General features: G+C 51.2%; 57 protein-coding genes and 2 pseudogenes (1 of these 59 running past the window's edge). 31 read left to right on the top strand and 28 right to left on the bottom strand.

Annotation, left to right across the window (positions count from 1 at the left end; translation table 11 throughout):
• Window positions 1–692, top strand: the 3' portion of a protein-coding gene (locus N0B36_RS21320) for a 6-phospho-alpha-glucosidase (RefSeq protein WP_019078008.1). 631 nt of this gene lie to the left of the window's left edge; 692 of the gene's 1323 nt are visible here — the last part of the coding sequence; its start codon lies beyond the left edge, outside the window; the stop codon is at window positions 690–692.
• Here N0B36_RS21320 and N0B36_RS21315 read toward each other — a convergent pair.
• Window positions 689–1582 (bottom strand): AraC family transcriptional regulator, encoded by an 894-nt coding sequence (locus tag N0B36_RS21315; RefSeq protein ID WP_259688943.1) that lies wholly within the window; start codon window positions 1580–1582, stop codon window positions 689–691. The two genes, N0B36_RS21320 and N0B36_RS21315, sit on opposite strands and share 4 nt — an antisense overlap.
• Window positions 1583–1749: 167 nt before the next feature.
• Here N0B36_RS21315 and N0B36_RS21310 point away from each other — a divergent pair, with 167 nt between their 5' ends.
• The 5 genes from N0B36_RS21310 (at window position 1750) to N0B36_RS21290 (ending at window position 6862) form a co-directional block, all read left to right on the top strand.
• Window positions 1750–3465 (top strand): solute:sodium symporter family transporter, encoded by a 1716-nt coding sequence (locus tag N0B36_RS21310; RefSeq protein WP_259688942.1) that lies wholly within the window; start codon window positions 1750–1752, stop codon window positions 3463–3465.
• Window positions 3462–4955: a sulfatase-like hydrolase/transferase gene (locus tag N0B36_RS21305; protein ID WP_141875735.1), complete on the top strand. Its 1494-nt coding sequence runs from the start codon at window positions 3462–3464 to the stop codon at window positions 4953–4955. Before N0B36_RS21310 ends, N0B36_RS21305 begins: the two co-directional genes overlap by 4 nt.
• Before the next feature lie 98 nt (window positions 4956–5053).
• Window positions 5054–5401 carry a YidH family protein gene (locus tag N0B36_RS21300; protein ID WP_016157812.1) on the top strand — a complete coding sequence of 116 codons (348 nt, stop codon included), beginning with the start codon at window positions 5054–5056 and terminating at the stop codon, window positions 5399–5401.
• Window positions 5391–5753 (top strand): DUF202 domain-containing protein, encoded by a 363-nt coding sequence (locus N0B36_RS21295; RefSeq protein ID WP_016155058.1) that lies wholly within the window; start codon window positions 5391–5393, stop codon window positions 5751–5753. The genes N0B36_RS21300 and N0B36_RS21295 overlap by 11 nt, the downstream gene beginning before the upstream one ends.
• On the top strand, window positions 5750–6862 hold the full coding sequence (locus N0B36_RS21290) for an anaerobic sulfatase maturase (RefSeq protein WP_259688941.1): 1113 nt from the start codon (window positions 5750–5752) through the stop codon (window positions 6860–6862). Before N0B36_RS21295 ends, N0B36_RS21290 begins: the two co-directional genes overlap by 4 nt.
• Window positions 6863–6874: 12 nt before the next feature.
• Here the strand turns inward: N0B36_RS21290 and dsdA are convergent, their stop codons facing one another.
• Window positions 6875–8197, bottom strand: a complete 1323-nt coding sequence (gene dsdA / locus N0B36_RS21285; RefSeq protein ID WP_049282843.1) for a D-serine ammonia-lyase — start codon at window positions 8195–8197, stop codon at window positions 6875–6877.
• Between the two features lie 17 nt (window positions 8198–8214).
• Complete coding sequence (gene dsdX, locus N0B36_RS21280; protein WP_016157809.1) at window positions 8215–9552, bottom strand: D-serine transporter DsdX; 1338 nt, start codon at window positions 9550–9552, stop codon at window positions 8215–8217.
• 229 nt (window positions 9553–9781) lie between these two features.
• Here dsdX and dsdC point away from each other — a divergent pair, with 229 nt between their 5' ends.
• Entirely contained in the window at window positions 9782–10708 is a 927-nt protein-coding gene (gene dsdC / locus N0B36_RS21275) for a DNA-binding transcriptional regulator DsdC (RefSeq protein WP_016155054.1), read from the top strand.
• Between the two features lie 78 nt (window positions 10709–10786).
• Window positions 10787–11869 carry a cellulase family glycosylhydrolase gene (locus N0B36_RS21270; RefSeq protein WP_153689875.1) on the top strand — a complete coding sequence of 361 codons (1083 nt, stop codon included), beginning with the start codon at window positions 10787–10789 and terminating at the stop codon, window positions 11867–11869.
• On the opposite strand, the gene emrD is transcribed toward N0B36_RS21270, so the two are convergent.
• The 3 genes from emrD to tisB all read right to left on the bottom strand — a co-directional run bounded on the left by emrD (window position 11796) and on the right by tisB (window position 14220).
• On the bottom strand, window positions 11796–12980 hold the full coding sequence (emrD, locus tag N0B36_RS21265) for a multidrug efflux MFS transporter EmrD (protein WP_047498775.1): 1185 nt from the start codon (window positions 12978–12980) through the stop codon (window positions 11796–11798). The two genes, N0B36_RS21270 and emrD, sit on opposite strands and share 74 nt — an antisense overlap.
• A 193-nt stretch (window positions 12981–13173) precedes the next feature.
• Window positions 13174–14007, bottom strand: coding sequence for a DMT family transporter (locus N0B36_RS21260; RefSeq protein ID WP_016157806.1), 834 nt, complete (start codon window positions 14005–14007; stop codon window positions 13174–13176).
• 123 nt (window positions 14008–14130) lie between these two features.
• Window positions 14131–14220 carry a type I toxin-antitoxin system toxin TisB gene (tisB, locus tag N0B36_RS21255; protein WP_003023909.1) on the bottom strand — a complete coding sequence of 30 codons (90 nt, stop codon included), beginning with the start codon at window positions 14218–14220 and terminating at the stop codon, window positions 14131–14133.
• A 522-nt stretch (window positions 14221–14742) separates the two neighbouring features.
• Here tisB and ivbL point away from each other — a divergent pair.
• From ivbL to ilvN, 3 genes are all read left to right on the top strand, one after another.
• On the top strand, window positions 14743–14841 hold the full coding sequence (gene ivbL / locus N0B36_RS21250) for an ilvB operon leader peptide IvbL (protein WP_003827118.1): 99 nt from the start codon (window positions 14743–14745) through the stop codon (window positions 14839–14841).
• Between the two features lie 107 nt (window positions 14842–14948).
• The gene (gene ilvB, locus N0B36_RS21245) at window positions 14949–16637 is read left to right on the top strand and encodes an acetolactate synthase large subunit (protein ID WP_202194990.1); all 1689 of its coding nucleotides are present in this window, start codon (window positions 14949–14951) and stop codon (window positions 16635–16637) included.
• Window positions 16638–16640: 3 nt separating this feature from the next.
• Entirely contained in the window at window positions 16641–16931 is a 291-nt protein-coding gene (gene ilvN / locus N0B36_RS21240; RefSeq protein ID WP_003023914.1) for an acetolactate synthase small subunit, read from the top strand.
• 1 nt (window position 16932) lies between these two features.
• On the opposite strand, the gene N0B36_RS21235 is transcribed toward ilvN, so the two are convergent.
• Window positions 16933–17718: a DeoR family transcriptional regulator gene (locus tag N0B36_RS21235; protein WP_181221021.1), complete on the bottom strand. Its 786-nt coding sequence runs from the start codon at window positions 17716–17718 to the stop codon at window positions 16933–16935.
• Between the two features lie 325 nt (window positions 17719–18043).
• Here N0B36_RS21235 and rbsK point away from each other — a divergent pair, with 325 nt between their 5' ends.
• The 11 genes from rbsK (at window position 18044) to nepI (ending at window position 29147) form a co-directional block, all read left to right on the top strand.
• Window positions 18044–18964 (top strand): ribokinase, encoded by a 921-nt coding sequence (gene rbsK, locus N0B36_RS21230; protein WP_003827124.1) that lies wholly within the window; start codon window positions 18044–18046, stop codon window positions 18962–18964.
• A gap of 27 nt (window positions 18965–18991) precedes the next feature.
• A complete protein-coding gene (fucP, locus tag N0B36_RS21225) occupies window positions 18992–20308 on the top strand; it encodes an L-fucose:H+ symporter permease (RefSeq protein ID WP_003023919.1) in 1317 nt (438 codons plus the stop codon).
• Between the two features lie 11 nt (window positions 20309–20319).
• On the top strand, window positions 20320–21333 hold the full coding sequence (locus tag N0B36_RS21220) for an aldose 1-epimerase family protein (protein WP_016157804.1): 1014 nt from the start codon (window positions 20320–20322) through the stop codon (window positions 21331–21333).
• Between the two features lie 195 nt (window positions 21334–21528).
• On the top strand, window positions 21529–22122 hold the full coding sequence (gene uhpA / locus N0B36_RS21215; RefSeq protein ID WP_016157803.1) for a transcriptional regulator UhpA: 594 nt from the start codon (window positions 21529–21531) through the stop codon (window positions 22120–22122).
• Window positions 22119–23621, top strand: coding sequence for a signal transduction histidine-protein kinase/phosphatase UhpB (gene uhpB / locus N0B36_RS21210; RefSeq protein ID WP_259688940.1), 1503 nt, complete (start codon window positions 22119–22121; stop codon window positions 23619–23621). The genes uhpA and uhpB overlap by 4 nt, the downstream gene beginning before the upstream one ends.
• Window positions 23622–23630: 9 nt before the next feature.
• On the top strand, window positions 23631–24959 hold the full coding sequence (locus N0B36_RS21205) for an MFS transporter (RefSeq protein ID WP_016155042.1): 1329 nt from the start codon (window positions 23631–23633) through the stop codon (window positions 24957–24959).
• Window positions 24960–25101: 142 nt separating this feature from the next.
• The gene (gene uhpT / locus N0B36_RS21200; RefSeq protein WP_003023929.1) at window positions 25102–26493 is read left to right on the top strand and encodes a hexose-6-phosphate:phosphate antiporter; all 1392 of its coding nucleotides are present in this window, start codon (window positions 25102–25104) and stop codon (window positions 26491–26493) included.
• Between the two features lie 148 nt (window positions 26494–26641).
• The gene (locus N0B36_RS21195) at window positions 26642–27094 is read left to right on the top strand and encodes a DUF1198 family protein (protein WP_016157801.1); all 453 of its coding nucleotides are present in this window, start codon (window positions 26642–26644) and stop codon (window positions 27092–27094) included.
• 100 nt (window positions 27095–27194) lie between these two features.
• Window positions 27195–27536 (top strand): type II toxin-antitoxin system RelE/ParE family toxin, encoded by a 342-nt coding sequence (locus N0B36_RS21190; protein ID WP_016157800.1) that lies wholly within the window; start codon window positions 27195–27197, stop codon window positions 27534–27536.
• Between the two features lie 8 nt (window positions 27537–27544).
• Window positions 27545–27844, top strand: a complete 300-nt coding sequence (locus N0B36_RS21185) for a helix-turn-helix domain-containing protein (RefSeq protein WP_016157799.1) — start codon at window positions 27545–27547, stop codon at window positions 27842–27844.
• Window positions 27845–27962: 118 nt separating this feature from the next.
• On the top strand, window positions 27963–29147 hold the full coding sequence (gene nepI / locus N0B36_RS21180; RefSeq protein WP_016155040.1) for a purine ribonucleoside efflux pump NepI: 1185 nt from the start codon (window positions 27963–27965) through the stop codon (window positions 29145–29147).
• Window positions 29148–29202: 55 nt separating this feature from the next.
• On the opposite strand, the gene N0B36_RS21175 is transcribed toward nepI, so the two are convergent.
• Both N0B36_RS21175 and N0B36_RS21170 read right to left on the bottom strand, forming a co-directional pair.
• On the bottom strand, window positions 29203–30585 hold the full coding sequence (locus N0B36_RS21175) for a glycoside hydrolase family 1 protein (protein WP_047415720.1): 1383 nt from the start codon (window positions 30583–30585) through the stop codon (window positions 29203–29205).
• A gap of 92 nt (window positions 30586–30677) precedes the next feature.
• Window positions 30678–30971 (bottom strand): YicS family protein, encoded by a 294-nt coding sequence (locus N0B36_RS21170; protein WP_019078023.1) that lies wholly within the window; start codon window positions 30969–30971, stop codon window positions 30678–30680.
• A 130-nt stretch (window positions 30972–31101) separates the two neighbouring features.
• Here N0B36_RS21170 and N0B36_RS21165 point away from each other — a divergent pair, with 130 nt between their 5' ends.
• From N0B36_RS21165 to nlpA, 3 genes and pseudogenes are all read left to right on the top strand, one after another.
• A complete protein-coding gene (locus N0B36_RS21165) occupies window positions 31102–31518 on the top strand; it encodes a GNAT family N-acetyltransferase (RefSeq protein ID WP_016155037.1) in 417 nt (138 codons plus the stop codon).
• Between the two features lie 6 nt (window positions 31519–31524).
• A pseudogene (locus N0B36_RS21160) lies at window positions 31525–31671 on the top strand (ISNCY family transposase); the annotation flags it as partial.
• A gap of 122 nt (window positions 31672–31793) precedes the next feature.
• Complete coding sequence (nlpA, locus tag N0B36_RS21155; RefSeq protein WP_016157795.1) at window positions 31794–32612, top strand: lipoprotein NlpA; 819 nt, start codon at window positions 31794–31796, stop codon at window positions 32610–32612.
• A gap of 28 nt (window positions 32613–32640) precedes the next feature.
• Here the strand turns inward: nlpA and N0B36_RS21150 are convergent, their stop codons facing one another.
• The 3 genes from N0B36_RS21150 to N0B36_RS21140 form a co-directional block, all read right to left on the bottom strand.
• On the bottom strand, window positions 32641–33543 hold the full coding sequence (locus N0B36_RS21150) for a carboxylate/amino acid/amine transporter (protein ID WP_049271702.1): 903 nt from the start codon (window positions 33541–33543) through the stop codon (window positions 32641–32643).
• A gap of 118 nt (window positions 33544–33661) precedes the next feature.
• A complete protein-coding gene (locus N0B36_RS21145; protein WP_259688939.1) occupies window positions 33662–33967 on the bottom strand; it encodes a putative quinol monooxygenase in 306 nt (101 codons plus the stop codon).
• Between the two features lies 1 nt (window position 33968).
• A complete protein-coding gene (locus N0B36_RS21140; protein WP_016155033.1) occupies window positions 33969–34976 on the bottom strand; it encodes a zinc-binding alcohol dehydrogenase family protein in 1008 nt (335 codons plus the stop codon).
• A gap of 110 nt (window positions 34977–35086) precedes the next feature.
• On the opposite strand from N0B36_RS21140, the gene N0B36_RS21135 reads away from it, so the two are divergent.
• Both N0B36_RS21135 and N0B36_RS21130 read left to right on the top strand, forming a co-directional pair.
• Window positions 35087–35992, top strand: coding sequence for a LysR family transcriptional regulator (locus tag N0B36_RS21135; protein ID WP_103767041.1), 906 nt, complete (start codon window positions 35087–35089; stop codon window positions 35990–35992).
• 355 nt (window positions 35993–36347) lie between these two features.
• Entirely contained in the window at window positions 36348–37184 is an 837-nt protein-coding gene (locus N0B36_RS21130) for a helix-turn-helix domain-containing protein (protein ID WP_046275320.1), read from the top strand.
• A gap of 60 nt (window positions 37185–37244) precedes the next feature.
• On the opposite strand, the gene N0B36_RS21125 is transcribed toward N0B36_RS21130, so the two are convergent.
• The 4 genes from N0B36_RS21125 to N0B36_RS21110 are packed head-to-tail and all read right to left on the bottom strand — an operon-like array spanning window position 37245 to window position 42011.
• Window positions 37245–38192, bottom strand: a complete 948-nt coding sequence (locus tag N0B36_RS21125) for a fimbrial protein (RefSeq protein WP_103767040.1) — start codon at window positions 38190–38192, stop codon at window positions 37245–37247.
• Window positions 38183–40645, bottom strand: coding sequence for a fimbria/pilus outer membrane usher protein (locus tag N0B36_RS21120; protein WP_259688938.1), 2463 nt, complete (start codon window positions 40643–40645; stop codon window positions 38183–38185). Before N0B36_RS21120 ends, N0B36_RS21125 begins: the two co-directional genes overlap by 10 nt.
• Before the next feature lie 25 nt (window positions 40646–40670).
• The gene (locus tag N0B36_RS21115; RefSeq protein ID WP_141875745.1) at window positions 40671–41375 is read right to left on the bottom strand and encodes a molecular chaperone; all 705 of its coding nucleotides are present in this window, start codon (window positions 41373–41375) and stop codon (window positions 40671–40673) included.
• Between the two features lie 54 nt (window positions 41376–41429).
• Window positions 41430–42011: a fimbrial protein gene (locus tag N0B36_RS21110; protein ID WP_046274747.1), complete on the bottom strand. Its 582-nt coding sequence runs from the start codon at window positions 42009–42011 to the stop codon at window positions 41430–41432.
• Between the two features lie 481 nt (window positions 42012–42492).
• Here N0B36_RS21110 and N0B36_RS21105 point away from each other — a divergent pair, with 481 nt between their 5' ends.
• On the top strand, window positions 42493–43155 hold the full coding sequence (locus N0B36_RS21105; protein ID WP_259688937.1) for a LuxR C-terminal-related transcriptional regulator: 663 nt from the start codon (window positions 42493–42495) through the stop codon (window positions 43153–43155).
• A gap of 62 nt (window positions 43156–43217) precedes the next feature.
• Here N0B36_RS21105 and N0B36_RS21100 read toward each other — a convergent pair whose 3' ends face one another.
• The 3 genes from N0B36_RS21100 to N0B36_RS21090 form a co-directional block, all read right to left on the bottom strand.
• Window positions 43218–44714: a C69 family dipeptidase gene (locus tag N0B36_RS21100; RefSeq protein WP_259688936.1), complete on the bottom strand. Its 1497-nt coding sequence runs from the start codon at window positions 44712–44714 to the stop codon at window positions 43218–43220.
• Window positions 44715–45057: 343 nt separating this feature from the next.
• Window positions 45058–45522 carry a hypothetical protein gene (locus N0B36_RS21095; protein ID WP_016155024.1) on the bottom strand — a complete coding sequence of 155 codons (465 nt, stop codon included), beginning with the start codon at window positions 45520–45522 and terminating at the stop codon, window positions 45058–45060.
• Window positions 45519–46292: a winged helix-turn-helix domain-containing protein gene (locus tag N0B36_RS21090; protein ID WP_049282829.1), complete on the bottom strand. Its 774-nt coding sequence runs from the start codon at window positions 46290–46292 to the stop codon at window positions 45519–45521. Before N0B36_RS21090 ends, N0B36_RS21095 begins: the two co-directional genes overlap by 4 nt.
• A gap of 577 nt (window positions 46293–46869) precedes the next feature.
• Here N0B36_RS21090 and N0B36_RS21085 point away from each other — a divergent pair.
• Window positions 46870–47487, top strand: a complete 618-nt coding sequence (locus tag N0B36_RS21085) for a helix-turn-helix transcriptional regulator (RefSeq protein ID WP_046276006.1) — start codon at window positions 46870–46872, stop codon at window positions 47485–47487.
• 75 nt (window positions 47488–47562) lie between these two features.
• On the top strand, window positions 47563–50403 hold the full coding sequence (misL, locus tag N0B36_RS21080; RefSeq protein WP_259688935.1) for an intestinal colonization autotransporter adhesin MisL: 2841 nt from the start codon (window positions 47563–47565) through the stop codon (window positions 50401–50403).
• Between the two features lie 106 nt (window positions 50404–50509).
• Here the strand turns inward: misL and N0B36_RS21075 are convergent, their stop codons facing one another.
• From N0B36_RS21075 to N0B36_RS21065, 3 genes are all read right to left on the bottom strand, one after another.
• Window positions 50510–50812: a type II toxin-antitoxin system RelE/ParE family toxin gene (locus N0B36_RS21075; RefSeq protein WP_131405442.1), complete on the bottom strand. Its 303-nt coding sequence runs from the start codon at window positions 50810–50812 to the stop codon at window positions 50510–50512.
• Window positions 50813–50815: 3 nt separating this feature from the next.
• The gene (locus N0B36_RS21070; RefSeq protein ID WP_131405441.1) at window positions 50816–51076 is read right to left on the bottom strand and encodes a type II toxin-antitoxin system Phd/YefM family antitoxin; all 261 of its coding nucleotides are present in this window, start codon (window positions 51074–51076) and stop codon (window positions 50816–50818) included.
• 173 nt (window positions 51077–51249) lie between these two features.
• Window positions 51250–51540 (bottom strand): SymE family type I addiction module toxin, encoded by a 291-nt coding sequence (locus N0B36_RS21065; RefSeq protein ID WP_181221036.1) that lies wholly within the window; start codon window positions 51538–51540, stop codon window positions 51250–51252.
• Window positions 51541–51677: 137 nt separating this feature from the next.
• Here N0B36_RS21065 and N0B36_RS21060 point away from each other — a divergent pair, with 137 nt between their 5' ends.
• Window positions 51678–51869: a toxin-antitoxin system HicB family antitoxin gene (locus N0B36_RS21060; RefSeq protein WP_003844491.1), complete on the top strand. Its 192-nt coding sequence runs from the start codon at window positions 51678–51680 to the stop codon at window positions 51867–51869.
• Window position 51870: 1 nt separating this feature from the next.
• On the opposite strand, the pseudogene N0B36_RS21055 reads toward N0B36_RS21060, so the two are convergent.
• From N0B36_RS21055 to N0B36_RS21030, 6 genes and pseudogenes are all read right to left on the bottom strand, one after another.
• Window positions 51871–52350: pseudogene (locus N0B36_RS21055) on the bottom strand (DUF6680 family protein); the annotation flags it as partial.
• A gap of 199 nt (window positions 52351–52549) precedes the next feature.
• Window positions 52550–53248 (bottom strand): hypothetical protein, encoded by a 699-nt coding sequence (locus N0B36_RS21050; RefSeq protein WP_057069023.1) that lies wholly within the window; start codon window positions 53246–53248, stop codon window positions 52550–52552.
• Window positions 53249–53627: 379 nt separating this feature from the next.
• Window positions 53628–55961, bottom strand: coding sequence for a primase-helicase zinc-binding domain-containing protein (locus N0B36_RS21045; protein WP_259688934.1), 2334 nt, complete (start codon window positions 55959–55961; stop codon window positions 53628–53630).
• A 14-nt stretch (window positions 55962–55975) separates the two neighbouring features.
• Window positions 55976–56296 carry a DUF5375 domain-containing protein gene (locus tag N0B36_RS21040; protein ID WP_250011031.1) on the bottom strand — a complete coding sequence of 107 codons (321 nt, stop codon included), beginning with the start codon at window positions 56294–56296 and terminating at the stop codon, window positions 55976–55978.
• Window positions 56293–56520, bottom strand: coding sequence for a hypothetical protein (locus tag N0B36_RS21035; protein ID WP_250011032.1), 228 nt, complete (start codon window positions 56518–56520; stop codon window positions 56293–56295). Before N0B36_RS21035 ends, N0B36_RS21040 begins: the two co-directional genes overlap by 4 nt.
• Window positions 56517–57047 (bottom strand): host cell division inhibitor Icd-like protein (locus tag N0B36_RS21030; protein ID WP_259688933.1); only part of this gene is annotated, 531 nt, incomplete at its 5' end. The genes N0B36_RS21035 and N0B36_RS21030, both read right to left, overlap by 4 nt.

Genomic DNA, 57047 nt, shown 5'->3' with positions numbered 1-57047 from the left:
AGGGTAACGATTTGATGCCGAAGCTGCGTGAATACGTGGCGAAGCATGGTTATGTGCCGCCATCGAACGACCCGCATACGGAGGCGAGCTGGAACGATACCTTCGCTAAGGCGAAGGATGTGCAGGCGCTGGATCCGGACACCATGCCAAATACCTACCTGAAATACTATCTGTTCCCGGATTACGTGGTCCAGCACTCCAATCCGCAGCGTACCCGTGCCAACGAGGTTATGGATCACCGCGAAAAACAGGTGTTCGGTTCCTGCCGGGCCATTATTGAGGCGGGCCATTCTGCGGCCGGTGAACTGGAGATTGACGAACATGCTTCCTACATTGTCGATCTGGCGGCGGCCATCGCCTTTAACACTCAGGAGCGGATGCTGCTGATTGTGCCAAATAATGGTGCGATTCATAACTTTGATGATGAAGCGATGGTCGAGATCCCATGCCTGGTGGGGCATAACGGCCCGGAGCCGCTGACGGTGGGGGATATCCCGCAGTTCCAGAAAGGGTTGATGAGCCAGCAGGTGGCGGTTGAGAAGCTGGTGGTCGATGCCTGGGAACACCGCTCTTACCAGCGTTTGTGGCAGGCTATCACCCTGTCGAAAACCGTGCCGAGTGCGTCTGTAGCTAAAGCGATTCTGGATGATTTGATCGACGCTAACAAAGAGTACTGGCCGGAACTGCGCTAACCCAGTTGACCGGCATCCTCTGGGTGCCGGTCCGCATGTTTCAATACCGCCGACGGCGCATAGCCAAATTTGTGTTTAAACGCCTTGCTGAAATGAAACGAGTCAAAGAAGTTAAGTATATCAGCGACCTGCCCGACCGTATTTCCCTCCTGCTTTAGCAGCGACAGCGCCAGTTCCAGCCGCGCATCCAGATAGTATTCTTTCGGTGTTTTTCCGGTATAGCGTAAAAAAAGACGACGTAGCCAGGCTTCGCTACAGGGGATAGTGGCTGCCATATCCGCCACGCTCCACCGTTTTTGTAGACTGGCATGTAGAGTGGCAATCAGTTTTTCAATCTGTATTCGCTGTGGGTCTTTTTTACCTTCGGCGTAAATAAGACAAATCCATTGATAAATTATTTTTGTGAGAAAGGCGACTGCCAGATTATTTTTTATTGAGTCTGGGGATGTAATTAATCGCGAAACTTCGGTCAGCTCCTGATTATAAATATCACCATTATAAATAATGCTTTGTTGTCGTAGCGGAATATCCATTACGTTGGTTGGTGTGAATTCCATCCAGTATTGTTCCCATACCAATCCTTCACAGTGATAAGACTGTATATCGGTTGGTTTTAAAAAGATTATACAGTTTCCGGTAAGCGTGATTTGTTCACCGCCTTTAAGAAGGATTTTTCCACAGCCCTGGACGGTGTAGACCGCAACCCATGAATTAGCAATCAGCGGTTTTTTCTTATCACGTGGCCAAATAACCCGATAATGTTCGTCGGCATAGGTGTGCCACAGCGAGATCAATGAAATCCCGCTGGAGATCACACTTTCATGAATCAACAGGGGAATATTGTACGTAGTTTCGTTTTTTACATGCGAACTTTGCATCTTTCCATTCATTTTAATTTCCCACCGGAGAATTATGCCCACAACCTGAACTTAACAGAAAAAATCTGTTCAGGGATATGACGTTTTTATTTTAAGAAATCTGACTGCCTGACCCGGCGCACATTACCTTGCATTCCCCCTACAGCTGCCGGGACATAATGAAAAATAAGGGCTATGAGATGAATACGCTACAAATTCTGAGCTTTGTGGGCTTTACGCTGCTGGTGGCGCTAATCACCTGGTGGAAGGTACGTAAAACGGATACCGGATCGCAACAAGGGTATTTTCTTGCCGGGCGTTCATTGAAAGCGCCGGTGATTGCCGCGTCATTGATGTTAACTAATCTTTCAACCGAACAGTTGGTTGGTCTGTCTGGTCAGGCTTACAAAAGCGGAATGTCGGTTATGGGTTGGGAAGTCACCTCTGCGGTGACGCTTATCTTTCTGGCGCTGATTTTTCTACCTCGCTATCTGCAACGTGGTATCGCTACGATCCCAGATTTCCTAGAAGAGCGTTACGATAAAACCACGCGGATCATTATCGACTTTTGCTTTCTTATTGCCACTGGCGTCTGCTTCCTGCCGATTGTGCTTTATTCAGGGGCGCTGGCGCTGAATAGCCTTTTTCACATCGGTGAATCGCTGAATATTTCTCAGGGCGCAGCAATCTGGTTACTGGTTATTTTGCTGGGCCTTGCCGGGATTATTTATGCGGTGATCGGCGGTTTACGTGCGATGGCGGTGGCCGATTCTATCAATGGTATAGGGCTGGTGATTGGTGGATTGATGGTCCCCGTGTTCGGCCTGATTGCGATGGGAAAAGGCAGTTTTTTACAAGGTGTTGAGCAACTGACCACCGTACATGCGGAGAAATTAAACTCAATTGGTGGAGCGAACGATCCGCTGCCGATAGGTGCAGCCTTTACCGGTTTGATTCTGGTGAATACCTTCTACTGGTGTACTAATCAGGGCATCGTACAACGTACGCTGGCTTCCAAAAGCCTCGCCGAGGGGCAGAAAGGAGCATTGCTCACAGCGGTATTGAAAATGCTCGATCCACTGGTGCTGGTATTACCAGGTTTAATTGCTTTTCATCTATACCAGGATCTGCCAAAGGCGGATATGGCATATCCGACACTGGTAAATAACGTGCTGCCTGTCCCTTTGGTGGGGTTTTTCGGTGCCGTTTTATTCGGCGCGGTAATCAGTACATTCAATGGATTTTTAAACAGCGCCAGTACCTTATTTAGCATGGGAATATATCGGCGGATTATTAATCAACACGCCCAACCGGAACAGCTGGTTCGGGTTGGGCGTAAGTTCGGATTCTTTATCGCGGTAATTTCCGTGCTGGTAGCACCGTGGATCGCTAATGCACCGGAAGGACTCTACAGCTGGATGAAACAGCTCAACGGTATTTATAACGTGCCGTTGGTGACCATCATCATCATGGGATTCTTTTTCCCGCGCATTCCTGCGCTGGCAGCGAAAGTCGCTATGGGATTCGGTATCGTCAGCTACATCACCATTAATTATCTGGTGAAGTTCGACTTTCACTTCCTTTACGTACTGGCCTGTACCTTCTGCATCAACGTGGTGGTGATGCTGGTTATCGGCATTATCAAGCCGCGTGCGACGCCGTTTAAATTCCATGATGCTTTTGCGGTAGACATGAAGCCGTGGAAAAACGCCAAACTTGCCTCTGTCGGTATCCTGACCGCGATGCTCGGCGTCTATGCCGGACTGGCGCAGTTTGGAGGGTACAACACCCAATGGCTGACGATTATCTGCTACTCAATTACGGCGGCAGTGATGATGTATTTAATTTATAGCAGCTGGCAGACGCGTCGTTTGGCCACTGCACTTTCTGTCTCTGACGCTAAGGATAAAGCATGACCCGCCCTAATTTTCTGTTCATTATGACTGATACCCAGGCGACCAATATGGTCGGCTGTTATAGTGGTAAGTCTCTGAATACCAATAACATTGATAGCCTGGCGGCGGAAGGTATTCGCTTCAATTCTGCTTATACCTGCTCACCGGTGTGCACCCCGGCCCGCGCTGGGCTGTTTACCGGTATTTATGCCAACCAGTCCGGCCCGTGGACCAATAACGTCGCGCCGGGGAAAAATATCTCCACCATGGGACGCTATTTTAAGGATGCGGGCTATCACACCTGCTACATCGGCAAGTGGCATCTCGACGGGCACGATTACTTTGGTACCGGTGAGTGCCCGCCCGAATGGGATGCTGACTACTGGTATGACGGGGCAAATTACCTCGCGGAACTGACGGACAAAGAGATCGGTTTGTGGCGTAACGGTCTGAACAGCGTGGAGGATTTGCTGGCTAACAATATCAATGAAACCTTTACCTGGGCGCACCGCATTAGTAACCGGGCGGTTGATTTCCTCCGCCACCCTGCACGTGATGAAGAACCCTTCCTGATGGTAGTTTCCTACGACGAGCCGCATCACCCGTTTACCTGTCCCGTGGAGTATCTGCAGAAATATCAGGATTTTTATTATGACCTGGGGATGAAGGCGCACGACTCTTTGAGTAACAAACCTGAACATCATCGTCTTTGGTCTGAAGCGATGCCTTCGCCGGTAGGTGATGATGGGCGCTATCACCATCCGCTCTATTTTGCCTGCAACGACTTTGTCGATGACCAGATTGGCCGGGTTATTAATACCTTAACGCCCATGCAGCGGGACAACACCTGGGTCATTTACACCTCCGATCATGGCGAGATGATGGGGGCGCATAAGCTTATCAGTAAGGGGGCAGCGATGTATGACGACATCACGCGAATTCCGCTGATTATGCGCTCGCCTCAGGGAGAATCAATGCAGGTAGACACGCCGGTCAGCCATATCGATCTGCTGCCGACGATGATGGCGCTGGCGGGTATTGAGAAGCCACAAATCCTGCCGGGTGAAAACATCCTTACCGTTGAAAAACCACGCGGTGTGATGGTGGAGTTCAATCGTTATGAGATTGAACATGACAGTTTTGGCGGATTTATACCGGTACGTTGCTGGGTGACGGATGACTGGAAGCTGGTGCTGAACCTGTTTACCAGTGATGAGCTTTACGACAGACGAAACGATCCCGATGAGCTACACAACCAGATAGATTCGCCGCAATTAGCCGATGTTCGCTGCCAGATGCACGACGCGCTGCTGGACTATATGGATAAAATCCGCGATCCATTCCGCACCTATCAGTGGAGTTTACGTCCCTGGCGTCCTGACGCTGTACCGCGCTGGATGGGCGCTTTTCGCCCGCGCCCGCAAGACGGCTATTCTCCCGTGGTACGCGATTACGACACCGGTTTACCAACCCAGGGCGTAAAAGTGGAGGAGAAAAAGCAGAAGTTCTGACTACAATGCCAATTGGCGCAGATACTCATATTTGCACTTACCTGTCGGCCGGATAAGGCATTAGCCGCCATCCGGCAATGACAGCCAGAGGAGTTTGAATGAAAATTTCCCGCCTTGGAGAAGCCCCGGATTACCGCTTCTCACTGGCAAATGAGCGTACCTTTCTGGCGTGGATCCGTACCGCGCTGGGGTTTCTGGCGGCGGGCGTTGGTCTCGACCAACTGGCTCCGGATTTTGCCACGCCGGTAATTCGTGAGCTTTTAGCGCTGTTGCTATGCCTGTTTGCCGGTGGTCTGGCGATTTATGGCTACCTGCGCTGGCTGCGTAATGAGAGGGCGATGCGCCTGAAAGAGGATTTGCCCTATACCCATAGCCTGTTAATCATCAGTCTGATTTTGTTTATTGTCGCGGTGATTGTCATGGGACTGGTGCTGTATGCCGGATAGCCGTAAGTCGCGACGTATCGCCGATCCGGGGTTACAACCGGAGCGAACATCGCTGGCCTGGTTTCGTACGCTTCTGGGTTATGGCGCGCTAATGGCGTTGGCGCTGAAGCACAACTGGCATCAGGCGGGCTTCCTGTTTTGGGTTTCAATTGTGGTGCTGGCGCTGGTGGCAATCGTTCTGTGGCGCTATACCCGCAGCCGTAATCTGATGGATGTTACGCATAGCGATTTTTCTGAATCTCGCGCGGTGCGTGACAAATTTATGATCTCCCTCGCGGTGTTATCCCTCGCAATACTGTTTGCTGTAACGCATGTCCGCCAACTTATTGCGTTTATCGGGAATTTAGCATGACAGGATGTCAGGTCATGGCCAAACCAGCCAGCTCTCGTTGTAACCTGGATTGTCGTTACTGTTTTTACATCGATAAACCCACTCAACCCGAAATGGATGACGCCACCTTAGAGACGTTTATTCGTCAGCATATCACCGCACAGCCGGGGGCTGACGTGATGTTCGCCTGGCAGGGCGGAGAGCCAACCCTCTGTGGCATCGACTTTTTCCGCCGCGTAGTGACGTTGCAAAAACAGTACGGGGAAGGGAAGAAAATCCATAACGCGTTCCAGACCAACGGGATTTTGCTCAACGACGAATGGTGTCAGTTTTTGCACGATAACGGCTGGCTGGTGGGGATTTCGTTGGATGGCCCCGCCGAGTTGCACGATGCTTATCGTGTTAACCGCAGCGGAAAACCGACTCACCATAAGGTGGTGGACGCCATTGCCAGGCTCCGTAAGCATCAGGTGGAGTTCAATCTGCTGGTAGTGGTTAATTCTCTGAACAGCCAGCGACCAGGACAGATGTATCGCTACCTTCGCCAGCTTGGCACGCCTTTTTTGCAGTTCATTCCGCTGGTTGAATATGATGAAGACGGCGAGCTTACCGCCGAATCCGTCCCGCCTCAGGCGTGGGGAACCTTCCTGAATACCGTCTTTGATATCTGGGTCAGAGAGGATATTGGCCGCGTATTCGTCCAGTTATTTGATTCAACTCTGGGCGTATGGTGCGGACACCCGGCGCAGATGTGTTCGCTAAGCTCCACCTGCGGACATGCTTTTGCTCTGGAAGCGAATGGCGATTTGTATCAGTGCGATCACTATGTCCACCCAGATTTTCGCTTGGGTAATATTCATCGCACGTCGTTGAGTGAGCTCAACGCCAGCCCGTGGGCAGCGGCGTTTGGTCAGTCCAAGAGAACCACGCTGAGCGCGGAATGCCAGGCGTGTTCGCTATTACGCTTTTGCCATGGCGATTGTCCAAAGCATCGCGACAGCAGTGGAAAGAGTGCGATTTGCGGCGGATACAGCGCTTTCTTCAATCATACCGCGCCGCATATGCGCGTGATGCGTGACCTTCTGAAGCAACATCGCTCACCGATGGAACTGATGGCGATGCTGCGTTAAGTTCAGCGGCGTTTAACGTCCTTTGGCCAGATACTGCGCCATTTCGGCTTCCGGCACCATGCCGCCGCCGGTCGCCCACACCAGGTGGGTGGCGTTATTGAGCTGCTCCGCGCTGAAGCCATGCATTTGCTGATAGTCAGCAGAAGCGCAAACGTGCTGCGGACCTGCCATCCCGGCCAGCGCCGATGGCTCAAGGCGAATGCCTTCTTCCTGCGCCAGCCAGCCCAGCATGTCGTACATAGTCTGATCGTCCAGGGTGTACAGACCGTCGAGCAGACGTTCCATTGCCCGGCCAACAAAGCCGGACGCGCGGCCCACCGCCAGCCCATCAGCCGCTGTCAGGTTATCGATACCAATGTCCTGCACAGAAATCGTATCGTGCAGCCCGGTATAAATCCCCAACAGCATGCACGGTGAATGGGTCGGTTCTGCGAAGAAGCAGTGCACGTTATCGCCGAATGCCAGCTTCAGGCCAAACGCCACCCCGCCAGGCCCACCGCCGACGCCGCACGGCAGGTAAACAAACAGCGGATGGTCGGCATCCACCACGCGCCCCTGCTGCGCGAACTGCGCCTTCAGACGCTGGCCGGCGACCGCATAACCTAAAAACAACGTGCGGGAATTTTCATCATCGATAAAGAAACAGTTCGGATCGGACTGTGCCGCCTTACGGCCCTGCTCAACCGCCACGCCATAATCTTCTTCATACTCCACGACCGTCACGCCGTGGCTGCGCAGTTTGGCTTTTTTCCATGCGCGAGCGTCGGCAGACATATGAACCGTCACCTTAAAGCCGATACGGGCGCTCATAATGCCGATCGACATCCCAAGGTTGCCGGTGGAGCCTACGGCGATGCTGTACTGACTGAAGAACTGTTTAAACTCAGGCGAAAGCAGAATGCTGTAATCGTCTTGTGTGGTCAGCAGACCGGCTTCCAGCGCCAGTTTTTCCGCGTGGGTTAGCACTTCATAAATACCGCCACGCGCTTTAATTGAGCCGGAAATCGGTAGATGGCTGTCTTTCTTCAGCAGAATTTCGCCGTTGATGCGCTGCCCATACTCTTTTTCCAGCCGCTTTTGCATCGCCGGGATCGCGGCCAGTTCAGATTCGATAATGCCGCCGGTGGCTGCGGTTTCCGGGAATGCTTGCGCCAGATACGGCGCGAAGCGCGTCAGACGAGCGTGGGCATCCTGAACATCGTGCTCTGTCAGGCCAACATACGGTAAACCTTCCGCAAGAGAGGTAGTGCCAGGGTTAAACCAGGTCGTCTCCTTGAGAGCGACCAGATCTTCCACTAAAGGATGCTGGGCGATAAGTGTTTGAATGTTTTCCATAGTCAGTCTCTTTGCGCTTAGATAATAAAGGAAAGCAGGAATGTGCAAACCAGTGCAATAACGGACGCGATAAATGTCGCGGTCGTATAATATTTGAACGTCTCATTTAGGGTGGCGCCGCAGTACTGCTTCACCAGCCAGAAGAGGGAATCGGTGACGATCGTGCAGCCAATCGCGCCGGAACCGATGGCAATGGCGATGATCTCCGGGCTAACGTTGGGGTAGAGCGGCAGCATCGGGGCCACGATTGCCGTCGCGCCCATCATCGCCACCGTGGCAGAGCCCACCGCAGCATGCAGGATTAACGCCACCAGCCATGCCAGCAGAATCGGGTGCATATGCATGTTCGAGAGGATCAGCGCGAGGGTATCCGCCAGTCCGCTGCTCTTGAGGATAGCGTTGAATGCGCCGCCTGCGCCGATAATCAGCAAAATGTTAGCAATGGAGCCAAAACCGTTTTCGGTGTGGGTCAGCAGCGCACCCATGCCAATGTGCTGACGCAGGCCGAGAATGTAATAGGCCACGAAAACGGCAATAAACATCGCGGTGATCGGGTTACCAATAAACTCCAACAGCGTATAAACCGTGCTGCCTTTCGCCATGTTCAGCTCAGCGACGGTTTTTACCAGCATCAGGCCAATCGGCAGCAGTACGGTAAACAGCGTAGCGCCCAGCGATGGCAGCGTACTTTCGTCGCGCACCTTGAGGTCGGAAAACTCAGCCGGAACCGGTTTAAACGGCAGACGGTTACCGAGGAATTTCAGATACAGCGGACCGCCGATCAGCGAGGCCATTAAGCCCACCAGTAAGCCGTAGACAATCACGGTGCCAATGTCCGCGCCCAGCTTGTTCGCCACGAACAGGGCGGCTGGATGCGGCGGCACGACGCAGTGTACCGCCATCAGCGCTGTACATAACGGAATCGCCAGCTTCAGTAGCGAGGTATTGGTTTTTTTGGCAATTGAAAAGGCCAGAGGAATCAACAGCACTACGCCGACTTCAACAAACAGTGTGATCCCGCAAATCAGCCCGACCAGTACCATAATGACGTCAGCGGAAAGCCAGCGACAGCGCTGTAGCGTCAGGCCGATACGTTCGGCCGCGCCGGACACTTCCATCATTTTGCCAAGAATGGTCCCAAGGCCGATAACCGCGGCGAGGAAGCCCAGCGTACCGCCGATGCCACTCTCAATGGCATTGACCATATCCAGCGGCCCCATACCCATCATCGTACCCACGAAGAAGCTGGCTAACAGCAGCGCCAGAAACGGGTGGAATTTGAACTTCACGATGGTCAAAACGATTAACACGATGCTTATCAGCAGCGTGCTCACAACCCAGATTTGAGAGTGCATAACTCACCTTGCCCTGTGATTAATATAGGGTTATTGGACAAAAATAAGGCATGGTCTGACAAACGATATAAATCCCCTTTCACATGAGCCAGATTGCATCAAGTAGGTGATTTACGTCTAATTACGCTTTGTTTATGCGATATGGTTCACCTTGATTCATCTTTGTGCTGATTTTTGCAGCGAACTTTTTTACACTCCGGCGAATGAATCAGGAGGACAGGAGGTGAACATGGATCCCTTACGCGAGGTCAGAAATCGGCTGCTCAACGGCTGGCAGTTGTCAAAGCTGTATACCTTTGAAGTGGCGGCCCGACATCAGTCGTTTGCGCTGGCGGCAGATGAGCTGTCACTAAGCCCCAGCGCTGTCAGCCATCGCATTAATCAGCTGGAAGATGAGCTGGGTATTCAGCTGTTTGTTCGTTCGCATCGTAAAGTGGAACTCACCCACGAGGGCAAGCGGGTGTTCTGGGCGCTGAAATCATCGCTGGATACGCTGAATCAGGAAATCCTTGATATTAAAAATCAGGAGTTGTCCGGGACCCTCACCGTCTACTCACGGCCTTCTATCGCTCAGTGCTGGCTGGTTCCGGCGCTCGGCGACTTTACCCGTCGCTATCCGTCGATTTCGCTGACCATGCTGACCGGGAACGACAACGTCAATCTGCAGCGTGCCGGGGTCGATCTGGCCATCTATTTTGACGACGCACCCTCCGCGCAGCTCACGCACCACTTCCTGATGGATGAAGAGATCCTGCCGGTATGCAGCCCGGACTACGCTCGCCGCCATGACCTTACCGGTTCGCTGGTGAATTTACCGCACTGTACGTTGCTGCATGACAGACAGGCGTGGAGTAACGACTCCGGGACCGATGAATGGCACAGTTGGGCGCAGCATTTTTCGGTGAATCTGCCGACATCGTCGGGAATTGGTTTCGATCGTTCTGATTTGGCGGTGATTGCGGCGATGAATCATATCGGCGTGGCGATGGGCCGAAAGCGGCTGGTGCAAAAACGCCTCGACAGTGGAGAGCTGGTTGCGCCTTTTGGCGATATGGCGCTGAAATGCCATCAGCACTACTACATCACAACCCTGCCTGGCAGACAGTGGCCGAAAATCGAGGCGTTTATTCGCTGGCTTCAGGAACAGGTTAAATAAGCAGGCCGCGAATATTTTTTACGCTTTCTCGCTACACGCAAAGTGAAAAAGCATGCTAAATACGTGATATCACTCCTGATGATTTGCGTAAGGACGACCGTGTTAAAGCCGATTGTTTCCCTTTTATTGTTAGCCAGCGCCACCGTGTGTGCCGCGCAACCTGTGCTGACTGCGGCGCAGTATGCGCAGCAGCTTGGCGTTGGGATGGACGTAGACTGGGCGCGCACCGATCGGGGTATCCGTGAATTCGATCCGCTGGTGGTGCGGGATTACAAGGCGAAAGGGTTAACCCACGTGCGCATTCGCGTGGCGGGAGAGCCTACGGAGGCGCGGCTTATACATCTGCGCAAGCTGGTGGAAGCCTGCGAGCAGTATGGCGTGATCCCGATAATTGCCTATCAGGCTGACGAATATAAAAAAGATCCCAGTACCGGTAACGAAAAAGAGGTGGTTAACTGGTGGGTGGCGGTGGCGCATTACTTTGGTCAAAGCTCGCCGTTGCTGGGTTTCGACCTGATATACGAACCCTCTGATAAGCTCAACCATAATCAGGTATCGCTCAATCGGGTGTATGACAAAACCATTCGTACTGTCCATGCCATCGACCCGCAGCGGATGATTTTTATCGCGCCGCGACTACGCGCCGCGCCGGAAGATTTGCCTGACCTGAAACTGCCGCCGCAAAGTCAGAATACCGTGCTGGCTCAATGGCATATTTTTCCGTGGGGGCCGCTGAAAAATAATGGTAAATATCCGTGGACCTCAGGCACAGCGGCAGAAAAGGCCGCTATTCGCGCCCGTATCAATACCGCCATTCACTGGCAGCAGAAAACAGGTCATGTCAGTTGGGTGGGAGGCTGGTCGCCAGGAGAAACCATCAGGAACGCGCCTTCTGCCTCGCAAATGGCGTTTGCCCGATTTATGGCGTGCGAACTGAAAAAAGCGAAAATTCCCTATGCTATCAATGCGGATACGCAGTTTTATGATGGCGAGGAAGGCGCCTGGCGTCCGGCGCTGGAGCCGTTACTGACGACGATGATCGTGCCTGAATGCGAAAAGCCCGGCGATAAGCCGGGCCATCATACGCTTAAACCGCCTGCCCCTGATGCGACACGCGTGACGCCAGCGGAAGCCAGCAAACAAAAATCAACAGTCCCATAAGGGTCATCAGCAGGCCCAGACTGGCTTGCCCGGTCTGCGGCAGCATTGCAGAGAACCACGCCAGCACGCCGGAACCAATGTTCTGTAATCCCCCAACCAGCGCACCGGCAGTGCCTGCCAGGAATGGGAAAGGCTCCATTGCGCCACTGGTTGCCAGCGGAAACAGCATCCCGGCACCGAAGAAAAATAGTGCGGCGGGAACCAGCAGCGTCCAGACGTTCATCACGTCAAACAGGCCCGGGATCCACATCATTAAACCGGCTACCAGACAGCAGATAACCGACTGCCACATCAGCGTCGAGAAACGCTTATTCGGGCGACCGGCGAACCAGGCGCCGAAAAATGCCGCCGGGATGGGCAGAATAAACAGGATACTGACCACCATGCTGCTTAAACCGAGCCTTGCGCCCAACAATACCCCGGAGCAGGCCTCGAAGACCGCAACGCCCGCCAGGCCGCCGATCAGCATCAGCACGTAACAGGTGAAAGAACTGTTACCAAACAGCGTTTTATAGCTGGCGATAAGGCGTGGACGCGGTGCGCCCGCAGGACGCGTTTCCGGCATCCAGCGCGCCATGCTAAACGTGACGCCCGCGCACAGAACCAGCAGGAAGATGTAACAGGCGCGCCAGTTCCACAGGGTATCCAGCATGCCGCCAATCAGCGGGGCCAGCAGTGGACTCACCAGAATCCCCATGTTTAACAAACTATTCGCGTGGCGCAGCTGCGTGCCTTCGTACAGATCGCGCGGTAAGGTTCGCGCCATTACACCGCCGACGCCTGTTCCCATGCCCTGGATTGCACTGGCGATAATCAGTACCGTCAGGCTGTGGGTGGTAATCGCGACCAGCGTGGCCAGCATGAAAATAGACATTCCGGTAAGGATCACCGGACGGCGGCCAACGCGATCGGAAAGTGGGCCGTAAAACAGTTGTGACAGGCCGTAGGTCAGCAGGTAGGCGGCCATTACGCTTTGCACCGCTCCTTCGCGAACGTTCAGTTCACGCGCCATATCAGCAATCGCGGGGATATAAATGGTTTGCGCCATCTGACCTACCGCCACCAGTAATACCAACATCAACAACAAATTGACGCTTCTATGCCTTTTCATTTCGCTGATTACTTTTAAAAAAGATAAAAAAGAAGAATAAGGTGCTGTACTTTCCCGTAAATGCGCGTGGAATCTACCACAACAGAAAAAGAAGGCCAGATAGTGGGCTGGAATGTTTACGCGATGAACGGCAGGAAATGTAAACAAAAAGCGGCAACAAATGTTGCCGGATTGAATCGGGGTTACGGCGCGATCATGACAAGCGGAGTAAGACAGCGCCTACGGCAATGCCGGCGGCCGCGACAAGGCGTATTCCGGCAACCTTTTCTTTCAGCAGTAGCCAGGCGAGCAGAGCGCCAAACAGAATGGAGGTTTCACGCAGCGCTGCGACCACCGCCAACGGAGCCTGGGTCATGGCCCACAGCGCCAGACCGTAAGAACCCATCGTGCCAATTCCACCCAGAATACCTTTCTTCCACTGCTGTACCAGATAGCGTGACGCTTCCCGGCGCCGGGCGATCATCGCCCAGCCCAGCAGACAGGAACCGTTCAGAAAGAAGGTCCACAGCGTATAACCGAGCGCGGTTTCTGATAAGCGTACGCCGGTGCCATCAACCAGCGTGTAACCGGCGATAAAGCAGGCGTTAATGAGCGCCAGTACGATCCCGCGTTGTGAGCTGCTGCGTCCGTTAAATGCCATGCCGAGAATGGCCAGACAGATCGTAGCAATCCCCACCCAGGCAAACACAGACAGGCTATCGCCAAGGAACAAGACGCTGATAATCGCAACCAGCAGCGGTGCTGTCCCACGCATCAGAGGATAGGTTTGGCTCATATCCGAAACCTGATAGGTTTTGGCGACCAGGACCGTATACACCACTTGCAACGCGGTTGAGACGGCCAAAAACGGCAGGCTGGCGGCGGAAGGCTGAGGCGCGAAGGGTAAGCAGATCAATGCCATAATCGCCGCGGAGCCGCTGACGCCAATCGCCGAGTACAGTTTATCGTTTCCAGCTTTAACAATGGCATTCCAACTGGCATGCAGCAGCGCGGCAAACAGCAAAATGCAGAAAACAGAAAGCGTCATGGTGGCGTTCTTCCCTGAGAATGTCATAAAAACGTAACATATTGGCGCGAGACAAGCACCAGGGAGAAGGTGAAAGGGGAGCGGAGTGTTACCCGCTCCCCTTAGGTGCGACTTGAATCCGAATTACTTAACGTATTTCAGAACGGCATCAAGTAGTTGCAGTGCTGCAACAATGAGTTTGAGGATAAGAATAGCGATATCCACGAGGCTCATACGCTCTCCTTTTGGTACAAGGAGCACGGTGCTGACGTACCTCGCCGCTGCCTGTTGCCAGCACCTTTGTTGACATAACACAGTGTGCTCACACGGGGGTTAAGGCGCTGACGGCACCACCCGTTTCAGCCAGGACTTTGATGCGCCGGTTTACGATGCGGCCCCCGCATAACACATTGCGTACCGAGACATTATAGATAAGTACTGTATAAATTAACAGTATCTTATGGACATTGTGTCATTCATGTTCCATACTCAAAACCATCAAAATTCGTGCCGAAATTGCGTGTTCTTCGCAGAACGCGTATACTTTTTCCGTTGACATAACACAGTGTGTTCGGCGGCTACCAACCGCACAGCGCTGAAAAAAACCTCGCTCCGGCGGGGTTTTTTGTTTTCCGACTCTGCACAGCGAAATGTGATCGTTGACGCATTTTTATGCAGATGAAAATTTTTCCATTGTCACGCTGAAAAACCTGTGTTTGTATAAATCCAGTTAATCAACAAACAGACAGGTCCCTAATGAACCCTTCCATGCTGACTGCGACCCTACTAAAAACTGCGCCATCTCGCGCAGCGGTCGTCGTGCGTGTGGTGGTGGTCGTCGGCAATGCGCCGTAGGGTCCGGATCAACACACGATTCCAAAACCCCGCCGGCGCAAACCGGGCGGGGTTTTTCGTTTAAGAGACCTGCCCGAAGCAAAGGCCCAGAATAAAAGGACTGGAGCATGGCAAGTTCGGGCATAACATCCAAGCGTACGCGTTTTACGGGCGCAGAATTCATCGTTCATTTCATGGAACGCCAGGGGATTCAGGTGGTCACCGGTATTCCTGGCGGATCGATTCTTCCCGTGTATGACGCCTTGAGCCAAAGCACGCAAATCCGTCATATCCTGGCGCGCCACGAGCAGGGCGCGGGGTTTATCGCGCAGGGGATGGCGAGAACCGATGGTAAACCCGCCGTCTGTATGGCCTGCAGCGGACCGGGCGCGACCAACCTGGTGACCGCCATTGCCGACGCGCGGCTGGATTCCATCCCGCTGGTGTGTATCACCGGGCAGGTTCCGGCCTCAATGATCGGGACCGACGCCTTCCAGGAAGTCGATACCTACGGCATCTCTATCCCCATCACCAAGCACAACTATCTGGTCCGCCATATCAGTGAATTACCGCAGGTCATGAGCGATGCGTTCCGCATTGCGCAGTCCGGCCGTCCGGGCCCGGTGTGGATAGACATTCCTAAGGATATTCAAACCGCCGTTTTTGAAATTGAAGAGATGCCGGAGCCCGCGCAGAAAATGGCGGCACCGGCGTTCAGCCTGGACAGCATTCGCGATGCCGCAGCTATGATTAACGCCGCACAGCGTCCGGTGCTGTATCTCGGCGGCGGCGTGATTAACGCGCCTGAGCGGGTTCGTGAACTGGCAGAAAAAGCCATGCTGCCCACCACCATGACCTTAATGGCGCTCGGTATGTTGCCGAAAGCGCATCCGCTGTCGTTAGGCATGCTGGGTATGCACGGCGCGCGCAGCACTAACTTTATTCTGCAAGAAGCGGACTTATTGATTGTTCTGGGCGCGCGTTTTGATGACCGGGCGATTGGTAAAACCGAGCAGTTCTGTCCGAACGCCAAAATCATCCATGTGGATATCGACCGCGCGGAGCTGGGTAAAATCAAACAGCCGCACGTGGCAATTCAGGCGGATGTCGATGAGGTTCTGGCGCAACTGATCCCATTAATTGACGCGCAGCCGCGAGAGTCGTGGCATCAAATGGTGGCCGATTTACAACGCGAATTCCCCTGCAGCATTCCGCAGGAAAGCGACCCGCTCAGCCACTATGGGCTGATCAACGCCGTAGCGGCCTGCGTGGATGACAATGCCATTATCACCACCGACGTAGGCCAGCATCAGATGTGGGCCGCACAGGCTTACCCGCTGAACCGTCCGCGTCAGTGGCTGACCTCCGGCGGTCTGGGAACCATGGGCTTTGGCCTGCCGGCGGCAATTGGCGCAGCGCTGGTCAACCCGGACAAAAAGGTGCTGTGCTTCTCCGGCGACGGTAGCCTGATGATGAATATTCAGGAAATGGCAACGGCCAGCGAAAATCAGCTGGATATTAAAATCATCCTGATGAATAACGAAGCGTTGGGTCTGGTGTATCAGCAGCAGAGTTTGTTCTATAAGCAGGGCGTTTTTGCGGCGACATATCCGGGGATGATTAACTTTATGCAGATAGCCGCCGGGTTTGGCCTCGAAACCTGCGATTTGAATAACGAAGCGGATCCACAGGCAGCGTTGCAGGAGATTATTAATCGCCCTGGACCTGCGCTGATCCACGTGCGCATCGATGCCGAAGAAAAAGTGTACCCGATGGTGCCGCCGGGTGCGGCAAACACAGAAATGGTGGGGGAATAAGCCATGCAACAGCAGACTCATGACAACGTAATCCTGGAACTCACCGTACGCAACCATCCGGGCGTAATGACCCACGTCTGCGGGCTGTTTGCCCGCCGCGCGTTCAACGTGGAAGGCATTCTCTGTCTACCGATTCAGGACAGCGACAAGAGCCGCATCTGGCTACTGGTCAACGACGATCAGCGTCTTGAGCAGATGATAAGCCAGATCGACAAGCTGGAAGATGTGGTGAAAGTGGCCCGCAACCAGTCCGACCCGTCGATGTTTAACAAAATCACGGTTTTCTTTGAGTGAGTTAGTCGCCGTCTGAATCCGGGGTGATGACTTTGACAGAGCCGTTCCGGCAGTGGGTTGCGTAATCTGCCGGCAACGGGCGATCGCTTATCAGTACGTCAAAAGTGGAAAGCGGGCCAATGCTGGCGGGAGCAACCTCATCAAACAGGGCGTGGCGCGTCAGCAGAATTTTGCGCAATCCGCGTTCCATCGCTTTGCGTTTGGTGGCCAGATCGTCCGGATTGAACCAGCTAACGCCGAAATGCTCATGGACTCCGCTGGCAGAGATAAACACTTTTCGTGGGTTGAGCGCATCCAGCGGAGAGGGATTGTTGGTGTCGTAAAAGGCATCACTTTTCGCCCGATAGGTGCCCCCGCAAAGAATCGCCGTGGCGTTGGGTTTTTCATTTAGCGCCACGAATACCCGGTGTGAGTAGCAAATTCCGGTAAAGGTAATATCGTCCGGGATCATGCTGATGACTAATGGCATTTCGGCACCATTATCAAAAAAGACCAGATCGTTTTCACTGACCAGTCCCGCGGCCAGAATGGCAACCGGTAAATCGTCGCGATGATACTGCTTTTGCACGGGGAGCGGAGCGTTAACGAGGGTGGCGGGCTTGTTCACCATCACGATGTAACCACCGAGTAGCGTAAGCGGCAATGGTTCGTCATCCTGGCTGAGATCCCGACGGATGGTCATCACGGAAACCTCCAGCATGCGCGCCGCCTCTTTCAGATGGATTCTGTCGGTCTTCTTCAACAATTCCATCAGACGTCGAATACGTTCTTTTTGCTTGGTTTCCATGCACACTCTCCACGAATCATGTTTTCATGTTCCTTCAGTAACATTTATGTGTTTCTGGGAACATGATATTGCTGCATTACTATACGTCTGACCATTGGGAAATAAAAGCGTGTTTTTACACGTTTTATTGATTATAAGCAGCGAGTTTTCAGTCGATTGTAAGCAAGTTAATCATTTTGAGTGTGATAGAGACGCAACATTTAGCATAATAAATAAACAATAAAATGATCCTCCAATCGCGATCCTAGTCACAAATGATACGGAAGTAACATGATAATGTTATTTTAATATCATTGTTGTGTGATTGTTTCTGAGAGGTAGTAAAATGGATATCGCGGTTATTGGCTCCAACATGGTGGATCTCATCACCTACATCAACCAGATGCCCAAAGAAGGGGAAACGCTGGAAGCGCCCGCCTTTAAAATTGGTTGTGGCGGTAAAGGGGCAAATCAGGCCGTTGCGGCTGCTAAGCTCAATTCCAAAGTGCTGATGCTGACGAAAGTCGGTGATGATATTTTTGCGGATAACACCATTCGTAATCTCGAATCCTGGGGGATTAATACGACCTATGTCGAAAAGGTACCCTGCACCAGCAGCGGCGTTGCACCGATCTTTGTTAATGCAAACTCCAGCAACAGCATTCTGATTATTAAAGGCGCCAACAAGTTTCTCTCTCCGGAAGATATCGATCGCGCGGCGGAAGATCTGAAAAAGTGTCAACTTATTGTCCTGCAGTTGGAAGTACAGCTGGAAACGGTTTATCACGCGATTGAATTCGGTAAAAAACACGGTATTGAAGTGTTATTAAATCCCGCTCCTGCATTACGGGAATTAGATATGTCTTATGCCTGTAAATGCGATTTCTTCGTGCCAAATGAAACCGAGCTCGAAATATTAACCGGTATGCCGGTGGATACCTATGACCATATTCGCGCCGCGGCACGTTCTTTGGTCGATAAAGGTCTGAACAATATTATCGTCACCATGGGGGAGAAAGGTGCTCTGTGGATGACGCGTGACCAGGAAGTCCATGTCCCGGCGTTTAAAGTGAACGCTGTCGATACCAGTGGCGCAGGTGACGCTTTCATCGGTTGTTTTGCCCACTATTACGTTCAAAGCGGTGATGTCGAAGCCGCCATGAAAAAAGCCGCTCTCTTCGCTGCATTCAGCGTTACCGGGAAAGGCACTCAATCATCTTATCCAAGCATCGAACAATTTAATGAGTTTCTTACCTTAAACGAATAATACTCCTGCATTGTAAAAGGTAGCACTATGAACGATAAAAACATCATTCAGATGCCCGACGGCTATCTGAATAAGACGCCTCTGTTCCAGTTTATTTTGTTATCCTGTTTATTCCCTTTATGGGGATGCGCAGCCGCATTAAATGATATTCTGATTACGCAATTCAAAAGCGTATTTTCACTCAGCAACTTTGCTTCGGCATTAGTTCAGAGTGCCTTTTATGGCGGTTATTTTTTAATTGCGATTCCGGCATCTTTGGTGATTAAAAAGACCAGTTATAAAATCGCCATCTTAATGGGACTGACCCTTTATATTGTTGGCTGTACGCTCTTTTTCCCGGCATCGCACATGGCCACCTACACCATGTTCCTCGCGGCAATTTTTGCGATTGCGATTGGCCTGAGCTTCCTGGAAACCGCAGCCAACACCTACAGCTCCATGATTGGCCCAAAAGCGTATGCCACCCTGCGCCTGAACATTAGCCAGACCTTTTACCCCATTGGTGCAGCCGCTGGTATTCTGCTGGGTAAATATCTGGTCTTCTCTGAAGGCGAGAGTCTGGAAAAACAGATGGCTGGGATGAACGCGGAGCAGATCCACAACTTTAAAGTGTTGATGCTGGAAAATACCCTTGAGCCTTACAAGTACATGATTATGGTGCTGGTTGTGGTGATGGTGTTGTTCCTGCTGACCCGCTTCCCGACCTGTAAAGTCGCGCAAACGGCGAGTCATAAACGTCCGTCAGCGATGGATACGCTGCGTTATCTGGCCAGCAATGCCCGTTTCCGCCGTGGGATTGTGGCGCAGTTCCTGTACGTGGGGATGCAGGTCGCGGTGTGGTCATTTACCATCCGTCTGGCGCTGGAATTGGGCGATATCAACGAGCGCGACGCCTCAACCTTCATGGTCTATAGCTTTGCCTGCTTCTTTATCGGCAAGTTTATCGCCAACATATTGATGACACGCTTCAATCCGGAAAAAGTGCTGATCCTCTACTCCATCATTGGCGCACTGTTTCTGGTCTATGTTGCGCTGGCGCCAAGCTTCAGCGCCGTGTACGTTGCCGTACTGGTGAGCGTCCTGTTTGGACCCTGCTGGGCGACAATCTATGCCGGTACGCTGGATACCGTGGATAACGAACATACTGAAATGGCGGGAGCAGTCATTGTCATGGCGATTGTTGGTGCAGCGGTGGTTCCGGCAATTCAGGGCTATGTGGCCGATATGTTCCACTCGCTACAACTCTCGTTCCTGGTCTCCATGTTGTGCTTCGTGTACGTCGGTATCTACTTCTGGCGTGAAAGCAAAGTGCGCAATAACCTGGCTGAAGCGACTGTTTCCTGAGGAGAGCGATCATGACAACACGTATCACGCTGTGGCGGGAACTCTTTGCAGAGCATCCGCGAATCTTACTGAAGAATAGCGACTTCACGGTTACCGCATTTCGTTACGCCAGCGGTGTGGAAGGGCTGAAGGTAGAAAACAGTCGTGGACATCTGGTTATTCTGCCCTGGATGGGGCAGATGATCTGGGATGCTCAGTTTGACGGGCATGAACTGACCATGCGCAACATGTTTAGTCAGCCGAAACCGGCTGCGGAAGTGGTAGCGACATACGGCTGCTTTGCTTTCCACTCGGGTATATTGGCTAATGGCTGCCCTTCGCCGGAAGATTCTCACCCGTTGCATGGCGAAATGGCCTGTGCCGCGATGGATGAGGCCTGGCTGGAGCTGGAGGGAGAGAATTTGCGCGTGAGTGGACGCTACGAGTATGTGATGGGATTCGGTCATCATTATCAGGCGCATCCTGCGGTGATTATGCGCAAAGCGAGTGCGCTGTTTGATATTCAGATGGCGGTCACCAACCTCGCCTCAGTGGCAATGCCTTTACAGTATATGTGCCATATGAACTATGCCTACGTACCGGAAGCGACCTTCAGCCAGAATATCCCGGATGAAGCCATGAAGCTGCGTGAGTCGGTACCCGCGCATGTTAAACCTACCGAGCAGTGGCTGGCGTTTAATCAGCGGATCATCCAGGGCGAGGCCTCGCTGGGGCGCCTCAACGAGCCCGATTTTTACGATCCGGAAATCGTTTTCTTCGCTGACCAACTGGACCGATACACGGATAAGCCTGAATTTCGCATGATCGCACCTGATGGCACCACGTTCGTGACACGTTTCTCCAGCGCGGAGCTGAATTATGTCACCCGTTGGATCCTCTATAACGGCGATCAGCAGGTGGCAGCCTTCGCCCTACCTGCGACCTGTCGCCCAGAAGGCTTCCTGGCGGCACAGCGAAAAGGCACGTTGATTCAGCTAGAACCGCAGCACACCCGCACATTTACCGTCACAACTGGCATCGCCTGATCGCTCAAGGCTTAAACAGCAGCGCGTCGAAACACAAAATCCTTCAAGCTGCATAAGGCGGCAAGTCTGCTCACCTCAGAAGCTTACTCAAGTCAGTGACTGGGGTGAGCAGACCAAGCCAACGCAGAGGCTGCTTGAAGGATAAAGTGTATATCGTTAAGGTAAGCACGTTTTTTATCCCCCAGGACAGAACCCATGATCACCGTTGCCCTTATCGACGACCACACTATCGTCCGCTCCGGCTTTGCCCAGTTGCTGGGGCTGGAACCTGATTTGCAGGTTGTGGCTGAGTTCGGCTCAGGCAGTGAGGCGCTGGTGGGATTACCGGGACGTGGCGTGCAGGTATGTATCTGTGATATCTCGATGCCTGATATCTCCGGTCTTGAACTGTTAAGCCAGTTGCCAAAAGGGATGGCGATTATCATGCTCTCCGTCCACGACAGCCCCGCGCTGGTGGAGCAGGCGCTCAACGCGGGCGCGCGTGGTTTCCTTTCTAAACGCTGTAGTCCTGATGAGCTGATCGCGGCGGTGCATACCGTGGCGACCGGCGGCTGCTATTTGACGCCGGATATCGCCGTCAAACTGGCGGCTGGTCGTCAGGATCCGCTGACCAAACGCGAACGTCAGGTGGCGGAGAAACTGGCGCAAGGCATGGCGGTAAAAGAGATTGCCGCCGAACTGGGCCTGTCGCCGAAAACGGTGCACGTGCATCGCGCTAACCTGATGGAAAAACTGGGCGTTAGCAACGATGTCGAACTGGCCCGCCGGATGTTTGACGGCTGGCAATGAACACGCTCTGTTCCCGGTTAATCACCGTTGTTGCCTGCTTCTTTATCTTCTCTGCCGCGTGGTTCTGCTTGTGGAGTATCAGCCTGCACCTGGTTGAGCGCCCGGAGCTGGCGGTACTGCTGTTTCCGTTTGGCCTGCGTCTGGGGCTGATGCTGCAATGTCCACGCGGCTACTGGCCGGTGCTGCTGGGTGCGGAATGGCTGCTTCTTTTCTGGCTGGCGCAGGAAGTGGCGCTGGCTCACTTGCCACTTTTGATGATCGGGAGCTTCCTCACGTTACTCCCGGTGATGCTGATTTCGCGATACCGCCATCAGCGTGACTGGCGCACGCTGCTGTTACAGGGCGCGGCGCTGACGGCGGCGGCGTTGCTGCAATCGCTGCCCTGGCTTGGGCAAGGCGAAGAGGCGTGGAATGCCCTACTGCTGACGCTCACTGGTGGATTAACGCTGGCTCCGATCTGTCTGGTTTTCTGGCACTATCTTAGCAGCACCACCTGGTTGCCGCTGGGCCCGGCGGTGGTGTCTCAGCCGGTGAACTGGCGCGGGCGGCATCTGGTCTGGTATCTGCTGCTGTTTAGCGTCAGCCTGTGGTTGCAGCTTGGCCTGCCCGATGAACTGTCACGCTTCACGCCGTTTTGCCTCGCGCTGCCGATCATTGCGCTCGCCTGGCACTACGGCTGGCAGGGGGCGCTGATTGCCACGTTAATGAACGCCATTGCGCTGATTGCCAGCCAGACCTGGCACGATCATCCCGTCGACCTGTTGCTCTCCCTGCTGGTGCAAAGCCTGACCGGGCTGCTGCTCGGCGCGGGGATCCAGCGTCTGCGCGAGCTTAACCAGTCGCTGCAAAACGAATTAGCGCGCAACCACCGTCTGGCGGAACGCCTGCTGGAGACCGAAGAGAGCGTGCGCCGGGATGTGGCGCGCGAGCTGCACGATGATATCGGTCAGACCATCACCGCCATTCGCACCCAGGCGGGCATTGTCCAGCGGCTGGCGCCGGAAAACGCAGGGGTGAAGTGCAGCGGGGCGCATATCGAACAACTTTCTCTTGGCGTATACGATTCTGTGCGTCGTCTGTTGGGTCGTCTGCGTCCGCGCCAGTTGGATGATCTCACGCTGGAACAAGCCATCCGCTCATTGATGCGTGAAATGGAGCTGGAAAGCCGCGGCATCGTCAGCCACCTTGACTGGCGAATTGACGAATCTGCACTCAGCGAAAGTCAGCGGGTGACGCTGTTTCGCGTCTGTCAGGAAGGGCTGAACAACATCGTTAAGCACGCCAACGCCAGCGCGGTGACGCTTCAGGGCTGGCAGCAGGATGAACGGCTGATGCTGGTGATTGAGGACGACGGCAGCGGCCTGCCGCCGGGATCGAATCAGCAGGGATTTGGCCTCACCGGGATGCGTGAACGTATTACCGCCCTCGGGGGATCGCTCTCGATTTCCTGTACGCACGGCACGCGGGTCAGCGTGTCGTTACCCCAGCGTTATGTGTAAGGAGCGGTCATGTTTTCGTTTTTAAAAGCCCCAGTCAGCGCGCCGCTCATCACCGATAAGCGTGAAGTGGATGCCCTCTACCGCTACTGGCGGCGGCATATTCTGACCACTATCTGGCTCGGCTACGCGCTGTTCTATTTCACACGCAAGAGCTTCAACGCCGCCGTACCGGATATCCTCACCAGCGGCGTGCTGACCCGCAGCGACATTGGTCTGCTGGCGACGCTGTTTTACATCACCTACGGCCTGTCGAAGTTTGTTTCCGGTATCGTCAGTGACCGTTCCAACGCCCGTTATTTTATGGGGTTTGGGCTTATCGCCACCGGCGTGGTGAACATTCTGTTTGGCTTCTCCACCTCGCTCTGGGCTTTTGCGGTGCTCTGGGCGCTGAACGCCTTTTTCCAGGGCTGGGGGTCGCCGGTCTGCGCGCGTTTATTGACTGCGTGGTATTCGCGTACCGAACGCGGCGGCTGGTGGGCGCTGTGGAATACTGCGCACAATGTTGGCGGGGCGCTGATCCCTATCGTGATGGCGGCGACGGCGCTGCACTACGGCTGGCGTGCCGGGATGATGATCGCCGGGCTGCTGGCGATTGTAGTGGGGATTTTTCTCTGCTGGCGGCTGCGCGACAGGCCGCAGGCGATTGGTCTGCCGCCGATTGGCGACTGGCGGCATGATGAGCTGGAAATCGCCCAGCAGCAGGAAGGCGCAGGGCTGAGTCGTAAAGAGATTCTCACCCGCTATGTATTGCTGAATCCCTATATCTGGCTGCTGTCGCTGTGTTACGTGCTGGTGTACGTCGTCCGCGCCGCCATCAACGACTGGGGCAATCTGTATATGTCGGAGACGCTCGGCGTGGATCTGGTGACCGCCAATACCGCCGTGACCATGTTCGAATTGGGCGGATTTATCGGCGCGCTGGTCGCAGGCTGGGGCTCGGACAAACTGTTTAACGGCAACCGCGGTCCAATGAACCTGATTTTCGCTGCCGGAATTTTGCTCTCCGTGGGCTCGTTGTGGCTGATGCCGTTCGCCAGTTACGTGATGCAGGCGGCGTGCTTCTTCACCACCGGATTCTTCGTCTTCGGCCCGCAAATGCTGATCGGCATGGCGGCGGCGGAGTGCTCGCACAAAGAGGCAGCGGGCGCGGCAACCGGATTTGTCGGGCTGTTTGCCTATCTTGGGGCATCGCTTTCCGGCTGGCCGCTGGCGAAGGTGATGGAGGTCTGGCACTGGACCGGATTCTTTGTGGTGATCGCCATTGCGGCGGGGATATCCGCGCTGCTGCTGCTGCCGTTTTTGAACGCCCAGGCTCCACGCGAACTCAACGAAGCGTGATGCACCTCACCTTTTTACCCTGAGTAGGGCAAAACTAAGAAATTTTCCCGGTTTCACCTGGACGCTGTCTCAGGCGCGTCCCCCGGCTGATTTTTACAATGCCTGCCATTCGCAGGTATAAAAATTAGCTCGGGAGTGTCAAATGCTGGCCTTTCTAAACCAGGTACGCAAGCCGACCCTGGATCTGCCGCTCGATGTGCGGCGCAAAATGTGGTTCAAACCGTTCATGCAGTCCTATCTGGTAGTCTTTATTGGCTACCTGACCATGTATCTGATCCGCAAAAACTTCAATATCGCGCAGAACGACATGATCTCCACCTACGGGCTGAGTATGACGCAGCTGGGAATGATTGGCCTGGGCTTCTCCATCACCTACGGCGTGGGTAAAACGCTGGTTTCCTACTACGCAGACGGCAAAAATACCAAGCAGTTCCTGCCGTTTATGCTGATCCTCTCCGCCATCTGTATGCTCGGCTTCAGCGCCAGCATGGGGGCGGGTTCAACCAGCCTGTTCCTGATGATCGCCTTCTACGCGCTGAGCGGTTTTTTCCAGAGTACCGGTGGCTCGTGTAGCTATTCCACCATCACCAAATGGACGCCGCGTCGCAAGCGGGGTTCTTACCTCGGTATGTGGAATATCTCCCATAACCTCGGTGGTGCGGGTGCGGCTGGCGTGGCGCTGTTTGGCGCCAACTATCTGTTCGACGGTCACGTCATTGGTATGTTTATCTTCCCGTCGATTATCGCCCTGATTGTCGGCTTTATCGGCCTGCGCTACGGCAGCGACTCCCCGGAGTCTTATGGCCTCGGTAAAGCTGAAGAGCTGTTCGGCGAGGAGATAAGCGAAGAGGACAAAGAGACTGAAGAAAATGAGATGACCAAATGGCAGATCTTTGTTGAGTACGTGCTGAAAAACAAAGTGATCTGGCTGCTGTGCTTCTCCAACATTTTCCTGTACGTGGTGCGCATCGGTATCGACCAGTGGTCCACTGTCTACGCTTTCCAGGAGCTGAAGCTCTCCAAAGAAGTGGCGATTCAGGGTTTTACCCTGTTTGAAGTGGGCGCGTTGGTCGGCACGCTATTGTGGGGTTGGCTCTCTGACCTGGCTAACGGTCGTCGTGCGCTGGTAGCCTGCGTGGCGCTGGCGTTGATTATCGCAACTCTGGGCGTTTATCAGCACGCCAGCAACCAGTATGTCTATCTGGCTTCGCTGTTTGCGCTGGGCTTCCTGGTGTTCGGTCCTCAGCTGTTAATCGGCGTTGCAGCCGTCGGATTCGTACCGAAAAAAGCGATCGGCGCAGCCGATGGGATTAAAGGCACCTTCGCATATCTGATTGGTGACAGCTTCGCCAAGCTGGGTCTGGGGATGATTGCCGACGGCACGCCGATTTTCGGTCTGACCGGCTGGGCGGGCACGTTCGCCGCGCTGGATACCGCCGCCATCGGTTGTATCTGCCTGATGGCCATCGTGGCCGTGTTTGAAGAACGTAAAATTCGCCGCGAGAAAAAAATTCAACAATTGAAAGTCGCTTAAGTTAAGTGTGCATTGGTAACTTTTGCCCGCCTGAATGGCGGGCTTTTTTATGCCGCGGATCCATCCTGAATCGCGTTGATACGTTCAGTCGTCGACAGAGAGGAATTTGCCGTTATGATGGGCATCCTGTCTGGTAATGGATGTGCGCATGATTTGGATAATGCTGGCCACATTGGTCGTTGTTTTTGTAGTGGGTTTTCGGGTGTTGACGTCCGGATCTCGACGGGCAATTCGCCGTCTGAGCGAGCGACTGAATATTGATGTTGTGCCGGTAGAGTCGATGATCGATCAGATGGGAAAAGTACAGGGTGAGGCTTTTTTACAGTACCTCCACCGCCCAGATGAATCGCATCTGCAAAATGCTGCCCAGGTGTTGTTGATCTGGCAAATCGTTATTGTCGACGGCAGTGAGTCGAATCTGCTGCAATGGCACCGTTGGCTGCAAAAAGCCCGATTGGCCACGCCGATTACTGATGCACAGGTGCGTCTGGCGCTCGGTTTTCTGCGCGAAATAGAGCCGGATATGCAGGAGTTTAATGCGTTTCAGATGCGCTATAACGCCTTTTTCCAGCCCGAAGATGGCGTGCACTGGCTACACTGACAGTCATGCCTGTTGGCGAATTAATTGTGCAAATATAAATTGATTTAATAGCTAATGGGCTATAATTTACCTATAGCTTATTAGCTATGAGGGATCGTTGATGTGGGAAGTGGAAACAACGGATGTTTTCGATAAATGGTTTGACGTACAGACCGAGGCGCTCAAGGAAGATATGCTCGCAGCGATGATGATTTTATCCGAGTATGGTCCTCAGTTAGGCAGGCCGTTTGCTGATACGGTAAATGCTTCTGCTTTTTCAAATATGAAAGAGTTGCGAGTGCAGCATCAGGGCAACCCGATTCGGGCGTTCTTCGTGTTTGATCCTTCTCGCCATGGCATCGTGTTATGCGCTGGCGATAAAACAGGGTTAAACGAGAAGAAATTCTATAAAGAGATGATCAGGCTTGCTGACGCTGAGTACCGAAATCACCTTAATAAGTAAGGAAAATTATGGCGACGCTTAAAGAATTGATGGCGAAACAAAGCCCGGAAAGCCAGGAGCGCATTGCTGAAAAAGTAGAAGTGCTACGTCAGGTGATTGCGTTAAATATGTTACGGGAAGAACTGAATCTCTCTCAGGCGGAACTTGCCTCGGCAATGGGCGTTAAGCAGCCAACAATCGCAAAAATGGAACAGGCGGATAACGATCCTCGTCTGTCGACGCTTAAGCGTTATGTCACGGCGTTAGGTGGCGAACTGAGCATTGATGTTAAGTTACCGACAGGTAAAAGAGTCGCGTTTCATCTTTAAAAATCCGTGTGGCCTGGATTTTGTGTTAGATGAAAGTAGTTGCCAAAACGTTAAATGCGTCACAAATTTAGTGTTACACTGCGTAACTTTTCTGCAATAACCCCACGCAGGTAACAAAATGAGTGAAGCTGTTGAACAAAAATCCCGCGCTGAGGCAAATGCCCGACCGAACTGGTCGGCGGTATTCGCTGTGGCGTTCTGCGTTGCCTGCCTGATAACCGTTGAGTTTCTGCCCGTTAGCCTGTTAACGCCGATGGCGCAGGATCTGGGGATTTCTGAAGGGGTTGCCGGACAATCGGTGACTGTGACGGCATTTGTTGCCATGTTCGCCAGCCTGTTTGTGACGCAAATTATCCAGGCGACCGATCGTCGCTACGTGGTGATCGTGTTTTCGGTGCTGCTGACGCTCTCCTGCCTGTTGGTTTCCTTTGCCAACTCTTTTTCACTGCTGCTCATTGGCCGCGCCTGTCTCGGTCTGGCGCTTGGCGGATTCTGGGCGATGTCGGCGTCGCTGACCATGCGTCTGGTTCCCGCCCGTACGGTACCGAAAGCGCTGTCGGTGATTTTTGGCGCGGTCTCTGTCGCGCTGGTGATTGCCGCGCCGCTGGGGAGTTTTTTGGGCGGTATTATCGGCTGGCGCAACGTGTTTAATGCGGCGGCGGTAATGGGCGTGCTGTGCACGATTTGGGTGGTGAGAGCGCTGCCGTCGTTGCCAGGTGAACCTTCGCATCAGAAACAAAATATGTTCAGCCTGCTGCAGCGCCCGGGGGTGATGGCCGGGATGATTGCCATCTTTATGTCTTTTGCCGGACAGTTCGCCTTCTTTACCTATATTCGCCCGATCTATATGAATCTGGCAGGCTTTGAAGTTGATGGCCTGACGTTGGTGCTGCTGAGTTTTGGTATCGCCAGCTTTGTCGGGACGTCGCTCTCCTCGGTAGTTCTGAAGCGCTCGGTCAAACTGGCCTTAGCCGGTGCGCCGCTGGTACTGGCGCTTAGCGCGCTGGTCCTGATCCTGTGGGGTAGCGACAAAGTTGTGGCGGCAGGTATTGCGATTATCTGGGGCCTGGCGTTTGCGTTGGTTCCGGTCGGCTGGTCGACGTGGATCACCCGATCGCTTGCCGATCAGGCAGAAAAAGCCGGATCCGTCCAGGTCGCCGTGATCCAGCTTGCCAATACCTGCGGGGCAGCGGTGGGAGGCTATGCGCTCGATAACCTCGGACTGCTTTCGCCCCTGATGCTTTCCGGCAGCCTGATGCTGCTGACGGCGCTTCTGGTCACGATGAAGGTCAGAATACAGTGAGATTGTTGCCTGATGGCGCGCAGCTTTCAGGCAACACCGCTATCTGACGGCTGAATCAATCAAAACCATTGTTTTCGGCGGTATGGGCAAACCATTCGCCGCTTTTCTTCACCGTACGTTTTTGCGTATCTAAATCTAACTGGACAAAACCGTAGCGGTTTTTATATCCGTTGAGCCAGGACCAGTTATCAATAAAGGTCCACATATGGTAGCCAAGACAATTACACCCTTCGCTAATGCCTTTATGTAGCCATTTAAGATGCGCGGAAACAAATTCAATACGGTAGCTGTCGTTGATTTGGTCCTGCTGAATAAAACGTTGCTCATTTTCGACACCCATGCCGTTTTCAGAAATAAAACAGCGCGGGTTGCCGTAGTTATCACGCAGATTAGTAATAATATCGTAAATACCTGGCTCATAAATTTCCCAGCCACGGTAAGGGTTCATTTTACGCCCCGGCATTTCGTAATAATCAAACAGCCACTCCGGCATAAACGGCGCGTCAGGATTGACGGCAGTATCACGACATTTCACGCGGCGCGGCTGATAATAATTAATACCGAGCAGGTCGATTTTGCCATCGGCGATGAGCTGACTGTCGCCTGGCTGACATGCTGGGAGTTGATCGTACTCTTTTAGCAGCGCTATCAGATCCGCCGGATATTCACCTTTTAGCACCGGGTCAAGGAAGCTGCGGTTAAACAGCAGATCCGCATGGTGCGCAGCTTTTACATCTGCCGGGTGTTGTGAGCGCGGATAAGAGGGCGTTAAATTCAGGATCACACCGATTTCACCGTCATAACTTCCGGCGTGGTACGCGCGCACCGCCGTGGAATGCGCCAGTACGGTGTGATACGCCACGGTGGCCGCGCGTTTGAAATCCACCACATTAGGGTAATGGAAGTCATACAGATAGCCGCCTTCTACCGGGACAATCGGTTCGTTAAAGGTGAACCAGTGCTTCACCCGATTGCCGAACAAGGTAAAACAGGTTTGTGCGTAGCGACCAAACGCCTCAACCACATCACGGTTTTCCCAGCCACCTTTCTCCTGCATCACCATCGGCATATCGAAGTGGAACAGGGTGATAAATGGCGTAATGCCTTGCGCCAGCAGCTCATCGATGACGTTGTTATAGAAATCAACTGCCTGCGGGTTGACGTCGCCAGTACCGTCCGGGATCAGTCGTGACCAACTGATTGAAGTGCGGAAGCTGTTGTGCTTCAGCTGTTTGAGCAGTGCGATGTCCTGTTTCCAGTGCTGATAAAAGGTCGAGGTGTTCGCCGGGCCAACCCCCTGATGGAAACGCCCAGGCTGGCGGTCGAACCACACGTCCCATGTCGTCTGGCTTTTGCCGCCGTTCAGACTATCCCCTTCGGTTTGCAGCGCCGAGCAGGCACTGCCCCACCAAAAGTTTTCGGGAAAACGGTATCGCATTATCTTGCTCCTTGATGTGTTTCATTTCCCTACACAATAGGCGATTTTGCAAAACAGAAACCGGTTACAGCACTCGTTTTTCAATGCGATAGTTACAAATCCGGGCATTCAACTTTGCCCAGCGCTTCCCAGTAGTTGTTCTGATTGTTTCTTTGTATTGCCAGAATGGCTTCGCGGATGTGTTGCTGATTACGCGTATCAGCCATAATCGTTTTTTCCCACACCTCATCCGATGGCGACCCCTGCGGGGTACAAATCTTGCGTAAATCCTTCAATACGGTGTTTTTTTCATGAACGGACTGTAGAGAGCCATAAGCCGAATCGGCCTGCGCCAAACCCGGCAGCATGAAAAGAATGGCAATAAGCGGTAAAACGGCTTGTTTCATGATAATAATCCTTGTTGTCGATGCGCATCATCTCAAGAGTAAGTGTAGACGGCATGCGCCTCACTCATCAGCCTGTGTTAATTTCTAAAAAGAAAATCAGCCAGAAGTTTTAGTTTTTCAGGAGGATAGGATGCAAATACAGATTACAGATACCATTACTGAAGACGATCAAAATGCTCTGCTTGTTGGATTGCGCGCCTACAATCGCCAGTTCCTGAGGACCACCAATTTTGGCGACCTGGCGGTGTACTGGCGCGATGAGCACAATGAAATACTGGGCGGGCTGATCGGTAAAATCAAAGGCGAATGGCTGTGCATTGATTTCCTGTGGATGCATGACTCGCTGCGTAAAGGCGGTTACGGCACAAAGTTGATGCAGGCCGCTGAACAGACGGCGCGTGAGAGAGGATGCCTGCATGCGCTGGTGGACACGATGAGTTTCCAGGCGCTGCCGTTTTATCAGAAAAATGGCTATCAGTTGCAAATGACCCTCGATAACTTTCCAGAAACCGGTTCCGCGCGCCATTATTTGTCGAAAACGTTTTGATGACCGGAAGGACTGCAAAAGGGATTACTTGAAGGCAAACAGGAAGAAGCGTTGCGGATAGCCCAAGCCATGCTTGAAAAGGGGATTGATCGTGAACTGGTGCTAATTATTACTGGGCTTTCCTTTGATGAGCTAACGGCACATTCCGATTAATTTTCCTTTTCGCATTATGCTTTTTTCTTCTTGCTGATGCTTTTTCGTTTTTTAAACCGCAGCGGCCTTCCCGCTATAGTCATTTCATTACTCATCAGGCAGTTATTGCAAAAGGATAAAACGTGAAACTGAAGATACCTTATTTTGGGGCTGGGGCGGCGTTATTACTGGCGGGATTATTGCTGGCAGGATGCGATCAGCAGAACAATGATGCAAAGCATATTAAAGTGGGCGTGATTAACGGCGCAGAGCAGGATGTGGCGGAAGTCGCGAAGAAAGTCGCTAAAGAAAAATATGGCCTGGAGGTGGAGTTGGTGGGGTTTAGCGGTTCTCTGCTGCCCAACGATGCCACTAATCATGGTGAGCTGGATGCCAACGTCTTCCAGCATCGTCCGTTCCTTGAACAAGATAATAAAGCGCACGGCTATAAGCTGGTAGCGGTGGGCAATACCTTTGTGTTCCCGATGGCGGGTTATTCGAAGAAAATCAAAACCGTTGCTGAACTAAAAGACGGTGCGACGATTGCGATACCTAACGATCCAACCAACCTTGGGCGGGCGCTGTTGCTGCTACAAAAAGAGAAGTTAATCACGCTGAAAGCGGATACCGGCCTGCTGCCAACGGCGCTGGATATTACGGATAATCCGCGGCATCTGAAAATTATGGAACTGGAAGGGGCACAGCTACCGCGTGTGCTGGACGATCAAAAAGTGGATGTGGCGATTATCAGTACCACCTACATCCAGCAAACCGGGCTTTCTCCGGTACATGACAGCGTATTTATCGAAGACAAAAATTCACCGTACGTGAACATCCTGGTGGCGCGAGAAGACAATAAAGATGCCGAGAATGTGAAAGAATTCCTGCAATCTTATCAGTCACCGGAAGTGGCGAAGGCGGCAGAAACTATCTTTAACGGCGGCGCAGTTCCGGGCTGGTAATCGTCACCCGTTGCCGCGCCAGTTGGGGTTAAACCGCTCTGGCGCGGCGACGTGAGTCCATTGAGATAAGCACGACCGATGAGAGGATCAAAAGCGTACCCAGCCAGTCTGGCAGGGTAAAGGTGATGCCTAACAGCAGCAGGGACAGCAACGCACTGCTCAACGGTTCCGCGCAGCTTAAAATGCTCGCTTTCGGTCCGCCAATCATCTGCGCGCCTTTCAGGTACAGGCTAAACGTGAGTGACGTGCCGATGACCACCAGATAGAAAAACGCCAGAACCAAACTGCCATTCACCACGAAATGAGTTCCCTGCCCGGCATAGAACGGCAGTAGGATCATTCCACCGATTAACATACTCCAGCCGACGACCGGTAATGTGCCGTAGCGCGCGATGAGCGTTGAGGGGTAGGTGGTATAGAACGCGGCGGCAAACGCCGAGGCTATTCCCCAAAACAGCGCGGCAGCTGAGATAGATAACGACGTCGGATTACCGTGGGTGACCAGTAAGAAGGTACCGATGAGTGAGGTGAAGATCGCCGTCAGCACTAAAACCCCCGGCCGCGCTTTGCGCACCACGGAGAACCACGCCACGATAATGGTCGGTGACAAAAATTGCAGCACCGTCGCGGTGGCGGCGTTGGATTTTTCGATGGTCAGCAGGAAGGTTAGCTGTACGGTGAGTGCCCCGACCACGGAAAAAATCAGCAGGCTGATGGCGTCCTTGCGGTTTTTGATAATGGAGAACACGTTGTCGCCATGAACGAAAGAGAGCATCAGCAGAATGAGCCCCGCGAAAATCAGGCGCGTCATGGTCAGAAACTGCGACGACATCTGGCTTTGTTCCATGATGTACTGCGCGCAAACGCCTGAACTTCCCCATAATACGGCGGCAATCAGGACGTTCATCATCCCTCTTCTGGTGGAACTCATCTTTCCCTCTGCATGTTGTTTTGTTTTATTTGTGTGCAGGCATCATAGCAGAGATAGCGAAGCGAGTGAGACATGACGGGCACAGCCCCCCACACCGCAGGGGGCTTCGGCAGTCATCTTACGGCTCAATCGGCGTCAGATAATCCAGTCGTAGCGGTTCGGCCAGCAGCTCGTTCATTTGCAGAATAAACGTCTGGAAATGGGGCAGGGCGATATGCTCGTCCAGACCGGCCTGACCGCGCCAGGATTCACGAACGTAGAAGACATCCGGTGTGTCGCGCAACTGGAACAGGGCATACTCAATATTGCCCGGCTCCTGGCGCGTGGGCAGCAGCAGAGCCTGCAGCGCCTGTTTCAGTGCGTCGATTTTCCCCGGTCTGGCTTTCAGTACCGCAATAATTGAAATCACCTCTGAATCAGACATGTTAAAACCCCTCCAGCACAATCTTGCCGACTGAACGACCGGTTTCAATTTGCGCGTGCGCTTTTTGCAGATTCGCCGCGTTGATTGCGCCAAAATGCTCGCCCAGCGTGGTGCGAATGGTGTTGTCATCGATCAACTGTGCCACGCGGGTTAATAGCTGATGCTGCGCAATGATGTCGTGGGTGGTAAACATCGAACGGGTAAACATAAATTCCCAGTGCAGCGAAATGCTTTTGGCCTTCAGTGGACGTGCATCGAGGGTTTGCGGATCGTCAATCAGCGCCAGTTTGCCCTGCGGCGCCAGGGCGGCAATAATTTGCGGGTAGTGCTGCTCGGTATTGTTCAGGCTGGCAACGTGCGTCACCTCTTTAATGCCTATCCGAGCCAGCTCTTCCATCAGCGGCTTGCTGTGGTCAATCACATGATGAGCGCCTGCTTCACGTACCCATTTCTGGCTCTGTGGACGAGAAGCGGTACCGATGACAGTCATTTTGGTCAGCTTACTGGCCAGTTGCGTCAGGATAGAACCGACGCCGCCAGCAGCGCCAACAATCAATAACACATCATTTTCATTGCCATTTTCCTCAACGCCCAGACGGTCGAACAGCATTTCCCAGGCGGTGATGGCGGTCAGCGGCAGTGCCGCGGCAGAAGCGTTGTCCAGCGATTGCGGCTTCAGCGCGGTAATACGTTCATCAACCAGCTGAAATTCACTGTTACTGCCAGCACGACCCAGCGCACCGGCATACCAGACTTCATCGCCAGGAGCGAACAGGGTGACTGCTTCACCCACGGACTTCACTACGCCAACGGCGTCCCAACCCAGCACGCGGGGCACATCAGCGTTAAAACCTTCGCGGACCTTGGTATCAACGGGGTTGACGGAAATGGCCTTCACTTCAACCAGCAGATCGTGCCCGGAGGCGACGGGCATGGGCAGGTCAATCTCTTGTAAAAATTCAATGTTACTGCCGTCGGTTGCGGCGCGGGTAATAGCGATGGCTTTCATAATCTCTCCGGTTAATAAACCTTCTATCTGTTGAATAATTCGATGGTAAACCGGTAGCAGAACGGGAAAAATAGCCCTTCGGCGACAGGACTTATACTCGGGGAGTGAAAATGTTCCGGCTTGAAGATCTCACGTTGTTTGTCCGCGCCGCGGCGCTAAATAGTTTTAGCGATGCCGCACGCGAAGTCGGCGTTCAGCCTGCTCAGGTCAGTTCTGCTATTAAGCGCCTGGAATCTACGCTGGCTATCCGCTTGTTCGCCCGCTCCACGCGCAGTCTGCGCCTGACGCCGGAAGGTGAGGTCTGGCTACCCTATGCCCGCCAGATGCTGGACGTGATGCATGCCGGACTGCAAAAAATTCAGACCCCGGAAGATGAAGTTTCAGGCACGCTGCAAATCGCCGTACCTTCCGATCTCGGTCGGAACCTACTGCTGCCGGTCTTTCAGTCGTTTCGACGCCGCTATCCCGCGCTGCGCCTGCGGATTTTTTTCTCCGACCAGGTGACGGATGTCTTTAAAGACCCCGTCGATGTTGCGTTTCGTTATGGCAACACCGAAGACGCATCTTACATTGCGCTGCCTGTCGCACCGGGTAACCGACGCGTGCTGGTGGCATCACCGGAATGGGTTGTGCAAAACGGCGCGCCGCAAACTCCGGATGATTTAACACAGCTCAACGCCATGACCTTCGTCTTACGCGGACGCCTGCACGATCGCTGGACGTTTACGCATAACGGCGAGGTTAGCAGTGTGCAGGTAAACGGCACCATTATGAGCGACGATGCTGAAGTAATCCGACGGCTGGCGATTGCCGGAGAAGGCATCGCGTACAAGTCGTGGCTGGATGTCAGCGAGGATGTGCGTGATGGACGATTGCAGCTACTGATGCCTGATTACCTGGGCGAGAAAGCCCCGCTAAATATGATTTGCCCACATCGTAAGCAGCTTTCAACGGCTGTCCGTCTGCTGCATGACGCCGTGAAGGCGCGGTGTGACACATTGGGCATTTCACCGTGAGGTGTTCAATCGCAGGAATATTATTCGATAGCCATACGCATAAATAATAGCTAATCTCTGTTGCTGGCATTAATCTGATCGGAACGCCGATCAGTTAGTGATAATTGTTTCATTGAGTATAGTTTCTTCGATAAATATTATTTCTTAAATTAATGCAGTGTTTATAATATTTATTTTAAGAATTTTTTGGTCGATGATTTAATGACTTGTATATTTATTAAAAGGTATTTGACGAGATACCTTCCGCTACGATATAAAACATAATAGCCCCGATACATACCTATTTCTTTGCCTGATTGTTAAACGCATTGATGCTTTTTGTTATTACGTTATTTATTGGGGTAGGAGAGGGCCATTGAAGTCAAAGACTATAAATGATGTATTGTATTATATAGAAGATAATTTTGTTTCAGGCATTGGTATTGATGACATTTCACAGTTTTCCGGATACAGTCGCAGACATATACAGAATATTTTAAAGCAGCGAATAAATATGCCTGTGGGGCTTTATATTCGTAGGCGACGGATAACCAAAGCAGCAAGCTTGTTACGCCTTACTCATATGGATATTATCGATATTTCAGTGCGGGTAGGATTCGATTCTCAGCAATCTTTCTGCCGTGAATTTAAAAAACTAACCGGTTATACCCCCACAGAATACCGTAAAAATCCCAGTTGGGATCTTTCGCCGTTAATGTCGTTTGTACTGCGCAGTGATATTGTTGTCGGCGAATTGCAACTACGTACCTTACCTGCTGATACCGTGCATGGATTTCAGTACAATTATGACACACCAATCCCGCCTGCCAGTGACTCACATCTGCATCGATTAAATCTAATATTTGAGCAACTTACCAGTTCAAAACAAAATGTGTGGGCATTAACTGATTTCTCGTCTAATCCAAACTCAATGATGCGGTTGAAAGTTAAAAGCATCATTGGTAATAAAAGTCATCATTCGCCCAATGCCTATAATCGTTATGAGTGTCCTTCGGGAACGTATGCCTGTTTTTCATTCAGATTCAAGAAAGAGGACTATCCACTCTATTCAAGATATATTTATTTTAAGATGTTGCCGGAGAGTAAATTAAAAAGAAAGGCAGGCTATGATATTGAAATATTCCATTATAACCAAGAGGATCTTAAAAATAAAATAATCACCTGTGAACATTACATTCCGATAGATGTGTAATGTAAAAAAGCTCCACTTGCGTGGAGCAAAGACCTCGCAGTACGCCTAAATTAGGATTAATTATTGGTACTCAGCATTGAAATACAAAACTGAACGTACAATGCCGGGACTGACATTGTTAGCTGTTTGATAATACTGAGCATAAAACGGGATGGAATGATTACCTTTATCTTGAGGCGCTAAATTGATATATGAAGGTGTATTGAATTTAACAGGCTGTTGTTGTTGATCTAACACCTGAATGCCGATGCCAGCAGCGCCTTTGGGGTGGATATTCTTTAGTACACCGATAATACTGCGGTGACCATTATCTGTGTCGCTCCAGCTTAGAATAACCCGGGAAGGCGTCGTAAAATCACTTTTACAGAGAAGGTCGATAGTAAATGGTTTTCTTCCCGCAGTGCTTCCATAGCCTCTGAATTGCTCAAGTGCTATATCGGGCAGTTTGACGTTGATCGAGCGGTTACCTTTGATTGCGCATGAACGGTTGAGCATCGTGATATATTTTGCCGGCACAATGATATCCACCACGGGCAACGATTGAGCCTCACTTCTGATTTGCAGGTTGATGGAACCCGCAGCGGCTCCTGCCGCAAGCTGATCATCCAGTTTGATCAGCTCAATCTTTATTTTGCTGTTCCTGAATTCATCTGCCGTCGCTCTGAAAGTTGATGGCCACTGGATCGTTTGTCCGGTTGAGGTTTCCAGGGTGACTTTAATGCCAATCCCACTCACATTGCTGCGTATAATACCGGGTTGTTTCATTGCGGACCGATCGCCAATAATCTGTGCGAAAAAAGGCTGGTTGTTAGTACAGCCTGACGCCTGAATATTCTGTAGCGAAAGCGTGCGCGTCTGAATAACTCCCCCTGACTGGATTGATTGCTTATCGTTAACGATTTCCGGCGACAAAATAAACTTTTGTGTGGTCAGGGTACATGCAGCACTGGCTGTCTGATGAATGCCCAAGGCACAGCCCAGAATTAAAGCGGTACGTATTACCGACATGTGGCCTCCTGGTTTTTTAACACGATCGTGCATTTCCCTGTTTCCAGTGAAACGAACACTTCTGGTGAGGTGGTTTCATCAATATAAAGCGCACCGCCTTGTCCGACGTAGCCGACATGATTATTGGCATTGTCGCGGATGATGGCACCGAATGGCATTCTCTGCTGACCCTGCAGGCGGGGATAAATAATGTTCTGTTTTCTGAGCGTCGTTTCAAAGGTGACTGGAATGACATTACCTTCGTAAGGCGCAATCTTGGCCTGGGTTTTAGTAAAGTTCAGACCTTCAGTTGAACCTTTTGGATCGATAGTAACGTCATTCACGCGCCACGGACGAAGCCAGGGCAGAATGGCGTAGCCATTTTTATCGAAGCGGGTTCCAGGTACGCCTTCAAGATGAGCGCCATGCGCATCAGGCGCATAGACCAGCGCGACGGTATCTGAGCGCTCTGGCGAGAAGGTTATTCCCCCCGCGTGCCCAACCAGCATGCCACTCATTCCACCGCTTACCTGATGCCATGAGTTACTCTGACTCCACGTCCCGTTCAGCGAGGTATAAGGCGTACGCACCATGCCGTTTGCTCCCCATTCCACACTACCGCCGCGGAGATAGCCGGTATTGACCCCCCAAACGATATTGTTTTCCTCATCAGTCGAGGTCGTGAAGCCGAGGCGTGTATTGCTGGCTTTGCCGTTATTGCTGTAGCTATCAGAGGAGATCTGCGTAAAACCGGCGTTATCCCGGGGCAGGAAATAGCTGAATGAGAGCATGATTTGGTCATCTTTGGTGACCGAACCCTGTTGATCCTCATTCCAGAAACGCTGGGCGGATATACTCCAGGTCAGGTTGCCCCAGGCATTGGTGTATCCCACGGCATACTGGCGATAATTATCCTGCTGATCCCAGAACTTCTTAAGAGAGCCGGATAAATAGAATGAGCCCCAGGTATCGGATAACGGCTGATTAATACTGGCGCTAAACGACTGCTTCTCGCGTGACGAGAAATATTGGCTGACGAATGCCTGTGCATCCAGGGCATCCAGCGCATCGCGTTGACCGTAAAAGTGATGTGAACTGTATTTTGCTTCCAGCCAGAGCGCGGTTGCCGACCAGGGTAGGGTGCTATTCCATGTCAGACGATACTGTTGTCCTTGTTGACGATTGTCCTCAAGCTTCAGGCGCGATTGGGTGATATCAAGGGCGAATGCGCCGAGTTGGGTGTTCAGACCGCTACCGATGAGGGCTGACTGATAGCGCTCGAATCCAGAGGCGCCGGTATACAACGTTAAATAGTTGTTCAGGCCATACTGCCAGTAGGCCTGGGCTAAAAACGGATCTTCATCATAATTATCTTCATCGACGGTGCCGAGAGTGATGCCATAGCGCGAAATGCCGGGTTTTAGTAGCTGTGGTACCGAAGAGTATGGAACGGTAAAGCGGCGGATACGCCCGTCTGATTCCTGAATCGTGACCAGCAACTCGCCGCCAGTATTCGCGGGCAACACGGAATCAATCGAGAATGGCCCAGCCGGAACCGAGGACTGATGAATGGTTTGACCATCCTGGGTGACGGTAATACGGGCGTTGGTCTCAGCTACGCCGCGAATAATCGGCGCCCAGTTCAGCGTGCTATCCGGGCGCATTAAATCCTCAGAAGCCAATCCCACTCCGAGAATAGCCATACTGTCGAACATCTGGCTGTCAGTATAGAACTTGCCAGCGCTTAACATGGATTTCCAACGAGTGATGGGCCGTTTTAGCGTCGTGCGATTATTGGCGTAATGGCTACCTATTTTGCTGTCCCAATTTTGGCTACCAAAATGTTCAATTAGCCACCCTCCAGCAGAGCTTCGGATATCCATTCCCACCCAGGCGCTGTCCGTACTTGAACGATCGTTACCACGTTGCTGGGTGCTGTAATAATCGGCGTTATAGCTGAAATTAATCGCCGGCGCCCCTGGTTGCCAGAGTTCAGGTTGGACATAATTGTTTTCGATATTATCAACATAAGCCTGCGGGATGGTGATGCGCAGCTCAAGCTGGCTGGTGTTGAGTCTCTCCGTTGCTTTCCCGCTGGTGTCCCAATCGGCAATGCTGCCGCAGCGTGAAGGGTGAGCGGCCAACGTTTGATTCATTTTTTCTGGGTTAATGCCCACGCCTTTGAGAAATGCTTCTGAATAACAGCTAACTAAATCGCCGTGATTATCTTTTTTGAATAAGAGTTCACGACGTCCACGCCAGTTATCATTAATATAAATATCTACGATATATGTCCCAGGCAATAAGCCTGCGGCATTAAAGGACTGCAAATCGTTAAGTGAAGCATTGCCCATTAAGATGGCGTTATCGAACTCGTAGCGAGTGCTGTCTTCTGCGTGAGCTCCAACGGAAAATAATGAACCATGAAAAAAAATGAAACAGGGTATGGTGAGGATCCTTTTACATAAACCCATTACTAATTCCTTTTATCCCTTTTTATTAATTAATGGTTGTTTTGTGTTCCACAATTCCGCCGTAATCGCTGATTGCTTGTAAAACAACCGATTCACCCTGGCTGACTTGTTGTTTTGCATTGATAGTCGTTCTGCTTTTCGGGGCGACCATGACCCCTTCGTTTATGAGTCCATGGCCTGATGACGTCACAATATCCGCAACCGTGATGAAGAAGGGGGTGGGGTTTACCAGCGTTATGTCACGTTGGTTAGCAATAATTTTTATCTTATTTTCCGCGTTTTGACGGTCACCTAACCCACTGGGTCGCCAGAAAAACTTAAAGCGTGAGCGAATGGCTAAATTGAGCACAGCTGAATTGTTCGTGACGCTATTCTTATCCACGGAAGGAATATCCAGTATGTTAAGCCACCACATAGACTCACGGTCGGTGGCGACAATATTTTTATCAACGGCTTTTTTTATTCTGAGTGATTGCCCATTGCCTGCGTCAACGCGGGCAATGGGTGGAGAAATAATAAATGGAGTGGAAATTTCTTCCGGTAACTTTTCTGGATTTCCCTCATCCAACCATACCTGGGCCAACGATGGATAGTTTCCCGTATTCGTCATTTGTATCGTGATCTCTGCGGAATCTTCAGAGTAAATAAATCGGGTGCCATTGACAATGATATTATTTGCATGTGCGGTAGAGAGAGCAAATAGAGCTAATAAATAAATGAAAATTTTCATGAAGCCTCTATTAAAATAAATGCTATAGCGCAAGGCAGCTATAGCATTGTGTATTTAGAGATAAGTAATGCTATAGTTTGCCTGAGCGCTTACCGGTCCCGGTTGAACATATGATGAACCACTATTTTCACGTGGTATAATGTAACCCACGCTGAATTTATAAGTTAAAGTCGGGCTATCATTGCCATGTAGGAGATAATCTTTCTCAGGTTCAAATCGGTCATTCTTATTCCTCAGGTTAATATTTTTTTCACGATTATCCTTAAGGACTAGCGCTACGTTTTGGGCTCCACCCCTTGTCGTATTTTTGAGATATCCATCGTGAGTTAGAGGGGAATTAACATTCCAGGCTAATTTGGGAACTATTTTTTCATTAATATAACAACCCTTCACTTTAATACTGAATTGCTGGAGTTGCGTTGCATGTAATTTGCTAACTAATGTATTGAGAACTGGGTTTAATTTTACCTGTTTATCTTTATCACCGGCTTCAATTATGCACGAATTGGAATAAACATGACCGGAAAAATTAACAACGCCTTTTTGATCCCTGTTGGGGCCATGTCCAAAATCTGCCATAGCGGAAGGAATTGCGATGGCACAGCTAATTAAACTTATAATGGATAGTTTACTCATAATGTACTCCTCATTTAGAGATAGATCGTCCCTATTATCAGTAACATTGTCTGGGCTCCTTTTTTCTTGCGCCCTGTAAGGCTGTCGCCCGCTATCAATTATGTTAGATAAATTATTGTTGTACATCGTAGATTGGACGTATTTCACTCATCCTATAATATTAATAATGATCATTAACTATGAATATTAATGAATTATTATTATCTATAAGCAGATTGTGATTGAGATAGTACTCAACTCTAAGGTGAAATAAAAACACTTGGAATACAATATGTTATGTTTGTATTGTGATACTTCTTTCAATGCTATAAAGAAAAATCGAATCCTGCGCTCGGAAAAAGCGAATGATCGAATTGCACAATTAGCTAAATTCTTATAATTCAATCAGATTATCTTTAATCTTAAGTAGTGACTTGTTATTGGCTTGGCATGCAATAACGATAAGGAATATTGTCAATCATCATTTGAATGAAGGCTAGATATGCTTAACATGGACAGTAAGATAATACTCATTAGCAACCAATCAATACAGACGCAACTCTTGCTGGATTATCTCAATAAGCAAAACAATATCTTGGTTGATTTTGTTAACATTAGCAGACCAGACATGTCATTTATCGTTGAGGGAAGTATCATCCTCTATGATATACAGGCATCAAGCCGTAAATTAAAAAATGTCTGGTCAAAATTACTCAATGACAGTGCATATAGTTTGCGCGTTTATATTATTAACTGCCTGCGGTCGCTCCCACTCTATGAGAGTATGCTATGGCCAAATTTTGAGTCGATCGTACCAAATAATTGCTCTACAGAATATTTGTTAGAACTCCTTAAAGAGGGGCTTAAAACCTCCCGTCCACCACGCTCACTGTCACCGCCGCCAGAGTATGCAAACCTCACGCCATCAGATAGTGACTACGGAATTTTAACCGAAAGAGAATATGAAATTTTAACTGAGTTGTCGAAAGGTGCGTCTAATGTAGAAATTGCTAACGCATTTTTTATTAGTGAAAATACAGTGAGAACGCATGTTTATAATATATTTAAAAAGATATCTGTGAATAACCGAACACAGGCAGCCTGCTGGGCCAATTTGCATCTAAGAAGCCTGGCTGTCGATCAACTGCCGCGGAAGGAAATGTAAGCCGTACTACTGGCGCAAAGTTTTGAAGCTTACTTTGCGCCAGCATGTCATCGTGCCGTTACTCAGTCTTTTTTCGCAGCGTTTGCAAAGAAGATATCAGACTGAATGTCTTTAGTGCGGATGGTAAAGAGCTGATTAGTCAGATCTTCCGTCAGCTTCTCGGCATCGGCCATGATGCGCAAGTTAAAGTCATTGAGCATCTTATCTGCGGCAGGTTTATCGGTTTTTGCCATCTTCAGATATTTTGCTTCGACCTCTTTTTGCTCCTTCGCCACTTTATCTTCCCATGCTTTGTAGGCTTTTTTTACGATTGGCGCGAGCTTCGGATAATCGGTCATCGTCAGCGTCTGTAACTTACGGTATTTCCAGTAAATGGACTGATCGTCCGCTTTATCGGTGCCCATCGTATAGTTTGCCGGATACGCTTTCAGGCCGCTGTAGTACGGAACAAACGCGGTGAGGTCGGCCATACCCAGACCAATGTAGGTCGTTTCACCAATCTCTTTTGGCAACCACGGACGGACCTGCATCACGTGCGCTTCATAGGTGCGGAAGACGCTAACCGGACGCCATGGCTCTTTGCCGTTCAGACCGTTGGTGTACGGGTCATGGCTGGTGCCTTCGTAATGGTTACGCAGCACGGCCTTCACATCATCCAGCGTCATCTTCTTCTCTGGCGTCATGAACACCGGGAATTCGCGCCCTTTGGCCATATCCTGATTTACGGAAGGATTGAACTCTTTCTGGATGGTCCATACGCGAGGATCGTTATACGTGCGGTCACGCTCATCATCACGGGTATAGGCTTTGGAGAAGTTGAATTTGCCATCTTTTGCCGGTTCGTACAGACCTTTTTCGGTCGCAAATTGAATCAGGTTTTTTGACGCCATCATGTCCGGGTTTTTAGGGTCGTAATCCTGTAAGCGGCCCTGATTACCGGTGGCAAAATACTGGTTATTCGGCAGGCGCTGCGCCATCCACTGGTGACCGCTACCGGTTTCCAGGTACCAGATTTCGTTATCGTCGACGACGGCCACGCCAAAACCTTCCCCAGCGCCGACGGTCTCAACGATATGACCCAGTAGCGCCACGGCTTCACGCGCGGTTTTGCTCTGGGACAACAGAATATCCGGGATATCATCTTCGGTGATCCCTTTATCCTCGACATAGGGGTCGGCAGCCAGCGCTTTTACTGAGGCAAAAATAGATTCTGTACCGCTCACGCCAACGCCCAATTCGTTAAATCCGGTCGCGCCGTGCAGTTGGGTTTTCCAGTTTGGAACGGTGGTATAACGCAGAGAGTTTTTGGGTAGCGGCCAGGTAAAGTCATTCGCGCCATTATGTGCTTTGGTGCTGTATATCCCGGTCTGATTCTGCTTGGCCGGATGAATGACAAAATGCTGCGCTTTCAGGGCATCGCTGTCAGCGCTACGGGCTACCAGCATGGAGCCGTCCGCTGATGCTTCATTACCGACCAATAGGGTCGTACAAGCAAAACCTGATGAAACAACGGCCAAATTTATAGAAAGTGCAATCAGGCACTTTTTAAAAGTAAACATTACGTATCCCTCATATGTACGCCAAAAATACACCGGAAACACACCGTTTCCTGAAATGCGATAACGCCTGAACGCTCAGACATTGCTCGCGAGAGAGATAAACGCCCCTGTCCACGTCTTCTCCAAATATCCATCCGTAGGTTGAAGTCTTCTGGGCAAAATAAAACGCCCATTTCGCTTAATTATTGCGCAATGGATATCGTGGTATTCAGGATGTTTCCTGATTCGGGATGAAGAATAGCAATGGGATATGAGTGGATTCAGTGACCCATGTCGCGTAAGTCGATGATGGCAAATATGAATTCTATTGAAGGGGGCGTGCTTTTTGTATCCGGATATGACGTTACCTTTTGCGGCAATACAGCGAGGGGACATTTGAGCTGGCAAAAATCCATGCGCCCTTATACTCCTCCATAACCAGGCTCAGGTTTCGTCCGCTTTGACGGTAAAATCCGGGTAATGTGTTGTTAATATCAGCTTCATCGGCGCTATCAGCGAAGGTTTTGACCACCTGCATTGCCTGTAGCACTCGGGCTTCGTGCTGCCGGGTATAACTGAAATAGATGTTCCTGCTAATGTCTGAGGTATTACGTCCGTACAGTTTTCCGGTAATGGTCGCTAGCCCTGCATCTTTGTACATCCGAAATGAAACCGTACCAGCAAAGCGGTTGCTGCCAATATTCCATTCGACATTTCCAACGCAATTTAGCTGCTTTTCGGCATAGCGTGAATGCCATAGCCATCCGCCTGAGCCGAGCAATGTCGCCACGCCGATTACGATTAAAATAAGGTGGTGTATTTTTTTCATTGCCCGCGCATCCAGTAATAATGGGTAGTACAAAACGCGTGCGCATCTACCCGTGCATCTTTATCACAAACAAATGCCACGATCCTCTCCGCTTTACGGTAGCCGGAAAGGAAAACATGCTTGTTGTTTTCACAGAGAGAAGGGTGCAGTTGCATCAGATTGAAATAATTTTCCTGATCGTGATCATTCAGTGAGTAATAAATTTTACAGTTTTGCCGAGATGGGACCTGCATAGAAACAGAAATGAATTTACTAAACGGCATAACAGGACGTGTCTGATACCACACCAGCCAGATAATCAATGTGGCAATAACGATGCCAGCGCTAAATATAATATTCCACCAGGGGACCCGCGTCGTTTGTTGTGCCGCGGGAGGAATTATCTTTGGGGGCGCGTATTCCTCTATTAGCGGTGACTGGAAAACTTCACTCTGAGGATGCGTTATCGCCTCTACCTGCGTATTTTCATTTAATCTGAGTCCGCGTCGTGAAATAGTTTTCACCGTATCACGTGGCAGACCCACATCCGCCAGCGCGTTACGTAGCGTCAGAATAGCCTGGTAAAATGTGTTGGTTGTGGTCACATTATTTCTCTCACCCCAACCCACTTTTATCAATGTGTTCTGCGAAACAATGTCACTTGCGTGAGTAATTAAATAGAGAAAGCAAAGCGAAGCTGGGAGCTGAAGTTGTATTGCGCGCCCGGTCTGACGATTGACCAGACTTTTGCTGTCAGGATTAAATTCGACCAACTGATTGATAAGGTACAATTGCCCAGCCCTCAGTAACTATAACGTATCACCGCGTGTGCCTACACATACCTTAAATTTTACATCCAAATCGTGAATATGCCTCACTCTTTGTACGTGATCGAAGATAAGAATTTCACTTAAGGATTAAAAACACTTTAAATACAATGCGTTACGTGTGTAGGTTCTTAGGTAAGTATTAACTAATGTTAAATAATGAGAATTCATTACAGTTTTATCTGAATTCTCATTATATTTATCAACAGCACTTCAAGGGGGATTGAGTTATCAGAATTGTGTAATTAATAAGAGCCCCTTTCATTGGTTAATTTTTAGCAAATAGTGCTTTTTTAATTTTTATTCTGGGATTTGGATTTATGCATAAAATTCCTAATACCCAGACTGTTATTCTGAGATAAAGCAGAAAAAAGCTTAGCGCAATCGCATTGCTTACAGCCTATACATAATAGCGTATCAGGAGTTTATTACATTTTTTAAGTGTCACTGTTATTAACTGACAAGGAATGTCATACGTGTCGGATTGACACATTTATTTACCAATGAAATATTTATGGAAAAATAACAGGAGTCATTTTTGATGAAGAGATCACCATCACAGAGTGTTCGTTGCATAAGCTGTGAATTATCCTGTCAATTATTTCCGGATACTGTGGTACGCGCCAGCTACTGTCACCGAGCCACTTTTGCGATCTGGCCAGAGGGAAATAGTTTTCTGCAAAAAGGAATTATTGAAAAACTTCTCCTTAATAATCAAAATCATTTGTCGCGTGGGTTTATTTTTGTGGACTTTTCCTTCCCAAACCTGCGCCTGTTCGCCGATCCGCAATGGGTTGACCGGCTGGCCTACAGCGGTATGTATATTGTGTTGATAGCGGACAGGAATCTCGCGCCGTTAGCCAACTACTGGCTGTCGAAAAGCAATAAAATACAAGGGATTATATATTCCGATGATGATGATGAAGTTCAGCATCAGAAAATTCGCCGATTATTTACCGGCCACCTTGCGAACAGTAAACGCGGACGCTCACTCAACTATACAGAAATGATATTACTGAAGCGATTTGTGTCAGGGAAAAGTATTCAGCAAATTACCAAAATAGATAATATAGATATTAAGAAAATATATGTCTACAAGCTCAGGCTTGAAGATAAATTAGGCCATAGCATTCATCAAATACTGTCGAATATTTTATAACGCATTTTTGATTTTTACTATTTTCACATCTTTGCGATGTGGTGGACGCCCTACGCCCGAAAGCAGGAGGCTATTATGAAAAAACCTAAGCATTACTCACGCATTGCGATAGCGGTATCAACCGCGTTAACGTCAATGGTATTTTCAACCCACGCGGCCTGGATTGATATTGATAGTCTTCCTGCCAGTGGATTGGTGAGCAGTCTTTCGCCGGAGTTGCAGGCTTTATTTCCTGCACAAGCGAATGCCAGTTTCGAAAAAACCAGCGCTACGCCGAATTATGTTTATCAGTGGAGTGCCGGTACCATTCCCGTTTATGGTCATGGATTAACGCTGAATGGGCCAGGAGGCGAAGCCTTCGAACACACCATTACCGTTATTCAGAACAGCGCGACGGGTAGCCCGGGCGTTATTTTCGGTGACGACCTGACGATTCGCACACAGTCAAAGAATGCCGCTAATAATGGTAAAGATGTTGACGGTATCCGCACGCACGGGGCTAATACGCCGGATAACCCAGTCTTTATTATCACCGGGGATCGCACCAGTATTTATGTGGACGGCCAGGATGGTGATGGTATTAACGCCGGTTACAACGCCTATAATGGTGGGCAGGGTTGGAAAGGCTCGGCCAACATTTACGTCGGCGACGATCTGTATATTCAAACCACCGGTAATCAGGGGCGTGGCATCACGGCAAACGCGATGAGAGACGAAACGCTGGCTAAAAATACGATTATCGTCGGCGACCGGGCACACATTGTGACGACCGGTAGCAGCTCAGAAGGTCTCCGCACCGGGCAGAGCGGGTCCTCAATCCGCCTTGGCAATGACGCCACCATCGAGACGTCGGGTGCTTCCTCGACGGGGATTTATGCCGCCTCATCTTCCAAAACGGAACTGGGCAATAACGCCACTATTTCGGTGAGCGGAGCCAGCGCACATGCGGTTTATTCCACTAATGCAACCGTGAATCTCGGCGAAAACGCAACGATCAACGTCAACAATTCGGCGAAAGCGGCGTCATACAGCAAAGCGCCACGCGGCCTGTATGCGATTTCACGCGGTACGATAAACCTGGCAGGTGGCGCCGCCATTACCATGGCGGGCAATCACAGCAATGAAAGTTATGCCATCAGTACAGAAACGGGCGGTATCGTCGACGGTTCTGCTGGCGGGCGTTTCCTTATCGACGGCGATCTTCACGCCGCCGGTGCTACTGCCGCAAACAACACCCAGCCGCAGCAAAACAGTACCATCAACCTCAATATGACCGACAACTCGTTGTGGAGTGGGGCGTCATACGTCACCAGCGCCACTGCCGGGACGGGGGTTATCTCGCTGCAAATGAGCGATGCGACCTGGAACATGACCAACAGCTCAACGCTCACCGACCTGACGCTGAACGGCGGGTCAGTGGTGAACTTTGGGCATGCTGACGGCGAACCGTGGCAGACGCTTACTATCAATGAAGATTTTACCGGCAACGGCGGAAAACTCGTTTTCAATACCGTCCTGAATGACGATGCCTCCGAAACCGACAAGCTGAAAGTGCTCGGCAACACCGCGGGTAACGCATTTGTGGCAGTGAACAATATTGGCGGAACCGGGGCGCAAACCGTTGAGGGAATTGAGATCATCGAAGTGGCCGGTAATTCTGACGGTACTTTTGAGAAAGCGGGCCGTATTGTTGCCGGTGCGTACGACTATAACGTGGTGCAAAAGGGCAGCAACTGGTATCTGACCAGCTTTATTCCTGCTCCGCCGGATCCGGAAGAGCCGGACCCCGTCGATCCGGACCCGGTTGACCCTATTGACCCAGATCCCGTTGACCCGGACCCGGTTGACCCTATTGACCCAGGTCCTGTTGACCCGGACCCGGTCGATCCTGTCGACCCGATTATCCCTGAGCCGGAAGAACCTGTTGCGCCCCCTGTCACTGAGCAGCAGTACCGCCCGGAAGCAGGCAGTTATCTGGCGAACAACTACGCTGCTAACACGCTGTTCATGACCCGACTCCACGATCGTCTAGGGGAAACGCAGTACGTCGATATGCTGACGGGCGAGAAAAAAGTCACCAGTCTGTGGATGCGTAACGTCGGGGCACATACCCGCTTCAAAGACGGTAGCGGACAGTTGAAAACCCAAAGCAACAGCTATGTCCTGCAGTTAGGCGGTGACCTGGCGCAGTGGAGCAGCGACGGCCTCGACCGCTGGCACCTCGGTGCGATGGCTGGTTATGCCAACAGCCAGAACCGCACGCAGTCCAGTCTGACCGGCTACCATTCACGTGGTCAGGTCACCGGTTACAGCGTGGGACTGTACGGCACCTGGTATGCCAATGACGCTGACAAGACCGGCACTTACGTAGACACCTGGATGCTGTACAACTGGTTTGATAACAAGGTGATGGGTCAGGAGCAGGCGACGGAGAAATATAAATCCAGCGGGATCACCGCTTCTGTTGAAGCCGGTTACAGCTTCAAACTGGGTGAAAACGAGCGCAACAGCTATTGGCTGCAACCGAAAGCTCAGGTGGTGTGGATGGACGTGCAGGCCGACAGCCACCGCGAAGCGAACGGCACCCGCGTGAAGGACAACACCGATGGCAACATGATGACCCGTCTGGGGGTAAAAGCCTTTATCAACGGTCACAACGCCATCGACGACGGTAAATCTCGTGAGTTCCAGCCGTTTGTTGAAGCCAACTGGATCCACAACACGCAGACGACTCGCGTGAAGATGGATGATGTGAGCAACGACATGCGTGGCACCAAGAACATTGGCGAGCTGAAAGTCGGTGTTGAAGGCCAAATCACTCCGCGGCTCAACGTGTGGAGCAACGTGGCCCAACAGGTCGGCGATAAAGGTTACAGCGATACTCGGGGTATGCTGGGCGTGAAATATAACTTCTGATGTAATGCAGTAATGGAAAAGCCGCTGATTAATGGGTCAGCGGCTTTATTTTTTGTGGGGGGATGCCGGATAAGCGTTAGCGCCATCCGGCAAATAAGGTGGTGAGTTACAAACGTTGTCCCAGATGTCTTGTTGGTACTCGGCTTTGGTGTAAGACTGCCAATACAACAATATTTGTGTCTTGTGCACAGTAGTAAATCATATGACTAACATAAGGAAAACTGTAAACATCTGCACCAAAATCATCAATGCGATGTTGCCCCATTCCTGGCATTTCAGCTAACTGAGAGAGCACTATTTGTAATTTCCTTAGATAATCCCTGGACTGTTTAGCGCCCCAATTTCTTGATGTGTAATCACGGATTTCAATAATATCGCGCTGTGCTTCCCCAGTAAGTTTGTAACTCACTTTTTATCCTTTGTGTTGATCCATCAACTCATCAAAAAATGCATCACCATCAACAGTATTGCCGACATGAATATCGTTTTGAGCACGCTGAATTTTGGCTTTCAGTAACTGGAGCTTCATGGCTTCCATTTGTGCATAGTCCTCAATGGAAACGACAACTGCAACAGGCTTACCGTTACGATTAATTTGCACAGGTTCTCGCTGCGCTTTAAGTAGCATATCGCCAAACTGGGTTTTGGCTTCATTTGCCGTAAGAGTATGCATATTGTCACCATTTCGCATGAATCGTTCGATTCATTCATTATAGTCGATATTTTTCTGGTGGTCACTATGAGGAGCGGTCAGACAGAGGGTATGGTGAAAGTAGGCCGGATAAGCGTTAGCGCCATCCGGCACCTGGTAAACCTATAAGTAACGCTTACAGGTTCAGTTATACGTTACTGAAGAGTCGCCAGCGTGCTCCCAATTCTATTCAACTTCTGATTTGCCTCTTTTAGCTCATCCTGCAATCGTTGCTCCTGCTCGCCATAGACTATCAGGACGATGCAACCGTTCATCACTTTTACGCTAATCTGTTGCCCGGTATCAAACCCCGCCGCGCGGAGCCACTTGCCTGAAAGGATAATTTTGGGTGTGGATTTGTCGAAAACATTCGGTCGGTATCCCACAATTAACGAACGTTCGGTTCCGGATTGGTCGCTATCTGGGGTAGAATGCGAATCAGCCATAATCAACTCCTTGATAGTTGGTGAGGTTAGCTCTCGTCGGGTACTGCGAATACCGGGCGAGGGCGTTTATAAGTCAGGTCGTCAGATAAGAAAGGTACGTACCTGATTGGTGATATCTTGCGCTTGTAGGTACGTACATGTCAACGGCTAAACGCGACCCAAATCAGTCCAAATCCGGAAAGGCTCCAACTTTTCAGATTCGTATCACGCCTGAGTTAAAGGCGCAGTTCGAGGCTGCTGCAAAAGCAGAAGGGATGAGTTTGGGGAATTGGCTCAAAACCTTGGGGAGAAATGAATTACGTAAATTAGGTATTGAGCCAGAAATGTAGGCTAGTTCAATTGAGAATTTTGAGCGTCAGAAGATTCGGGAAAAGAAACTACATCCATTTTTAATGCTGTTTCACCAGAGAAAATTGAAGCTAGGCCTTTACGAATTTTTTGATTATCTAAATTCATTTGTCCGTGAGCTACAGGTATATAAATAGCGTTCTGAAAATAAACTCGATCAAAATCGTAGCCTATATCTTCAGCCATAACAGAAAGTAAATTCACAAATAGTCTATCGCTAGTTTGATTCCACATCGTGTTACCACTCTCACTTTCTGGACAGTGAGTACATAAATGAGTGAAATATTCTTTCCAGGCATCAAGGACTTTTTTCTCGGATTTTGTTCTTTTGTTTATACTTCCTTTTATATCACCATAGAATGCTAAGTCGATCATATTCAGCGCTCTAACATGCTCATTGGAAAGGCGAGCTGCGGCCGATCTTGTTGCCATTAGCGCGGTGAATATATTAACTTTTATGTTTCTTTTATCTGAAGATTATGAAAATTGAAACGAAATAAAATCTTTGAGGATGATATGAGAATTTTGGCGGAAGATCACAGGAGTTCTTTTTTTGATATAACTTTATGTTTTTATTGGATTTTATTTTAATGTGTTGTTTTTATTATACACATTGCTATACACATTGTTCCAAGTGTATGGTTCAATCTGACGGATAAAGCTAAAGTCCCTTCATCATCTCTAGAGCTGTTTCAATTAACTCTTCTGAAGGTTTAAATCTAGACATATGACGGACACATATTACAGGGATTTTCACATCATTTAGTACGGCTGAGAAAGCGAAAGTTGTGTAATAACCCTTTTGCTGCGTATAGATGAGAGTGCTTGGATCACCGAAGTGTTTTAGCAAAATATTTGCTGCTGAAAGGGATTGTAGACTGTTGCTATAAGCGATAATCATTTCAGGCTTACACAGAGGGATTGTGACATTCTCAAAAAATCTTGTTGAGTAATTTACGAGTTGTTGGACAGTTAGTTTGTGTCGACTCGCTTCCTGTTTGAGTGCTGAGGCATTGGTTGAGCACATCATTAGAGCATTCGTAAATACTACGTCTTCCCATCTGTAACCGAGGCTGATAGGTAGCTGTTGTAGTCGCTTAGCTAGGTGAGTAATTCCCCATTCCCCTTGCGTCCCTAAATGGACATTCGAGACAAGAGGCTTTGAATGATCCTGAATAATAGACTGGCTGTTGGTCATATGGGAATCAGCCGACGAACCATTGAAGCCCATCACAATGAGGCGTTTGCGTATAGGTGGGGAGGCTATTAATTCAAAAGCAGAATCGTAAGGTCTGCCGGGCAAATCAGCCAAGCCATAGCGAGAAAGCCCTCCAAGAATAAAGTCTCTAGTCTTATCCATTATTCAAATTCTCTTGTGAAGTCTCATACCGACATCATACGCAAAAAAACTTTTTTTGCATTTAACTGTTCACACTGTTCACCATGCGTATTTTCTATTTTAAATCATAAAGATAAATGGTGATGAGTTGGTGAAGAGTGAACAGTCGACTCTTCACCTTTGTGATTTTTTCTCGCTCTGGATGCGCCCGGTCAGGCGATGTGGTGGAGGGATAAAAAGTTTTTTCAGGTTTTACTGTTCACACTGTTCACCTCTGGTTTTTTATTAATAATTTCATGGCGATACAGGGTGAATATTCGGTGAAGGGTGAACAGTGGATTGTTCACCTTGTGGCAATGGCCTGAAAGGAAAAGACCGGCTGTTGCCGGTCTGAGTTAGGTTATGTTGCTGCGGGGTCGTCGCACTTCGGCAGCCAGTCGCCGTAGCTTTCCTCTTTCAGCGACAGGTTGGTTTGTATCCCCTGCTTTGTGTGCCGCTTTTCATAATTCAGGCCGTACTCTTTCAGCATCATGGGCAGCCCCAGCCCGAACATTTTCAGGCTGAGCACGTTCCTGTATCCGTTGGCCTCCATATAGGCCAGATACGCGTGATAGAGATATTTACGGTAATTACGCGGGATGATGCTGGCATTCCCCATAAACATCCCGTTGGTCTGCGGAAGCATTTCCAGATAGCCGCAAAAATCAAACGTCGGGTCAGCATCGCGCTTAATGCTGAGTGCCTCGTCGGAGTTCTGCTGCGACTGGAGCAGTGCGCGTGCAGTCATCGGGTCGCTGAATTTCTGCATAAGCTGGCGCACAATGACGGCCAGCTCGCGCGCAATTTTATCCCTGAGCTGCGGGTCGCGTTCCTCCGGGGCAATCTGTTCCGGGAAGTGAATAATCACCCGGCGGCGCGACACACCGCCGCTGCGGTCGGTGAAGCGCATCGGGTTATTGTTGACCGCCAGAATGACCGCCGGAATATGTGTTGAGTAGGGGTTCTGATATTTCGGGTCAACCGAGACCGCATCGCCGCCAGTGATGGCCTTAAGCCCTGCGCCGTCACCGCTCCATTTTTCCTGGTCTGGCAGACGGATAAGCGAGAAGCCAATCAGGGAGGCACGCTTGCGCGGGTCTTCCAGCGTGTCGATATCGGCTGATGTGGCGTTATCTTCCCCGGCGAGCAGGGTCGCGATTTCGGCCAGAATACTTTTGCCGCTCCCGCCGGGACCGGTGACTTCGAGAAAGAGCTGCCAGTCGTAACGGTTCGCCAGCACCATAAACAGCGCAGCGAGTATCACCTCGCGCTTTTGTGGATTTTTACCGGCTGCACGGTCGAGCCAGCGCCAGAAGTTCGGCGCGTGCGTCTCCAGCGTTTCCCCCTCCACCGGCGGGGTGAAATCCACATCGCACAACGTGCGCAGCCAGTGCGATTTGTGGTGCGGGCTGAATACGCCGCTTTGGGTATCGAGTACCCCGTTGCGAAAGCCAATCAGACGACGCGCCGGTGTATCCTGCTGCGGAATAATCAGTTTCAGGGTCTCCACCACCGAGGCAATTTTCCCCGACGAGAACGGGGCGCGTAAGCGCTGGAATAAATCAGCCACATTCCGTGAAAAAGTGGCGGCAGGGATATTTTTCCAGATGCCGTTTTCATAGCGGGACAGGAGCTGGCCGTTCGCATCCACCGCCAGCGCTTCGCCGTAATGCTCATGCACCCGCAAAGCCTTGTCGCTGGCGCTCATGGCGGTAAATTCTGCCTCGCTCATGGTATCGAACGGACTTTGCGCCGGTGGCCTGATGGCGTCATAAATGGCTTTGCGTGTCGCATCCTCGCCTTTTTGTTCAAATGCGTCATTCCAGTCACCGAACACTGGTGGCAGGGCTACAATGCCCTCACAGGCATCTGCGGCCGCAGCGGCTTTACTCTGGCCGTCGCCGTTAAGGTCACGGTCGGCGGCGAGGACAATCTGACAGGCCGGGTATTTGTGACGGGCAAGGCTCGCCAGAGAAAGGAGGTTTACGGAGGACAGCGCCACCATGACGGTTTCCCCGGTCAGGTGATGTACTGTGAGCGCGGTCGCATACCCCTCTGCAATCCACAGGCGTTTTCCGGCCTGTTTTTTCCCTTCGATGACATGACATGCCCCTTTGACCTGCCCGCCTTTCAGGGTGCGTTTGAGACCGTCAGCATTGATAAACTGAAGGTTAACCAGTGCGCCGGTATCGTCATACAGCGGGACAACCACATCCCCGGTGCGGAACGTCACGCCGCCGGTTTTATGCATGACGGTGAGCGTCAGACATCCCTGAGCGGGGAAACCCTTGCGGGTGAGGTAGGCGTTGCCGGTGGCCGGTCGGATTTTCTCCATGAGCCTGACCGCCAGCGCGGCCGCTGCCTTGTGGTCGGCATCGGTTTCAGCCTCTGCGGCCGCAATCACTTCCGGGGCAACCGGCGGCAGGTTGCCGGTCACGGCGTTCACCTTTCCGGCAGCCACTGACGGGGTCACGCCAAACACTTTCTCTACCAGCTTAAGCCCGTCACCTGCGCCACACTGATTGCAGAACCACGTCCCGCGCCCTTCTTTATCGTCAAAGCGGAAACGGTCAGAGCCGCCACATACCGGGCAGGACTGATGGCGGTTTTTAATCACCTTCAAACCCAGCGCCGGGAGAATGTTCGGCCAGTGGCCACATGCCTGTTTTACCGTTTCTGTTACGTTCATTTTCATCGTTGTTTTCTCCCTCAGTGCAGTACCGGCGACGTGATATGACGGGCGCAAAGCTCATCCATCACGGCCAGCCCGAGAAAGGACAGCGACGGCGTGGCTTTGAGTGGTCCGGCTTCCATTAAATCCTCCAGTAACGCACAGGCAATCTGGCGGCCTTTTTCCTCGCCGTGCTGGCGCAGGTAGAAGCCCTCCAGCTCGGCGGCAATGGCGCTTTCCAGCGCGTCGAGGGTGAGTTGCGGGTAGCGGTGCTGGCGTTCGCACAGGGTCAGCCATGCACAGGCCACGGCGCGACGATAGAGTGCGGCGCGTAATACAGGCGGTAATGGCTTTTTCATACGTTGCCCTCCCCGGTCAGCCACTGCTGATTGCAGCGTTCGACCACGCCGTCGAGATGGGCGGTCATGAGGTAAATCACGGAGGTGAGCTGTAACTGCTGCGCAGGGTCACGACGAACGGTGGCGCAGTCCTGCACCTGCATCAGGTCGCCAACGAGCTGGCCGACATTGCGCATATGCTCCAGACATTCGAGGTCACGGGCAGTAATGGTGGTGTGTCTCATGCGCGCACCTCCGCAACCGGCAGGCGGCCAGCGAACGAGAGGACGTAATCGCGAACGAGGGAACGACGTGCAGCGTGTTCATCACCGGCAACGGTACGGAGCATGCAAATACGGGGTTTACGGTCTGCGCGACGAACGGCGGCAAACACAAAGACAAACTGCGGGTGTGACGGGGTGAGGGTCGTAGCCATAGTGGCAACCTCCATTGAGTAGCGGTTATTGCCACCACCGGAGTTCCTACGCTCATGGGTGGTGACCCGAACGGGGGTAGGAATACCGGCCTCAATGAATACCGGCCAGCCCGAAGGCTGCCCCGCCCGGATCACCATTATCTGACAGGGGCTAAGGTGTAAACACCACAGCCCGAAAAATGGGTGTGCCTGAGCAACGACGTAAAAAAAGACGCATGGCGCGTCCGGTGTCGCCATTGAGTAACTCGGGTTCCTACGCCCGGCTGCCGATTTTGCGACAGCGGGAAAACTATACCTGGAAACGGCGAAAAGAAGCAAGCCAGAAAAAGGGGCTGT

The sequence above is a fragment of the Citrobacter sp. XY323 genome (genome assembly GCF_025106035.1).
GTDB classification, from domain to species: domain Bacteria; phylum Pseudomonadota; class Gammaproteobacteria; order Enterobacterales; family Enterobacteriaceae; genus Citrobacter; species Citrobacter braakii.
The sequence above is the reverse complement of the archived record's forward strand: the minus strand, read 5'-3'. Positions and strand labels throughout refer to the sequence as shown.

Excerpts from the sequence above, each read along its gene's own strand:
- N0B36_RS21315 (WP_259688943.1), bottom strand. The coding sequence starts at position 1,582 with ATGAATGGAAAGATGCAAAGTTCGCATGTAAAAAACGAAACTACGTAC.
- N0B36_RS21310 (WP_259688942.1), top strand. The coding sequence starts at position 1,750 with ATGAATACGCTACAAATTCTGAGCTTTGTGGGCTTTACGCTGCTGGTG.
- N0B36_RS21305 (WP_141875735.1), top strand. The coding sequence starts at position 3,462 with ATGACCCGCCCTAATTTTCTGTTCATTATGACTGATACCCAGGCGACC.
- N0B36_RS21300 (WP_016157812.1), top strand. The coding sequence starts at position 5,054 with ATGAAAATTTCCCGCCTTGGAGAAGCCCCGGATTACCGCTTCTCACTG.
- N0B36_RS21295 (WP_016155058.1), top strand. The coding sequence starts at position 5,391 with ATGCCGGATAGCCGTAAGTCGCGACGTATCGCCGATCCGGGGTTACAA.
- N0B36_RS21290 (WP_259688941.1), top strand. The coding sequence starts at position 5,750 with ATGACAGGATGTCAGGTCATGGCCAAACCAGCCAGCTCTCGTTGTAAC.
- dsdA (WP_049282843.1), bottom strand. The coding sequence starts at position 8,197 with ATGGAAAACATTCAAACACTTATCGCCCAGCATCCTTTAGTGGAAGAT.
- dsdX (WP_016157809.1), bottom strand. The coding sequence starts at position 9,552 with ATGCACTCTCAAATCTGGGTTGTGAGCACGCTGCTGATAAGCATCGTG.
- dsdC (WP_016155054.1), top strand. The coding sequence starts at position 9,782 with ATGGATCCCTTACGCGAGGTCAGAAATCGGCTGCTCAACGGCTGGCAG.
- N0B36_RS21270 (WP_153689875.1), top strand. The coding sequence starts at position 10,787 with ATGATTTGCGTAAGGACGACCGTGTTAAAGCCGATTGTTTCCCTTTTA.
- emrD (WP_047498775.1), bottom strand. The coding sequence starts at position 12,980 with ATGAAAAGGCATAGAAGCGTCAATTTGTTGTTGATGTTGGTATTACTG.
- N0B36_RS21260 (WP_016157806.1), bottom strand. The coding sequence starts at position 14,007 with ATGACGCTTTCTGTTTTCTGCATTTTGCTGTTTGCCGCGCTGCTGCAT.
- tisB (WP_003023909.1), bottom strand. The coding sequence starts at position 14,220 with ATGAGCCTCGTGGATATCGCTATTCTTATCCTCAAACTCATTGTTGCA.
- ivbL (WP_003827118.1), top strand. The coding sequence starts at position 14,743 with ATGAACCCTTCCATGCTGACTGCGACCCTACTAAAAACTGCGCCATCT.
- ilvB (WP_202194990.1), top strand. The coding sequence starts at position 14,949 with ATGGCAAGTTCGGGCATAACATCCAAGCGTACGCGTTTTACGGGCGCA.
- ilvN (WP_003023914.1), top strand. The coding sequence starts at position 16,641 with ATGCAACAGCAGACTCATGACAACGTAATCCTGGAACTCACCGTACGC.
- N0B36_RS21235 (WP_181221021.1), bottom strand. The coding sequence starts at position 17,718 with ATGGAAACCAAGCAAAAAGAACGTATTCGACGTCTGATGGAATTGTTG.
- rbsK (WP_003827124.1), top strand. The coding sequence starts at position 18,044 with ATGGATATCGCGGTTATTGGCTCCAACATGGTGGATCTCATCACCTAC.
- fucP (WP_003023919.1), top strand. The coding sequence starts at position 18,992 with ATGAACGATAAAAACATCATTCAGATGCCCGACGGCTATCTGAATAAG.
- N0B36_RS21220 (WP_016157804.1), top strand. The coding sequence starts at position 20,320 with ATGACAACACGTATCACGCTGTGGCGGGAACTCTTTGCAGAGCATCCG.
- uhpA (WP_016157803.1), top strand. The coding sequence starts at position 21,529 with ATGATCACCGTTGCCCTTATCGACGACCACACTATCGTCCGCTCCGGC.
- uhpB (WP_259688940.1), top strand. The coding sequence starts at position 22,119 with ATGAACACGCTCTGTTCCCGGTTAATCACCGTTGTTGCCTGCTTCTTT.
- N0B36_RS21205 (WP_016155042.1), top strand. The coding sequence starts at position 23,631 with ATGTTTTCGTTTTTAAAAGCCCCAGTCAGCGCGCCGCTCATCACCGAT.
- uhpT (WP_003023929.1), top strand. The coding sequence starts at position 25,102 with ATGCTGGCCTTTCTAAACCAGGTACGCAAGCCGACCCTGGATCTGCCG.
- N0B36_RS21195 (WP_016157801.1), top strand. The coding sequence starts at position 26,642 with ATGATTTGGATAATGCTGGCCACATTGGTCGTTGTTTTTGTAGTGGGT.
- N0B36_RS21190 (WP_016157800.1), top strand. The coding sequence starts at position 27,195 with ATGTGGGAAGTGGAAACAACGGATGTTTTCGATAAATGGTTTGACGTA.
- N0B36_RS21185 (WP_016157799.1), top strand. The coding sequence starts at position 27,545 with ATGGCGACGCTTAAAGAATTGATGGCGAAACAAAGCCCGGAAAGCCAG.
- nepI (WP_016155040.1), top strand. The coding sequence starts at position 27,963 with ATGAGTGAAGCTGTTGAACAAAAATCCCGCGCTGAGGCAAATGCCCGA.
- N0B36_RS21175 (WP_047415720.1), bottom strand. The coding sequence starts at position 30,585 with ATGCGATACCGTTTTCCCGAAAACTTTTGGTGGGGCAGTGCCTGCTCG.
- N0B36_RS21170 (WP_019078023.1), bottom strand. The coding sequence starts at position 30,971 with ATGAAACAAGCCGTTTTACCGCTTATTGCCATTCTTTTCATGCTGCCG.
- N0B36_RS21165 (WP_016155037.1), top strand. The coding sequence starts at position 31,102 with ATGCAAATACAGATTACAGATACCATTACTGAAGACGATCAAAATGCT.
- N0B36_RS21150 (WP_049271702.1), bottom strand. The coding sequence starts at position 33,543 with ATGAGTTCCACCAGAAGAGGGATGATGAACGTCCTGATTGCCGCCGTA.
- N0B36_RS21145 (WP_259688939.1), bottom strand. The coding sequence starts at position 33,967 with ATGTCTGATTCAGAGGTGATTTCAATTATTGCGGTACTGAAAGCCAGA.
- N0B36_RS21140 (WP_016155033.1), bottom strand. The coding sequence starts at position 34,976 with ATGAAAGCCATCGCTATTACCCGCGCCGCAACCGACGGCAGTAACATT.
- N0B36_RS21135 (WP_103767041.1), top strand. The coding sequence starts at position 35,087 with ATGTTCCGGCTTGAAGATCTCACGTTGTTTGTCCGCGCCGCGGCGCTA.
- N0B36_RS21125 (WP_103767040.1), bottom strand. The coding sequence starts at position 38,192 with ATGTCGGTAATACGTACCGCTTTAATTCTGGGCTGTGCCTTGGGCATT.
- N0B36_RS21120 (WP_259688938.1), bottom strand. The coding sequence starts at position 40,645 with ATGGGTTTATGTAAAAGGATCCTCACCATACCCTGTTTCATTTTTTTT.
- N0B36_RS21115 (WP_141875745.1), bottom strand. The coding sequence starts at position 41,375 with ATGAAAATTTTCATTTATTTATTAGCTCTATTTGCTCTCTCTACCGCA.
- N0B36_RS21110 (WP_046274747.1), bottom strand. The coding sequence starts at position 42,011 with ATGAGTAAACTATCCATTATAAGTTTAATTAGCTGTGCCATCGCAATT.
- N0B36_RS21105 (WP_259688937.1), top strand. The coding sequence starts at position 42,493 with ATGCTTAACATGGACAGTAAGATAATACTCATTAGCAACCAATCAATA.
- N0B36_RS21100 (WP_259688936.1), bottom strand. The coding sequence starts at position 44,714 with ATGTTTACTTTTAAAAAGTGCCTGATTGCACTTTCTATAAATTTGGCC.
- N0B36_RS21095 (WP_016155024.1), bottom strand. The coding sequence starts at position 45,522 with ATGAAAAAAATACACCACCTTATTTTAATCGTAATCGGCGTGGCGACA.
- N0B36_RS21085 (WP_046276006.1), top strand. The coding sequence starts at position 46,870 with ATGAAGAGATCACCATCACAGAGTGTTCGTTGCATAAGCTGTGAATTA.
- misL (WP_259688935.1), top strand. The coding sequence starts at position 47,563 with ATGAAAAAACCTAAGCATTACTCACGCATTGCGATAGCGGTATCAACC.
- N0B36_RS21070 (WP_131405441.1), bottom strand. The coding sequence starts at position 51,076 with ATGCATACTCTTACGGCAAATGAAGCCAAAACCCAGTTTGGCGATATG.
- N0B36_RS21065 (WP_181221036.1), bottom strand. The coding sequence starts at position 51,540 with ATGGCTGATTCGCATTCTACCCCAGATAGCGACCAATCCGGAACCGAA.
- N0B36_RS21060 (WP_003844491.1), top strand. The coding sequence starts at position 51,678 with ATGTCAACGGCTAAACGCGACCCAAATCAGTCCAAATCCGGAAAGGCT.
- N0B36_RS21050 (WP_057069023.1), bottom strand. The coding sequence starts at position 53,248 with ATGGATAAGACTAGAGACTTTATTCTTGGAGGGCTTTCTCGCTATGGC.
- N0B36_RS21045 (WP_259688934.1), bottom strand. The coding sequence starts at position 55,961 with ATGAAAATGAACGTAACAGAAACGGTAAAACAGGCATGTGGCCACTGG.
- N0B36_RS21040 (WP_250011031.1), bottom strand. The coding sequence starts at position 56,296 with ATGAAAAAGCCATTACCGCCTGTATTACGCGCCGCACTCTATCGTCGC.
- N0B36_RS21035 (WP_250011032.1), bottom strand. The coding sequence starts at position 56,520 with ATGAGACACACCACCATTACTGCCCGTGACCTCGAATGTCTGGAGCAT.